The organism is Vibrio sp. VGrn 2 (genome assembly GCF_009361695.1).
Classification (GTDB): domain Bacteria; phylum Pseudomonadota; class Gammaproteobacteria; order Enterobacterales; family Vibrionaceae; genus Vibrio; species Vibrio diabolicus.
This window is the reverse complement of sequence record NZ_RBWD01000006.1, coordinates 230,687-282,217: the sequence shown is the minus strand read 5'-3', so window position 1 is coordinate 282,217 and position 51,531 is coordinate 230,687. Positions and strand designations below refer to the sequence as shown.

Genomic DNA, 51,531 nt, shown 5'->3' with positions numbered 1-51,531 from the left:
AAAGGGTTGTCGTAGACTACGACGTTGATAGGCAGGGTGTGTAAGCGTTGTGAGGCGTTGAGCTAACCTGTACTAATTGCCCGTGAGGCTTAACCATACAACACCCAAGGGGTTTTGATGGACTCAACTAAGAACGTTGAATGTGTAAGAACGAGAATTAAAAACAGCTTTCCGAATTAAAGAATTTGCTTGGCGACCATAGCGTTTTGGACCCACCTGATTTCCATGCCGAACTCAGAAGTGAAACGAAATAGCGCCGATGGTAGTGTGGGGCTTCCCCATGTGAGAGTAGGACATCGCCAGGCTTTAAATATCGCTTTCAAGTTTTCTTTTTAATTAAGATAACTGAAGGCAAAACTAAAAATTAGCATCGATAGTATAAGACTAAGTTTTAGTGACAATTTGTGGAGAGATGGCTGAGTGGTTGAAAGCACCGGTCTTGAAAACCGGCATACGTTAATAGCGTATCTAGGGTTCAAATCCCTATCTCTCCGCCACCTTTAAAAAACCGCTGTTCTTACAGCGGTTTTTTTGTATCTGCTGTTTTTTAACAGCTGTTATCGAAAACTTCTAATTGGCTTTTCTCCGGCCCTTTCTCTAAGTTCTTTAGCGTACTCACTTTGGGTTTAGTTTACGCAGTAATATCTGCAATCGAAGACATTTTCATAGGTCATTTAGGCTTTAAGTAGAGCTTTGTTAAGTCTCAACGTGGGATGCTTAAAAGCATTTTGATAGAGTTTCAGTCTAAATACTGCGGATGCACTTGGAGAAAAAATGAAGCTACTTTACTGGTTAGATGAATGGCAAGCGCTTACTCAACAAGAACAAGAGATGGCTTTACCTATCTCTGGCTACGATTTACTTGATGATGTATTTGTGAAGTATGAACTCGTCGATCTTAACAAGCCATTGTTGTTCACATTTTCTCCTTCCGGTACTGATGCTCAGGTACAAGACTTAACTCCGGATTTTTCTCCTTGGGGCTACGACCTCGGAATACAACAACAAGTAAACATTATTGCCTTTCAACATTTAGGTAAAAGCAATTGGTTCCGTAGCCGGAATTTGATTTTCTTTCTGGAGCAGTTGTCTGAGTTGCTTAAGCCCTTCAAATGTCGTTTGGGTTATGGGCAGAGCCGAGGTGGTTTTGCTATTGGCGCATTCGCTGACTTACTGAAATTGGATCATCTTTTGTTGTTTTATCCTGTTAGCACAAAAAATAAAGCGTTAGTACCATGGGATGATCGGCCCAGCACTGAGCTTGCTCAACAGTTCGATTGGGAAAGCGGCTACCATGATCGAGATTTGGGCAATGCCAAAGGTTACATTATTTATGACCCCACCAATCGTATTGATCGTCTTCATGCTGAACGTTATCCAGAACTTACTCATTTAAAAGTCGTCGGTATGGGGCACGGCACTCAATCCACACAATTAGATAAATTAGAATTTTTTAATCTGGTGGCGAAGGAGTTTGTTCGTCATCAAACCATAGATATTGACCAATTTAATAAGCAAATTCACGCTTTGTTTTAAAAGAGGACTGATATCAGAGTCCCCTGGAATCAGGGGGAGATGATCACACACTAAAAACTAGATTTTTAACACAATTGCTAGGCGCAATTTAGATGGAGGATTAATGAAGTTACTGTACTGGTTGGATGAATGGCTGGCTCTTTCTCGTGAAGAACAGCAAATCAGGCTACCGATGTCCGGGGAGGACTTACTTGATGATGTGTTTGTTAAGTATGAGTTTGTCGACCGCAATAAACCGCTGTTGTTCACCTTTTCCCCTGCTGGTACGAATCTACAAGTACAGGACTTACACTCAGACTTTGCGCCTTGGGGCTATCGCTTAGCCCAGAAACAAAAAGTAAATATTATTTCTTTTCAGCACCTTGGGAAAAGTAACTGGTTTCGCAGCCGTAATTTGATTTTCTTTCTAGAGCAGTTATCGACATTACTTGAGCCTTTTGAATGCCGTTTAGGTTATGGTCTTAGCCGCGGTGGTTTTGCTATTGGCGCTTTTTCCAATCTATTAAAGTTGGATCAAGTATTGATGTTTCACCCGGTCAGTACAAAAAACAAAGTGCTAGTGCCATGGGATGACAGGCCAAGTACTGAACTTGCCCAACAATTTGATTGGGAAGGAAAGTACCACGACCTCGACCTTGGAGATGCAAAAGGTTACATCATTTATGATCCAACCAATGAAATCGACCGCCTTCACGCCAAACGCTACCCAGAGCTCACTCACTTGAGAGTCTTCGGTATGGGACATGGTACCCACGCGACGTATTTGAATAAATTCGGTTTTTATAAGCAAGTGGCTGTAGACTTTATACGTTATCAGAAGATAGATATAGCGCAGTTTCGTCATCAGACCAAAACGCTGCGCTTAAAAGAAGATTACTATCAGTGCCTTAACAAGGCGAATGCGAGCTCACAGCATCGTTTAAACTTACTGAGTACCGCTCATAATGTGTTAATTGAAGAAAAGAAAGAACATGTGAAGGAGCATCAAGCGAAAATCGATATTCAGCCACTTGTTGATATTGCGATGAAGCATGAGCATGACAATCCGCAAGATGCAGTACAACTTTTGGAAGTGGCTCAGCAGTTAGTTCCGAATGACCCCGTTGTGGAGCACAAGTTGCAGCAACTGTCGTAGGCGAGTAATGCAGACTGGCATTTTGAATTTGGTCAGTGGCTTTTGTCGCTGGCCTTTTTAAGAGCTTATGGGTTGATATTTCGATGAAATTTAATGAAGCAGTACAAAATAAAAAGCCCAAGCAAATGCTTAGGCTCAACGAGTATTAATATGAGTTTAAAACTCTTTTGGCGCAAAGCCTGTCATGACATCGAGGCGAAGCTCTTTACCAACTTTTGTTAGTGGGTGAACGATTACTAAGCCGCGTACGCGTTTTTTCAGTTTGCCGATGTCCGCTTGTTCTGCTTTGGTGATTTCACGAGAGAATGGCATATCAAGTAAGCTTTTACGTTCTTTGTTCAGCTCATAGTTTTGCTTATGCTTTAACTGATTAAGCTTTTTGGTTAGCTGTTCTACTTCATCCGTGAACTTTGTAATCATTTCGTGATCACCACGAGAACGTGCCGCATCAAGTTTACGTTGGCATGTATCTAAACGGTTGTGCAGCTTTTGAATATCAGTTTTTATGCTCATGGTAATTTGGCTCAAATTTTAAATAGTCGAGAAGTATAGCATAGCTGAGATCACACGCTCTACTATACTTCTCGATTGTCTGGCTTTAGTTAATCAGTTCATTGCCCGATACGTTACCAGAGAAGAAGGCTTCGACGTTATCAAGGGTCACAGAGGCAATATTATTAAGTGCTTCGTGAGTCAAGAATGCTTGGTGGCCAGTAAACAGCACGTTATGACAAGCCGATAAGCGACGGAAAACATCGTCTACGATGACATCGTTAGATTTATCTTGGAAGAACAAGTCTTTTTCATTGTCATACACGTCTAGACCAAGCGCGCCAATCTTACCTTGTTTCAAGGCTTCTATCGCCGCTAGTGAATCCAGCAACTCGCCTCGACTAGTGTTAATGATCATCACACCATCTTTCATTTGCGCGAAGGCTTTTTCGTTCAATAGGTGATAGTTTTCTTCACTCATTGGACAATGGAGAGAGATAATATCCGCATTAGCGTAGATTTCTTCAAGCGAACAGTAACGCGCTCCCATTTCTAGTGCTAATGGATTTTCGTAAGGATCATAGCAAAGCAGCTCCATGCCAAGCCCTTTGAAGATACGCATCGTCGCGATACCAATCTTACCTGTACCAATGACACCAACGGTTTTCCCGTAAAAGTTAAAGCCAACTAGGCCCTCTAGCGAGAAGTTGGCGTCACGTGTACGTTGGTAGGCTTTGTGAAGGCGACGATTTAGGCACATCATCAAACCGACTGTGTGTTCAGCCACCGCTTCTGGTGAGTAAGCAGGAACTCGAACCACTTGTAAGCCAAGTTCTTTGGCAGCTTGTTGATCAACTTTATCAAAACCCGCGCAGCGCATGGCAATAAGCTTAGTTCCGCCTAGAGAAAGCTGTTTAAGAACGGGAGCTGAAAGGTCATCATTGACGAAAGCACACACGACATCGCAACCATGTGCCATTTTGGCGGTTTTTTCGGTTAGCCGGAAGTCGTGATAGTGGAATTCAAAATCTCGGTTATTTTTAATTTTATTAAAAGAGGCCTCGTCGTAGGATTTTGCACTAAAAAAAGCAATATTAATCATGGTTCCCTCTCAAAAAGTGCGGACTTTATAAATAAATATACTTATAAAGTAATGCAACTTAGGCGGAATGAATAGAGAAATCTTCTCTTTAACTTTTGCCATATCAAACAACGATAACGATCACGTCTTTCAATGAGTATTATCTTACGACTCTGCACTTGTGCGTTCATCACATTAGCTCCTGGGGTAATACAGGTTTTACTCTAGATACTGTTTGCTTTACGGGCGCTAACTGACTAGCATAATCGCTCTTTTCTTGTTCACTTTAGTTAGGTTAGGCGTTCCGGCAATGTCAGTAAAATGGTGCTCTATGTTCTTGTGTTGCGTATTGGCTTCTGGCGTCCATGCAGCTGTAGATTTTGTTAAAGTCGACAAGTCAAAGCGTCGAATGTATTTAATGGAACAAGGCACAATACTAAAAGAATACCGCATTGCTTTAGGAGCGAACCCTAAAGGGCATAAACAAGAAGAGGGAGACAATCGTACACCTGAGGGCGAATACACCTTAGATTACGTTATAGAAGACTCTACTTTTTATCGTTCTGTGCATATTAGCTACCCTGATGCGATTGATACGTTGGAAGCGAAGCGCCGAGGTGTGTCCCCAGGAGGGAACATCAAAATTCATGGTTTAAAAAACGGTGAGAGCCAGTTGCCGATTTATATCCAAAGCTTTGATTGGACCAATGGATGTATTGCGATTACCAATGAAGAGATGGATGAATTTATCCAGCTTGTAGAGATGGGGACACCAATTCAGATTGAGTGGTAACGAAATGGTGCCTCTGAAGCTCAAGGTGGTATGTGCTATGGCATAAAGCGTTGTGGATGATCACTGAATATACCGTCTAACTGAGATAGGTACTTCAGTTTGTTTGGATTGTTCACTGTATAACACATCACTTTGTAACCCGCCTGCTGGAGTTTGTTTATTTGGCGCGAGCGAACCCAGTTAATGTTTAGGTTGCAGCTATAGGCGTTAACTTCTTCCAAAAGGCATTTATCTTTTCTCGTTAAGAATTCACTCAATACACCTAATCGATACTCACTGCAGTATTTATGCAGCGCTCTAATGACATCATGACTAAAACTGGAGAGTAGTACCTTCTCTTGCGGCATGGGACTTTTTGCCAGTACGTTGGCGAGAGCTTGTGCCACTTCTTCTGCTGGGTGGCGATCTACCTTAACTTCAATATTCAAGTTAAGCTTATGCTCAGTAGCTAAAGTGAGCAGCTCATCTAATGTCATGATTTTCTCACCTGAAAAATCTGTGCTAAACCAGCTACCAAAATCCAACGCCTTTAACTCTTCCAGAGTCAGTTCATCGACACGCCCTTGTCCATTACTGCATCGATTTATGGTGTGATCATGGCAAACCACTAAAACATTATCTTTGGTCGGTTGTACATCAACTTCAACCCAATTTAATCCGAGGTCAATGGCGGCCTGAACGCTCACTTTTGTATTTTCTGGGTATGAGCCAGCAACACCACGATGACCAATTACTAATGTTTCCATTTTCTTCATCTTCTGCTTTGTGATGAGCAGATTGTACTCGTTTTTTGCTTTGAAGATATACCTCAAGGTGCATGTTGTCAGATCGTCTTAATAAAAGCCAAATCGCCCATTCGTCAAGGTAGGTCGTTGGAAGAACTCCTGTCGAATCATGAACCAAAGTTGGACTTTTATTCTCCTGCCGCTCATTTTTAAAGAGCAAGGTAGTTGCGAGTGCATCATGGTTATCGGGAGAGAGATATGAAGATCGGTGTTATTGGTGCAGGGGCTGTCGGTGTGGGGGTGTGTAATTACCTACTCACTCTGGGTGGTTTTAGTGAGCTTGTTCTACTTGATAAAAATTTAGAACGTGCCGAGGGTGAAGTGTTTGATTTTCGTCACACGATGGCACTGACTTTTTCAAAAAACACACGCATTATGCCGTCGGATGATTACTTAGATTTACTCGAAGCCTCTCTTGTTGTTATCACCGCTGGTACGCAGATTAAACAAGGACAAACTCGTTTAGATATTGCTGAGGTTAATGCTCAAATTGGAGTTGATATTGCGCGTCAAATAGAACGCGTAGCGCCAAATGCGGTGTTGATTGTTGTGTCAAACCCATGCGATATCGTGGCGCACTTTATTGTCACCAACACCAGTTTTGAGCCGAGTAAAGTTATTAGCAGTGGCTGTGTAGTTGATACCGCTCGTTTAATGAGTATTGTTGCTGGCCGTGTAGACCTAGACCCGAAGAACGTGTTTGGTTATGTATTAGGAGAGCATGGTAGCCATTGCTTTACTCCTAAGAGCTTAATTTCTATCGCTGGGCAACCGGCCGACTATTACTGCGATACCCATAACATTGAGAGAATTGATCCGCACGCACTTCTTGAGGCGGTGAAACAGGCGGGATACGAAATCTTTCGGCGTAAGCAGAACACCGTTCATGGCATTGCCGCCAGTGTCTTTCGAATCATTCAAGCCGTGACGATTAACGAACGATCGGTGTTGCCCGTCGGTACGATGATGTCGGGGCAATATGGTTTGCATGATGTTGTTCTCAGCCTACCTACGGTTATTGGAAAAAACGGAGCAAATTCAGTTCTGATGCATCCCTTCACTGAAGAGGAGCTTGTCACATTAAAAACGATCAGCGCCCACTTAAAACACATCGTCGAAAATGTCGCTAAGGAGACGAAGCTAAAGCCATGATCTACCCTCATTATCAGGTGATAGTTAGCTTAGCACTCCGGTCTACTGCTATAGAGCTATTTGTACTAAAGCCCTAGGGTGTGTAGTTGTTTAATTTGTAAATGAGTAATAGAATGCGAACCATTTTTATTTGAATGGTGAGTGGTAATGTCTCGAGTTTTGATAGTGGATGATGACGTTCCTTTGTGTGAGCTATTAGAAGCAGTTTTGCAAGAGGAGGGCTATATTGTCTCTTCTGTACATTGCGGTGAAAGTGCTTTGCAATATATGGAAAAAACGCCGGTAGATCTTGTACTGCTTGATGTCATGTTACCAAACCTTAACGGCATGCAAGTTGCCCGTAGAATCTGTCAACGCTTCGCGACACCTATTCTAATGCTTACTGCTCTTAATGATGAAAACTCGATGCTTGATGGCTACCAAGCGGGAGCCGATCAGTACATAGGAAAGCCTTTTAATGTTGCTGAGCTTCTGATGCGCATCAAAGCGATTCTTCGTCGTGTTGGTTTAGAGCGCCAACGTCAGGCGATGTGCAGTACCGTTCAAACGATCAGTGCTCAGCTCAATAGCTTACCACTCACAAGCACGGAAGCCGAATTACTGAGCTATTTAGTCAAAAACCAAGGTGTGGTGATTTCAAAAGCGGAACTCCAAACCGAAGTATTAAAGAAAGAGCTAAGCCCTTTTGACCGCAACCTTGATATGCACATCAGTAATATACGTCGCAAGCTAGTAGAAGCAGGGCTCTCTAAGCAACATATCAAAACCTTCCGTGGCAAAGGTTACAGCTACCTAGAGGCTGTAAACAATTAATGAAGCTCACGTGCCCACCTTTTATCGCGAAACGTAAAGATAGCTTAGCGTTTAAGTTGTTTAGTTATATGACTGCAATTGTGATAAGTATTTTGGTCGTACAAGCAATGGCTGAGCAAGCTCTCGTGAAAGCCATGCTAAAAGTGCCGGACAGTGTGCGAGAAGAAATGCTCGATCTTGCACATCAAGCCAATGTGCTGATTGAGCACGGAGATATGGACGAACTTGCGGATTGGGCGAACGCGCAAAACTTTTATCTGTTTGTGCTGAATGAGCACCAGCAACCCGTCACTCACCGTTTAATGCATCCACACTTCGAGTTCAAACTTCAATTTAAAAGAAGTATTGATGATCAACTTGAGGGAAAGGTAAATCGCCCGATTATCAATATCCCTTTGGTAAAAGATAATAGCTTGGTAATTCAACTGCCACATCGACTGCATCCCGCACATGACTTCATTTTATATTTCTCTATTCTCAAAGTGGTGATTGCGGTAGTTATTTTGGCGTTGTTCTCATTGCTAATGGCACGCAACTTACAACAGCCGCTTGATCGCTTAAGAGAAGCAAGCAAAAAGCTATCTAACGGTGACTTTAATGTCAGTGTGGTGAAAGAGTTAAAATCGAATACGCGCGAGTTTAACGAGCTGGCGCAAGACTTCGACCACATGACACAGCAAATTCATTCTCTTGCCGAAAAGCAGCGATTGCTTATAAGAGATGTCTCCCACGAGCTCCGAACGCCGTTAGCAAGACAGAATTTAGTTCTACACCTTTTGCGTAAGCGAGTTGGGGAGAACGAGCAAAGCTTGGTGACCAGGCTAGAAGACGAAGCTAAAGAGCTAAACCATTTGATAAGCGATATCTTGGAGTTCAGTCGCTTGGAAAATGCGCGTTTCGACAAAGGTGCGAAACGCCGTGATTTAGAGGTGTTGCTCGCACCACAAGTAGAGCGGTGCAAAATCGATTTAAAACCAGAACAAACATTGTCATTCCGTTCAGAAGCAACATGCGCCAAAGCTTTTTGCGAAGAAACGCTCGTCATTCGTTGTTTGAATAACCTTGTTGGAAATGCCATCAAATATTCAGGGCAAGCATCTCAGATAGAAGTTTATCTGGCTAATCATGTCAAAGATGGGCAGCAATTGATTACCATGTCTGTATCCGACAATGGGTCAGGTATTCCAGAGAACAAGTTGGTCGATATTTTTGACCCGTTTACTCGCTTAGATGCATCAAGAGATAAGAAGCTTGGCGGTTATGGCTTAGGTCTCGCGATTGTCAAAGAATCCATGCGCATTATGGGTGGATCCGTTACGGCGAAAAATCGTGAACAAGGAGGTCTGAGTGTTACTTTGGTGTTCAAGCAGTAAGTATAGTTAAGTCTTATTAAGTGTGATGTTGTTCACGTTATTGTGGTGCGTCATCAGAGAGTACTTTACAAAAGTTTGCAAATGCAAAGAATGTAAATTTAATGCAAATGGTAATACTTATCACTTATATTCACCCGCGAAATAATTAAGAGGGAATCGCATTCAATAAGTATGTGACCCGAAAAATAATAATCGGAGTGAAAGGATATGTTTACTAAGAGCCATTTGGCGCTAGTGATCGGTGCGGTGTTAGCAACACCTGCAGTGGCGGACGTTCAAACAGACGAACATGTAGTTGTAGAAGGTCGAGAGTTCGGCTACAAGGCGGATACAAACAGTACAGCAATGCGCATGGAAATGACGCAGCTGGAAACGCCAGGACAAGTAGCGGTTATCGATGAAACGGTAATTGATGAGCAGCGTGCAAGTACACTTGGTGAAGTGTTACGTAACGATGCAAGTGTTAGCGCGGGTGGTACAAGCCGTAACCGCGAACGTTTCTCTCTACGTGGTTTTGAGCTTAGCAGTTCAGACGGTTTTCTTCGTGATGGCCGTCAACACTGGTCACACTACCGTCAGCCAATTGAGCTTTTAGAGCGTGTTGAAGTGCTTAAAGGTCCATCAGGCCTGCTATACGGTAAGTCTGAGCCGGGTGGCTTAGTAAACATGGTTTCGAAAAAACCAACAACTCAAACACAAGCTAGTTTGAGTCAAGATCTAGGTTCGAATGATCACTCACGTACTGTGCTTGATGTGAGTGGCGCGTTAAATGATGCAGAGACACTGCGTGCGCGCGCAATTTTTGCCAAAGAAAGCTACGGCTCTTGGCGCAGATACGGCGATGGTACCGAGCCAGAAACGGATCGTACGGTTGCGGGTCTAGTGGTTGAGTACGACATCACCGACAACTTTATGGTGTCAGCGCATTACGATCGCACGAAAGACGATGGTAGCGTGGATTCTGGTGCTTACATTGTGGATGGTAAAGCGGTTCGCGGTGACAAGCACATCTGGGATGCCCAGTGGTCAAAGATTGACAACGAAGTAGAAAACTACGGTATCGATATTAATGCTCAAGTGACTGACAATGTAAACGTAAAAGCGGGTTACAACCGTCAAGACTTTAAGCGTTTTGATGTAGAGTCTTACCCTAAGTTTGACAATTATGACAAAGACGGTGTGATTCGACACAAAGGGAATGATCGCTCCGATAATTGGGTATTTGATACTGCATATATAGATGTGACGACGGACTTTACTTTGTTCGGTACGGAAAACACGTTGTTAGTGGGCGCTAACTACTTAGATTACAGTTATGATCGCTTTATGGCATTTCATAATGAGGCGAGTATTGCGCCAGGAGAAACGGTGCCTAAGCCTGGCTATCGTAGTTCGAAGAAATCACCAACAACTGAGTACGATACTTGGGGTATCTACGCGCAAAACATGATGACTATTAACGAGTCTTGGCAAGTACTTGCAGGGGTTCGTTATGATGAAAAGCGTGATGATGACCTGACAGAGAATCAAGTTTCTCCTAAGTTTGGTGTGATTTTCCACCCAGCGACAAATGGCTCGGTTTACGTTCAGTACTCTGAAAGCTTTATGCCGCAAGGTGAAGTCAGCAGTGGTCGTGGCAAAACTTACGTGAACGATGGCGAGAAGCTAGACGCAGAGCGTGGTATCTCTTACGAGATCGGAACTAAGTGGGAACTGTTCGATCAGCGCTTATTTGTATCCGGTGCAGTGTTTGATATCACATTAGAGAACATCTCGCTGGATGTTGAAAGCGGCAAAGACGCGGGCGGTAATCTCCTACACAAGAAAACGCAAGGTGGTGAGCAAGTTCACAAAGGTGCTGAGTTAATGGCTCAAGGTTTTGTGACCCCAGAGTTGTCGCTAACGGCTTCTGCAATGTATTTGGATGCAGAGTTGACGAAAGCGGATAAAAAATTCGAGGGTAACCGCCCTGCAGATGTGCCAGAGTTCTCGGCAAGTCTATGGTCTAGCTACAAGGTTCAGGACAATACGAACCTAAACCTCGGTTTGATTTATGAAGGTGATCGCTACGGTGATGCAAAGAACACCTTCAAGAAAGATGGCTACGCTCGCGTTGATATGGGCGTGTCATACAAACATAAGTACGATGAAAACTTGGATATCATTGCTCGATTCAATGTCGAGAATTTATTCGATACCGACTACTTCGCAGGTGGTGGTAGCACGAATAGCGAGCAAAAAGGTGCGAGTGGGGTTGTGGTTGGAGAAAGCCGCAACTACATGGCAACAATCCAGTTCAAGTACTGATAACAATTTGATTATTAAAGGGGAAGGGTAGTCTTCCCCTTTGGTCGTTTTTGGAACACAGAAATATAACTCGTATGAATCTAATGAAATCAAGTATCGCTCTGTTGATATCATCGGTTTTGATTCCCGCTCACGCGGCGAACTTAAACGATGCACAAGCTGTGCAGAGTAAAACAAACCAGTCGTCGGCGGTAAGCCAAAAACGTATTGATGCAAGCGCAGAAAAATCACTTACTCTAGAAGCTGAAATTGAGCAGCTGCAAGAGGAAGTCGGTAACTTGAAGATTTATCGCGATCATCTTGCAAGCCTTGTTGAGAGCCAAAATCAAGAAGTTGATAGCTTGAACGAGCAAATTGAGCAGATTGCTCAAACTCGTCAAGGTGTCGTGCCTTTGATGTATCACATGCTTGAAGGCTTAAAAGCGCTCGTTGCTAACGACAAACCTATACGCAAAGCGCAACGTGAGGAACGAATTGCAAAGCTGGATTCCATGATGACGCGTGCAGACGTTGCGGATGCAGAGAAGTTTCGTCGTATTTTAGAAGCGTACCAAATTGAAATGGATTACGGCACCAAGCTTGGCGTTTACCAAGGCAAGATTAACCTGGGTGACAATGAAGCTTTGGAGGCGGACATTCTCTATTTAGGGCGTTTGTCTTTGGTAGCACGTAGCTTATCTGGTGAGACATTCTGGAGCTGGTCACAGCAACAACAAGCATGGCAACAAGTGGGTTCTGAGCAAAAATCAGAGCTAGATAAAGCGTTCGCTATGGCGAATAAACAGATCGCGCCGAGTATGTTAACTCTGCCAGTGTCGTTGACCGCTGTGGAGGGCAAATAAATGATGAAAAAATGGTTATCGGTTGCACTAATCTCGACATCCGCATTAATGCCTCATACAACTTTTGCTAGTGATGCGTTGTTACAAAAGGCGCAGCAAGAAAATCGTCAACAGCAATCGCACAATGTCGCGCGTGAATCAGGTTTTAAGAAAACAGAGCAAGAGCTACAGGCTATAAAGAATAAATTGGCCGCAGAGCGAGCGGCTCTTCAAGCAGAAGCGGACTCATTAAGTGTTACTTTCGGTGAAAACGAAGCGGAACTGGCGCAGCTAGAAGAAAAGCTACGTCTAGAAACCGGGAGCTTAGGTGAGCTATTTGGCGTCGTTCGCCAGAACGCAAAAGAGCTAGAGTCAGAGCTCAAGAGCTCAGTAACGGGTGTTGATGCAAACTCATATCAGAAAGATATCGATGCTATTGTTGCAGCTAAATCACTTCCAACGTTGACCCAACTTCAGGCGATGTGGCGCAGCATGGAAGAACAAATCAAAGCAAGTGGTGAGATGGCAAACGTCTCTTTCACACTGCTAAATGGCGAAGGTCGTGAACAAACGGTTAATGGTGTTCGTCTTGGTTCTATGGCGCTGCTGGATGACACTGGCTACGTTAAGTGGAATGGTCAACGCGGAGATGCGGTAAACTATCTTCGTCAGCCTGAAAGCGGTCCAACAGCGAATACTATTTCCTCTGGTGACATTGATGCGCTTGTCATTGACCCGTCACGCGGCATTCTTCTTGAGCAGCTCGCAAACTCACCGACTTTGGCTGATCGCCTAAATGCAGGCGGCGTTGTCGGTAAAATCATCCTTGGTTTATTAGCTATCGGCCTATTGATTGCTCTCGTACGTGGTGCATCTCTGATGATTTCGCGCCAGAAAATCATGAAGCAACTGAAAACTCCAGCACAGCCAGGAGACAACCCTTTGGGTCGTGTGCTTGCGGTGTATCAGAAAGATAAGCATCGCAGCGTAGAAGCGTTAGAGCTACGTCTTTTGGAAGCCGTTGTTGATGAGCAAACCCACCTAGAAAAAGGGTTGTCGATGCTGAAGCTTCTTGCTGCGCTGGCTCCTATGCTTGGTCTACTGGGCACGGTAACGGGTATGATCGAAACCTTCCAAGTCATCACTCAATTTGGTAATGGTGATCCGAAAGTAATGGCGGGTGGTATTTCGATGGCGCTTGTAACTACTGTACTTGGCCTTGTTTCAGCCATGCCATTGTTATTGGCGCACAACGTATTGAGCTCTCAAGCAGAAAATATTCGCAGTATCTTAGAAAAGCAAGGCATCGGTTTAGTTGCAGAACAAGCTGAGCGTGATATGCCGAGCAACAAAAGTCACTCTAACACCTTAGCGGAGAACGCAGCGTAATGGAGCAGATCCTACTCAACACATTGGGTTTGATCAGTGAGGATTGGGCCACAACCTTGATGAGCTTTATGCAGCAAGGTGGTCAAATCCTATGGTGGCTGGCTGCCGTCGTGGCGGTGTGCTGGCTGTTGGTTATGGAGCGAGTTATTTATCTCACAACGGTTTTCCCTGGGGTAAAGAAACAGCTTTGTGAGCAGTGGCAAGCAAGATCAGAGCACCACTCTTGGTACGCGCATCAAATCCGTGAAGGATGGATTGCAAAAGCGCAAATCGAACTGCGCCAAAACCTATCGACTATTAAGCTGCTTGTGGCGGTTTGCCCAATGCTAGGGTTGTTAGGGACGGTGACGGGCATGATTACGGTGTTTGACGTAATGGCATCGCAAGGCAGCAGCAATCCGAAATTGATGGCTTCTGGTATCTCACTTGCTACGCTGCCAACCATGGCAGGTATGGTAGCAGCGCTGGCGGGCATGTTTATTCATGCTCGCCTTAGCAAAGTGTGTGAACGAAAAGCTATCCAGTTAGAACAATCTTTAAGGAGTCAAAAGTGAGACTCGGACGCAGACCTAACCAACAAGATGAAGCTCAAGTCGATTTAACGTCGATGCTTGATATCGTCTTCATCATGTTGATCTTCTTCATTGTGACTAGTTCGTTTGTACGTGAATCCGGTGTAGAAGTGAACCGCCCTCAGGCTTCTAATGTGGTAAGCCAAAAAGATGCGGGCATTTTTATCGCGGTAACGGCAGCAAATGACGTGTACATCGACAAACGAGTGGTTGATATTGAGCGTGTTGAGGCCTCTATTGAGCACTTGTTACTTGATCAGCCTGATGCTTCGTTAGTTATCCAAGCTGACGAGCATGCTTACAATGGCACTGTCGTGAAAGTGATGGACGCTGCAAAAGCGGCGGGCGTGAAAAACATCGCATTGGCGGCGGAGAAACCTTAATGGGCAGGCTGTTACTTGCACTACCAGCATCATTGTTAATTTCTGTGAGCCTGTTTAGCTTTATGGCGTGGATGGTTGATAAAGGCAACCAGCGTGCGCCAGAAGCTTCGGAAGCGGTTCGTTTTGATATGGTGATGGTAGAGAATGAAGCAGACGTGCAGCGTCGTCAACGTTCAGTGCCGGAGCAACCAGAACCACCCCAAGCGCCGGAGCCAATGGATCTGTCTCAAGCTGACACTCAAATGGAGCCAATGAGCCAGATGACGCCAGTCAGTGCTTTAGGTTTGAACACTGCTCTTGAAGGTATCGCGATCAGCGCGCCAAACTTGAAGGGAACAATGGGCAACCAACAAGCACTGCCGTTGTATCGTGTTGATCCTCGCTATCCAAGTAAGGCGCTGAAACGTAGAGTTGAAGGCTATGTCATTATGCGTTTCACGATCGATGCAACTGGACGACCAAAAGATATTGAAGTGATCGAGGCTGAGCCACAGCGTATGTTCGAAAGGGAAGCAATCCGTGCGCTTAAAAAATGGAAGTATCAGCCAAAAGTTGAGGATGGTGTGTCAATTGAGCAGTTCGGACAAACCGCTAAAGTGGAGTTCAAGTTAGCCAAATGATGAAAAAATTCTTAATCGGTACGGTATTAAGCCTGAGTGCACTTTCAACCATTGCCAGTGAGTTAAGCCAATACACTGCCGCGAGAGTTCAACGAGCACACAACTTGGCTCAAGAGGAGAAGCTAAAAGAAGCGATTTCATCTCTTGAAGCTATGGAGCTTTCTCGTGGATATGACCAAGCTTATGTCGCTCGAATGTTGGGTATTTTTTACTGGCAGAATGAACAAACTCAAGCAGCAATTAAGCAACTTGAGTTGGCAGTCAATAGTGGTTTGCTACAAGATGAGCAAGCATGGCAAACCCGAAAAATGTTGGCAGATATACTGCTGAACGAGCAACGCTTTTCTAAGGCGTTACCTCATTACTATGCCTTGAGCAAAAACATTCCTAAAGGTCAAAAAGCGCATGAGCTATGGCTGCGTATTTCCCAATCTCATTATCAACTGAGTCAGTGGCAGAAAGTGCTTTCAGCAATGGCTCGTTATGAGAAGTTTGGTCAGCCAGACAAGCTTGGCGCATTGTCGATAAAGCTTTCTGCTGAGCTAGAACTGAAAAAGTGGAAGCCGGCAATCTCGACCATCAAACGCTTGATCGCGATTGAACCTGAGCGAATTGAATGGTGGCGTCAGCTCGTTGCTCTTTACCTGCGTGTTGATGACAACAAACGTGCTCTGGACTCTTTGGCGTTGGCAAAACTGAAAGGATTACAACTTAGCCAAGATGACTTAAAGCTGCTGGCACAATTGTACGCGAAACGAGGTATTCCAGAGAGAGCTGCGTTGGTAATGAACGAGCTAGAGGATGTAAACTCGAATAGTAAACTGAAAGCTCAGCAAGCGACGTATTGGCAAATGGCAAAAGAGTGGGAAGAGTCTATCGATAGTTGGCGTGTTGCTGCTCAGTTAGACCGACAGTATTACTGGAACTATTCTCAATTATTGGTGCAAGAAGGCCACTATAAAGATGCCCTTGCCGCGCTCGATAAGGTCAGAGGTCGTAAAGCGGATGTTGCACTTATCAAAACTCGCGCTTACTACAAACTTAAGCGGTTTGACGATGCGCTCGCTAATGCCAAAAGAGCGAATGAGATTAAACCGTCGAATCAGGCAAAAAGTTGGGTTAAGTATCTATCACAGCTACGCAAAGTAGAATCGACGCAGAACTCATAGCGAACATTTTTATTAAATACCCGAGCTCAGTCTCGGGTATTTTTTGTCTAAAGTCATAAAGGCTATTTATTGTATGAGCTTTTCATAAAAGGCTAATGCATCAAATGGTCGGGAGAAAAAAGGGCTTTTCTCTATATATTCTTGATGTACCTTGCTCAGTGTTTCAAACTTTTCTCTCGATGTAGGTTCGATATGAAAAGTAAGGCTTTCAGTCGATTCTACAAGCTTTAATGTTGAAGTTCTTGAAGCGTTATTTTTTGCTATTAATAGATAATACGCTAGTTCTTGCTTCTCTTTTAATACACAAGCCTCAAAAGCTTTCTCGCTTAAAAACGGCAGAACAGGAGTTAATGCTTCTATATGCTTCTTTGAATACTCTAGAGTTTGTTTGTCAGGTGTATTCTGGTCTGCCATAGATTCGCACTGCTTTATTTTCGCACCATAATTATCGATAGATTGGCTTACGTTGTTAAACAAACTGGCTTCAAACTTTTCACTTGCGAAAGTGACACTTGAGAAAAGTGATAAGAGAATTATTACAACATTCTTGTCCATATTTTTCCTTCTGAACTGCACCATAACGTTTGGCTAGCATCAGAAAATCTTCTCTATCTAACCCAACACTAACTTCTTAGCTTACCTTTTTAATCTAGCTTATCGATAGCTTTAAGTTTTTCATTAAATATACATAACGGCGCATTTTGGTGGAGTCTGTCCCACTTTTTAGTATTGGAAATATCATTAAATTTTGAGTCATTAAAATTGATAGGGTTATTATCTAGAGGGTAGGCAATTGGTCACTCATATTGGCTCAAATAGTTACAATATGCGCCAGCCAAGCTGAATTGAGAAAGTAAACAATGTAAATTAAATGCCAATACGAATGATTATCACCTAAATTATGCCCCACATTTATTGGTGATGATTGTTTCTATGCTGCTAAAAAGCAAAGGTGTTCAAATTTGGGCTCGACGCCTACATATCTATATATCGATGGCTCTTCTCTTAGTTACGCTGTTTTTTGCAATAACTGGTATTACCCTCAATCGCCCCGAATTATTTGAACGCAGTGAACCTATCATTCAACAACATACTCTTACGGTTCCACACTCAGTTCTATTCTCACATTCAGATACTTTTCAACCTAACCGTGAAGAACTGCTTGCTTTCTTGACTAAAGAAACCGAGCTTCGCGGTACTCCCTCCGCATTAGATGCGTATACCGAAGTTGAGCAAGGTGAGTTGTTACTCGGAGAGTTGTCTATGGATTTTAAAGGCCCGGGTTATAACGCTACGGTCTTTATTGATATGACTACTGGTGCGGCAGAGGTTGAAACGACGCACTACGGTATTGTTGCGTTGTTGAACGATCTACATAAAGGTCGCAACAGTGGTGGGATTTGGAAGTGGTTTATCGACGTCACTGCGCTTTTGATGGTGTTTTTTGTTCTAACAGGTGTGTGCTTATTACTGCCTAAGAAGAAGACGCTCAGAACGTCAATGCAATGGATGAGCTTTGGTACGTTACTGTCGCTCGTGATTTATTTTTTTGCTGTTCCATAACAGCTTTTTTAGAGAACACTTATGTTGAACACAGGAAGATTTTTCCGCCGTAATCACTTTTGTAAAGCCGCTTTGATCGCGGCTTTTGCTCCTTTCTCTCTTTCTGCGGCTCCTCTACCAGATAACGCGAAGATCGATTTCGAATTCGAACTTCCAAAGATAGACACTTCAATGTACGCACGCCCTTATGTGGCGGTTTGGGTTGAAAACGACCAGCGTAAACCGGTTAAAACCATTCAGCTATGGGTAGGAAAAGACGAATGGCTAAAAGACCTGCGCAGCTGGTGGAGAAAAGCGGGTCGTTATGATCGTGAACTTGTTGATGCGGTGACGTCTGCAACGCGCCCTGCTGGACAGTACCGTTTTGTTTGGGACGGAACCAATGATGCAGGAAAGCGTTTGGAGCAGGGAAATTACACATTGTACGTCGAAGTCGTTCGTGAACACGGTGGGCGTAACTACTTACGTCAAAAAATAACGCTAGCGGACAGTGAAGTGCGCTATGAGCTTAAACCAACTCAAGAGACGGGTGTCATCACCGTCAATTATCAAGTTAAGTGATTAAAGGACACAACAATGAAAACCAAAATCAAAGCAGTGGCATTGGCGAGTGTAATGGCAATGGGATTGGCTGCAACAACCACCGCACAAGCGCATCCACGTTGGGTTCTGCCTTCTCACTTTACGGTTTCAAAAGAAGGAGGTGACTGGCTGACATTTGATGTTACTGCTTCTCACGGGACGTTTGTTTTTGATAAGCCTGCGGGTAGTGACCAAGCGTTCGTGGTGATGCCGGATGGCCGTTCTGAGCGTCCTAACTTTGTTGTTCGTGGTAAACGTCGTTCTATGTTTGATTTCTTTTTTACGGAAGAAGGCACGCACAAAGTCGCGATCAATAATCAGCCGAGCTACTACACCCAATACAAAGCGGGTCGTCGTGATACGGTGAAATGGGCGCGAGCAAACAAAGCTGAGCGTCATGATGTTCTTCCAGAACAGGCGCGTGATGTGGTTACTCAACTAAGCTACACCCGAGCAGAAAGCTACATTACGGTTGGTATGCCAACGGACAAAGCGTTGGAGATTGAAGGCAAAATGCTGGAGATGAAGCCGGTCACGCATCCATCGGACATCATTGAAGGTGAACCAGTCACTTTCCAGTTTTTCTTCAATGGTGAGCCACAAGAGGGCGTCACAGCGGAGATTACACGAGAAGGCACCATGTACCGAAATCATCAAGAACAAATCGATGTGGTGAGTGATAAAGATGGCAAAGTGATCTTCACGCCAGAGGTCGCAGGGCGCTACTTAATGAAAGCGAACTACAAAGGTGAATTAAAAGATAATCCATTGGCGGATAAAGCGAGTGCCAATGTTCACCTTACGTTTGAAACTCAACTTAACTAATCGAATTAGGCTCAGCAATCGCTGGGCCATTTTGGAATCATCATGAATAACACTTCTCTTCTAAAAGCTGCTTTGCTTTTTTCTGGATTTGCTTCTTTTCACGCTGCTGCACACTTCCCTCTGATGAGTTGTCACTTGGCGCAAGATAAAGTGATTTGTGAAGCGGGCTACTCGGATGGATCGACAGCGGTCGACTACGATGTCGAAATGTACGATTACGACGACAATCTGATCGCCAAAGAAAAAACAGATAAGCGTTCCATCGCAGAATTTACTCACCCTGAAACAGATTTCTATTTGGTATTTGATGCCGGACATGAAAGCCCGGTGGAAGTGGATATCGTTGAGCTGAAAGAGAAATGAGTGTACAGAAAGTTCGTCCCGATGATGGTAACCGAGAAGGAAAGTGGGTCGCACTGACTATCGCAGCGATTCTCGGTTTTGCAGCCATACTTATGCCCCATCATCAGGTTGCGACTGAAAAGTCAGACATACAGGCTCATCAAGTTTTAATCACGGACTTACATCAAAACGAGTTGGGTTTGATCGCTGAACTTAAGCTTGCTCATGAAGAGATTCGTGATTTGCAGCTAGAAACTGGAACTTGGCCTGAGGTCTCTGACATGGAGGCGCTTTGGATTGCTCCATTCGTAAAAGACCAAAATTGGAAGCGCAAAGGGTCTCATCAGTGGAAACGAATCGATGACGGAGTCTACATTGGCATGAAGAAAAATGCCCAAGGTTCTGCCTCTATGCTTCTGGATAGCCGTGGCTCTCAAGCTGATATTTGGTTTAGTGATTCTAGCCGATCGTTAAATGCGGAGGTACTAAGCGATCTAGCAAAACGCCGCCAGCATGGCTGGCAACAAATCGTTCTGTCAGATTCCTCTTCTTCCCATTCTCACGCCCATTAAGACAACATAATTGATAACTACTATGATCAAACGCTCTCTTTTACGTCGTATTCTTACAGCCACCGTGTTATTGACGGTGTCTTCTACTGGCTTTGCTGCCGATAAACTCAGTATTGGTATTACGCTTCAACCTTATTACAGCTATGTCAAAGCTGTTGTTGATGACAAGGCGAACATCATTCCTCTGGTCGATGCTGGTTTTAACCCTCATAACTATTTACCGCAACCCAATGATCTTAAGCGTTTGAATGAAATGGATGCGATAGTGATCAATGGTATTGGTCATGACGATTTTGCACTGAAAGTGATCAAAGCCTCTCAGCGTGATGATCTCGTGGTTATCGAAGCAAACAAAGAAGTGCCTCTGTTACCGGCGATGGGGCAGTCAGTTGGTCAAGGTGCAGTGAACCCTCACACCTTTGTTGGTCTATCGACCACTATTCAAAAGGTTTACACCATCGCGAGTGAGCTAAGTAAACTGGACCCAGACAACGCTACTTTTTATCGCCAAAATGCTCGTAAATACGCGAAAACTTTCCGCCTGATGAAGCGTGATGCAATGTTGTCTCTTGGAGAGTTGGACACGGCTGGTATGAAGGTGGCGACAACCCATAATGCTTACGGTTATATCCTTCAGGAATTTGGTGTTGACGTCGCAGCTGTCATTGAGCCTGCTCATGGTGTTGAACCAAGTGCCAGTCAGTTGCAGGAAACGATTGAGAAAATTCGTGAATCGGGTATTGATGTGCTGTTTTATGAGCTCAATATGCCGAACCGTTTTGTTGATACCATCGAAGAGGCGACTGGGGTGCAGCTTTATCGCTTTTCTCACATGACTCACGGTGAGTATGAGGCTGATAAAGTCGAACTTGAGATGCGAGATAACGTGGAAACGCTCATTGAGGCAATGAAGTTTGTTGCGAGCAAGCGAGCAGGGGAAAAGGCGTAATGACTGGACCTTCCGTTTCCTTTAGTAACGTGGGCCTAAAATACGCCGACAATATTATTTTGCAGAACATCAGCGCTGAATTCGAGAGCGCTAAATGCCACGTTATCATGGGGCCGAATGGTGGTGGGAAAACCTCTTTGCTTCGTTCGATACTTGGGCTAACACCATTTTCGGGAAACATTGCACTCAATTGGCCAGAGCAATCAGCTGCATCGGGTAAGATAGGATATGTACCACAAAAGGCGATGTTCGAGGCAAGCCTCCCGTTAACCGTGATGGATTTTGTGCTGCTTAATCAAACCCGTATCCCTCTATTTTGGCGACGTAAAACTAAACAAACTCAACATGCCCTGGCCCAGCTGGATCGCGTGGGCATGGCAACGCGTTGCGATCGTCGTATGGGGCAACTCTCTGGCGGTGAGCAACAGCGTGTTTTGTTTGCGCAAGCTTTACTGGATGAGCCCAATTTATTGGTTTTAGATGAACCTACAACTGGTATGGACGAGCAAGGTGTTCGGTATCTTGAAGGTTTGATTCATGAAGTCGTTGGAGAAGGCAAAACGGTACTGGCAGTACACCATGACGTGACCGCAGTGCGCCGTTTAGATGCTCAGGTCCATGTCGTAAATCGTCAAATTGTGGCGTCAGGTCACCATTCAGATGTGCTAAGCCCTGATCGTATAGAAACATTATTTAGGCACTACACAGCAAAAGTGGAGGCTGCATAATGGATTGGTTACGAGAGTTAGCGGTTAGCGGCGTTGAAGCTGGATGGTTAAGCGATAGCTTTTCTTATGCCTTCATGGTGAACGCAATTGTGGCTGCGTTGATATTAGGACCATTACTTGGTGGTCTTGGGACATTAGTCATCGCCAAGCGACTGGCTTTTTTCTCTGAAGCGGTTGGGCACGCTGCGCTTACCGGAATCGCGATTGGTGTGTTGCTCGGTGAGCCGCCAGAGAATCCGATCATCGGCTTGTTTAGCTTTTGTATGATTTTTGCGCTGTTGCTTCACTTTGTTCGTAATCGTACCAATGTACCTTACGATACACTGGTTGGGGTTTTTCTTGCACTAGCGTTAGCGGTTGGTGCTGCGCTGTTAATGTACGTCGCTCGTAAGATCAACATTCACATGTTGGAGAACGTGTTGTTCGGATCGATCTTGACTGTGACGGACAACGATATCCTTATTTTAGCGATCAGTTGTTTGATCATATTACTGCTTCTTATTCCTACGTTTAACCGCATTTTGCTGACTTGTATCAGCCCGGATATTGCACGTGTACGCGGCTTTAATACCAGCTTTTATGATTACTTATTTGTCATGATGATCACCTTGGTCACCATCGCCGCGGTAAAGATTATTGGCGCGGTATTGGTTGGTGCATTGCTACTGATTCCTGGTGCAACGGCTAGGTTATTGACTAAACGCATGGGCAGTTTCGTTCTCCTTTCTTCTTTATTGGCAACCATTGCGTGTTTAGTCGGAACCATACTGCCGATGGAGCTTGAGCTACCAGTGCCATCAGGCGCATCCATCATCATTGTTTCTGCGGCCTTTTTCCTAACAGCAACGGTTTACCGAATTATCCAAAAAGCGTAACCCTTTTTATAAAGTAATGAACATGAAGATAAAAAAATTAGCGATAACTTTTGGTTTGGTTATAGCGACGACACTTCCATCGTTGGCAAGCGCCAAAGACATTTTAACCAGCACTCCCGTCACGTACATGTTGTCTGAGCAACTCATGAAAGGTACAGGGATAGAGACTCAGTATCTGCCTCCAAAGCGTTACGGCGTTGAGCGTCTTGAAAACTGGTTCGCAAATAAAGGTACAGAGCAAGTTAAGCAAGCGGGTCAAGCCGCGACGGTTGCTATTACTCTTGGTGCGATTTGGAAACAAGACCCGACTTATGTTTACGCTCGACAGGGCAACATTCACTTGATTGAAATCGATGCATCGCAGGCCATTTCTCCTAGAGCTCAAGGAGTTGCAGTACTGACATTGGAAAACGGGTCAACATCGAAGTACGCATGGCTGAACCCTACAAACTTAATCCGAATGGCGGGCATTGTTGGAGAGGATCTACAACGTGTATATCCTGAACACCAAAAGGCGATTCAAACGAATCAACAGGCTCTTATGCTCAATGTGCGTGAACTGATCAACCAACAACAGGCAGAGATCTTCGATAAAGGCATCGATTCAGTGGTACTGTTGAGTGAGTCATTAGAGGACTTTGCCTCTGGCAACCAATTGTTTGTGGTTGGGCGCGAATTTAAGCCAGAACTCGAGTGGACAGAAGAAGACAAATTATCTTTAAAAGCTCAGTTTGAACAAGATAAAACGCTATGGTTAGTGACGGATAAACGACCGTCGAAAACCTTGATATCGCTTATTAAACCGAGTCGTATACTGCAAATTGATGTTATTGACCGCTGGGGCAGTAAGGGTATCAAAACTGAGAAGCCACTCGCACGTTGGGAGATGTGACACGTAAAAAGCCACAGATTTTATGATGGGGAATGAAAAGTTCCCTATTTTTTTGTGACTTAGCTCAAAACGTGAGCATTAATACCACTGGTTGCATAAGAAAGTGTTTGTTTCATTTCTATTTCATTACTACTTTGTTATGTGTTCGTTGCGATTGATTCGGATTTAATCTGTCTCTAAGCGAACCGGTACAAACAACTATACGGATGTTAACAATGAAAATGAAAACTCTAGCCGTTGCAGTGGCGGCACTAGCATGTGGTTCACAGGCCTTCGCAGCAGAAGTTTATAACAGCGATGGTACATCTTTATCGATCGGCGGTCACGTTTCAGTTGGCGTGGGTGAGTACTACGAGGAAGATGTGAAAGTTCATCAAGTGTCTCCACGTATTAACGTCGCGGGTAAGAAAGACATTGGCAACGGTATCACTATCGACGCTAAAGGCGAATGGGCGCTTAACTACCTAAATGGTGGTGAACAGTCATTCAAAACTCGTCTAGGTTACATCGGTGCAACTCACGAGCAGTACGGTCGCCTTGTTGCAGGTACTCAATGGTCACCTTACTACGATGTCGCTGGTGTTGCGGATCTACCAATCGCGTTTGCGAACGACTTTTTGTACGACAACCACGGCAACCTAGGCTCAGCTCGTGCTGATAAAATGCTTAGCTACCGTAAAGGTTTTGAATTTGGTGAAGGCTTTGCTTTCAACCTAGGTCTAGGTTGGCAAGGTGAGCAAACTTCAGATGCAACAACATACGAGCAACGTGGTCAAGTTGCACTGAGCGGTTCTGTAGCTGGCTTTGGCCTAGGCTACGTATACAGCGGCGGTGATGTTAAAAACGCGACTCTAGGTACTAAGAACGCTGAATCACACCTATTCTCTGTAAACTACGGTCAGTACGGTTCAGGTCTATACGCAGCAGTAGTATACGGTATGAACGATTACTTCTACGAGATGCGTAAAGAGACTTCTCAAATTGAAGCTCTTTTGGCATACGGCGTGAACGATTGGACATTCAGCGTTAACTACGAAGGCGTAGAAGACGAAGAAGACAACAAGACAGTTTCAAGCGAAACTGCGCTACAAGCAGAGTACGCTGTAACTCCTGCTTTCGTAACGTTTGCTGCTTACCAGTTTGACCTAGGTAACGATTACACTAGCGAAGAGAACGACTACTGGACTCTAGGTGCTCGTTACTACTTCTAATAAATAGGCCAGTTTCTACTGCCTAAACACATTTATTGTGTTAACGCCTACTCGTTGTGAGTAGGCGTTTTTCTTTCTGCTTTCCGTTGGCTATAAGAGACACTGGTAATGATGTGCTTAGGTACCCCAACTCTCTGTTTAGAGAGCGCGTCTATAAAAAATGCCCGCAACTGCGGGCATTTTTGTTGTTAGAGATACAGTTCAATTGAAACGATTATTTTTTATCGAGTAAATCGAGAAAGAACGCATACTCTAGCGCATCTTCTTTTAAGCGTTTAAATCGACCAGATGCGCCGCCGTGTCCGGCTTCCATATCGGTTTTGAACAACAAGACGTTATCGTCAGTCTTCATTTCACGAAGTTTGGCGACCCACTTCATTGGTTCAAAGTACTGCACTTGAGAGTCGTGCAAGCCAGTCGTTACCAACATGTTCGGGTAGTTTTGTGCCTTGATGTTGTCGTAAGGCGAGTAACTCAACATATAGTCATAGTATGTTTTGTTACTTGGGTTACCCCATTCATCATATTCATTGGTGGTCAATGGAATTGATTCATCGAGCATGGTGGTTACCACGTCCACAAACGGAACATGAGCGCCGATACCGCGATACAGTTCTGGTGCTTGGTTGATGACAGCCCCCATTAAGAGACCACCTGCAGAGCCACCAACAGCGAAGACTTTATCTTTCGCGCCATAGCCTTGTTCAACCAAACCTTTAGTCACATCAATAAAGTCATTGAATGTGTTTTGCTTGGTCAGTTTTTTACCATCTTCATACCAAGGACGGCCAAGCATTTCAGATCCACGAATGTGAGCGATGGCGTAAACAAAGCCGCGGTCTAATAGACTCAAACGTGTCGAGCGGAAAGTTGGCTCAATGGTTGCACCATAAGATCCATAACCATATTGGTAGAGTGGATTCGTACCATCCTTCTTAAATAAGTCTTTACGATACACCAAAGAAACGGGTACTTCTTTACCGTCACGGGCTGTAATCATAATGCGTTCTGATTGGTAATTGTCAGGATTAAAATCACCAAGTACAGGTGTTTGCTTCATGATTTCTGACTCGCCCGTTTTTAGATCGAAATCGTAGTAGGTTCCTGGAGTGGTTAAACTGCTGTAATAAATACGAACTTTCTCGTTATCCAGCTCTAGGTTACCTGTCAAATAGGCTGCAAACGCATCGTCATTAAATGTGAGGGGGAATTCTTTTCCTGTTGAGAGCTGACGTACAGTGACGCTTGCTAGGCCGTTAGAGCGCTGCTCATAGACGAGGTGATCATCGAATAGCTCGAAGTCGACAAGTTGAGTGTTGTCGTCTGCGGCAATCACGTCTTGCCACTTAGAGCGATCGTGCATCTCTTCTTGCTTAACTTTCATCAAACGGAAGTTCACGGCTTGATAGTTGGTATAAATGTAATACCAATCGCCTAGCTTAGAAATGCTGTATTCAATGCCATTTTCACGAGGATAAAAAGGCTTCGCCTTTGCTTTAGGGTTGTTCGCATCGATGATGGAGACGCCGCTGGTTTCTGTACTGGAATGCCAGATATAAATATCTTCGCCATCTTTGCTTTTGCTTAGTGAGGTGTAATAGGCGCTGTCGGTTTCTTCAAAAATCAACTCATCACTGCTTTGTGGCGTGCCTAAAACATGACGATACACTTGGTAGCCCAGCAAGGTCTGTGGATCTTTTTTGATGTAGTAAAAGGCGTTGTTATCGTTCTGCCATGCAATCGCGCTTGAGGCGCCTTCGATTTCATCTTGTAGGTAATTGCCTGTTTTCAGGTCTTTGATCTTAAGAGTGTAAACGCGGCGGCTTAATGTATCTTCGCCATACGCTAGTAAGTTTTCATTCGGACTAACGTACAAGCCGTCAATACTGAAGAACTCATGTTCTTTTGCAAGTTCATTGACATCTAAAATGACTTGCTTGTCTTTGCCTGCAAAGTCTTTAGCTCGAAGGTGAACTTCGTATTCGTTATCTCCGGTCACTTCACTTGAGTAGAAGTAGTTGCCTTTACGTACAGGAACGGAGTTGTCGTCTTTTGCTATGCGACCTTTAATTTCTTTAAATAGCTCATTTTGAAGAGCTCCAGTGTGCTTGAGAACGGTTTCTGCGTACTGATTTTCTTGTTCTAGGTGCTGCAAAATTTCCGGATCTTTACGCTCGTCGTCACGCATCCAGTAGTAGTTATCAACGCGAGTATCACCATGAATAGTCATCGCGTGAGGGACTTTTTTCGCAACCGGAGCTTGAGTTTGTTGAGCAACGATCTGTGATTGGGAGTATTGAGTCATGCTGGGGGTTCCTTGATTGCTGCATCCGGTGACAAGCGCGGCCGAGACGGCCAACGTAGTTAAAGTGAAACGCATCTGTTTTTATCCTTATTGTACACCCAAGTGGCCTCATCCTGAGGGCTGGGCTTTCATTTCGTTAGTGGTTTTCAGTTGTCCATTCTTTGTTATGGGGTGTGCCGAAAAAGTGAGAATTCTCAATATTTCCGAGTTGGCTACTCAATTTGAAGGGAGCTGAAAACACATTGTGTAAGCAGCTGTTATTTTTAACAAATATCAATTCGAAAGTTAAATCATTCTCATCGGTAAATCGATATAGTGTGATATGAAAAAAGGGACACACTAGTTTAGTGTGTCCCTTTTGGATTTTGAACGTTAGTCGATAATGATCAGATGACTTGCGGCACTTCGTTTGAGTGGTTGTGCGCTCGATTTACCCACATGAGCCCAAGCATTGCAATTACCGACATTGCCATCATCAAAACACCTAGTGGCATCTGGTTATGCGCTGGAAATAGTGATGCAAGCAAGGTCGCAATACCTGCTCCCAAGTTTTGCATGCCACCCAATGTCGCGCCAGCTGTTCCTGCATGATATGGGAATGGCGCAATTGCTCCGGTTGTTGCTGCTGGGAATAGGATACCCGCACCCAAAAAGTACACGGTTGCGCCACCAACCAGCGTTAACGCCGTGGTTAAACCAAACAAGCCAGGGATGAGCACAATAGCAGAGCCAACAAAAATCGATACCAAGCCCACATTTAAAGCACGACGCTCAGAGCGACGCTGCGCGATGTAGCTAGATAAGCCGGCACCCACCAAGTAACCCGGGATCGGTAAGATAAACAGTAAACTTACCGTGGTCGCTGGTAATGCCAATACACCACCTAGCAATACCCCAGCTGCTGCCTCGAACACACCTACGCCAGCAAACGTCGCAACTAGGCAGATCAAAAAGCCTTGGAAGCGGCGATCTGATAAAACGTGTTTGTAGCTTTTGGCTACTGGTTCGAACTTGCGTTTCTCTTTTGGTAGCGTCTCCATCATGCTGGTCATCATGGTAATCACCACTGCAATGCCAAACAACGCTAAGAATAGGTAGCTAGAGCGCCAGCCAAACGCTTCGGTTAAGTAGCCGCCAAGTACGGGAGCCAACAATGGTGAGAAAATCACACACATGCTGATTAAGCTATTTGCTCTGTGTAGCTCAGAACCTTCAAAGCAGTCGCGAGTCAGAGTACGTGACATCGCACCACCGCAGCCAATACCTAAACCTTGGATGAAACTACCAATCAAGAACCATTCAAATTGGTGTGCAAAGAGCGCCACCAATGTACCTACGATGTAGATAAGTAGGCCTGCTATGATGATTGGCTTGCGACCTAAGCGGTCCGATAGCGTACCGTACACGAATTGCGATAAGCCATATGGAATTAGGTAACAAGCCATCACAGCTTGAAGTGATGACGCAGACACCAAAAACTCACCCGCCATATGACCGATTGAAGGCACGTACATTGTTTGGGTCATTTGACCCACGGCAGTCAATATTGCGATTAAAAAGGTAAGTTTCGCTAATGGAAACGAAGCAGACATTTGCGTATCTCTCCAAAAAATTTAAGACGTAAAAACCCTTAGCGCTCTAATGCAGAGTGCCAACAGACTTTTGGTGTTACGGGGCTATTTGCGCGAGATATTAGTCTTTGCGTGTACAATTAGCAATCGAAAAGTGTGAAGTTGAGCAAGATAAAAATCTATAATATGCATTAGAAAAACTAATCTGAATTTGCATTCGGAAATAGGCTGCTTTTCTTTGTTGAATTACGTTAAATCTCTTATTTGTTGTGAATGTAAACCCACTTATAGGTCATTGGTTTTTATGGTTAAAATCGAGGGGAGAAGAATTGTTTTGATTAGCCAGAGCAAGACATGGTTCGAACGAAGAAAAGACTGGAGAAGGCACCATGAACAAAAAGGGAGCCGAAGCTCCCTTAGAAATGATTATGTTTATTCGCGGCCAGATGCGTATGCGTAAAGCATTTCTAGCGCGATGGTTGCTCCCGCTAATGCGGTAACATCACTGTGGTCGTACGGAGGCGATACTTCTACAACATCCATACCCACAATATTCATTCCGGCTAAGCCACGAATGATCTTCAGTGCTTTGTCTGAGTTCAAGCCACCACAAACGGGTGTACCTGTTCCTGGTGCGAAGGCTGGATCCAAGCAGTCGATGTCAAAAGTAACATACACTGGCTTGTCTGCGACGGTGCGACGAATCTCTTCTAAGATCTCGTTCACCGACATGTCATTCGCTTGCATCGCATTAATCACATTGAAGCCGTGATCTTGCTGTTTGTATTCAGTACGAATACCGATTTGTACTGAGTTCTTCGCAGAGATCAAACCTTCTTTCGGCGCATGGTAGAACATCGTACCGTGGTCGTATGAGCTGCCATTTGCGTAGGTATCCGTATGAGCATCAAAGTGAATCAGAGCCATTTGACCATGATGCTTCGCGTAGGCACGCAGGATAGGCAGTGTGATGAAGTGGTCACCGCCCAATCCCAACATGGTTTTACCGCTTTTTAGAATTTCACTGGTTGCCGCCTCTAGACGGTAAGTGAAATCTTCCGCATCACCGCAATCGAACACGAGGTCACCCGCGTCGATCACTTTCAGCTTATCCAATACGTTGAAGTCCCACGGGAACTTCTTACCTTCCCATGCCAAGTTGACTGAGGCACGGCGAATCGCATCTGGCCCCATGCGTGCGCCTGGACGACCAGATGTAGCCATGTCCAGAGGAACCCCTAGCACCACAACGTCTGCGTCTGCCGATACCGGATTACGAATGTACGGTAGACGTAAAAACGACATAGAGTTGGAGTAAAGCGAATAATCGGTTTTAGTAAACAAATCATTCATATCAGAAGTCCTCTAAATAGGTGTATCCCGCTAGACCTTGTTCTAGTTCTGCTAGGATTTGTGCTTGTTCATTGGCTTCAACTCTTTGGGAAACCAATTGTTTGTAATTGTCACGAATCGCATCCACGTCGATATGAACGTAGCGCATCATGTCTTCTACACTATCACCTTCATTGATGTAACTGATCTCAAATTGACCGTGTTCATCAACATTGACTACTGCACTGTGGGTGTCACCAAATAGGTTGTGCATGTCACCAAGGATTTCTTGGTATGCGCCTACTAGGAAAAAGCCCATTAGGTATGGTTTGTCTTTGCTCCAAGCTGGTACAGGTAGCGTGCTCTCGATGCCTTGACCATCAACGTAGTGATCGATCGCGCCATCAGAATCACAGGTGATGTCCAACATTACCGCACGACGCTCTTCCGCATCGCCAAGGCCAGAAAGTGGCAGAACAGGGAACACCTGATCAATACCCCAAGCATCTGGTAGAGATTGGAAGAGAGAAAAGTTCACGAAGAACTTATCTGCAAGACGTTCACTCAACTCGTCCAGAATCGGACGGTGGAAGCGATTTTTAGTGCTCATCTTGCGGCTTAGTTCGAAGTAAATGCGCAGTGACAGTTGCTCTGCCCACGCACGTTGCTCCAAGTTAAGCACACCAGTTGCGAATTGAGAGTGTACCTCTGCCAAATCACTTTGGGTATCGTTGTAGATCTCAATTAACGCACGAGCGTCTGTACCATCTTGTAAGTTTTCCCAGTTTCGCCACATGTTTTGTAGCAAAAGTGGAGCATCTTCGCCAAGTTCATACACTTCTTCCGGTTGGTACGTTTCTGTACCAATTACGTTAGAAATCAACACAGCGTGGTGCGCTGTCAGTGAACGACCGGATTCTGAAATGATCACTGGCATCGGTTGTTCGTATTGCTGACACACGTCGCCCACTGTGTTGACGATATTACGTGCGTACTCTGCAAGGCCGTAGTTCATCGAATTCGATGATTGGCTGCGTGTGCCGTCGTAGTCGACTGCCAAACCGCCGCCCACATCGAAGTATTCGATGTTTGCACCCAGTGCGCGCAGTTCGCAGTAGAAACGTGCAGACTCATTCACACCATTACGTACGTCACGGATGTTTGCCATCTGTGAACCCAGGTGGAAGTGAACCAGTTGCATCGCATCTAGGCTGCCTTCGCGTTTCAGACGTTCAATAACGCTAAGCACTTGCGATGCAGACAAACCGAACTTCGATTTTTCACCGCCACTTGCTTGCCATTTCCCTGCACCTTGAGAGGCGAGGCGAATGCGCAAACCAAGGCGCGGTTTTACGCCCAAGCTTTTCGCTTCTTCTAGCACCAGATCCAGCTCAGAAAGCTTCTCTAGTACGATGAATACTTTGTGGCCCAGCTTTTCACCGATCAGTGCAAGACGCACATACTCACGGTCTTTGTAGCCGTTACACACGATCACGGAGCTGCCTTGTTGAGCCAATGCAAGTACTGCCAACAATTCTGGCTTGCTACCTGCTTCAAGACCAAGCTGTTTGGTTTCTAGTTGAGCTTGGCTCGCTAGAATTTCATCCACCACTTCACGTTGTTGGTTTACTTTAATTGGGTACACCAACAGGTATTTGTTTGGATATTGGTATTCTTCAATTGCTTGGTTGAAAGCGTGGCAAATTCCATGCACACGTTGGTGCACGATTTGCGGGAAGCGCACTAATACAGGCAGATTTAACTGCTGCGCTTCTAGCTCATTTACAATGGCACTGAAAGGGATTTGATGTGCACGATCACTACGAGGTGATACGTAAACCTCGCCTTGGTCATCAATACCGTAGAAACCTTGGCTCCAGTAGTGAACGTTGTAGTCCGCGCGGATGCGGTCTAATTTAGTTGCTTTTTCCAACTCGATTCTCACAAAAATGTACTTAAGTCCTTAATTAATTAGAAGGAAAAGTACAAAAAAGCAAATCATGAGGTATTAACCTCATACCCTGACACGAACTCCGTGTGCGCGCATTAACGGATAAAAGTGCCGCTGAGTCTAATGATTAAAATCTATCATCTCGATTATGATTTCTTGTCGTGCGCTGATGTGAACATTTGTTTACCAGTGCGTCCATTCAGCTGTTATAGTTGGTCTGACCAGCATGGAAGCGGTCATGAAAAATCTCACTCAAATAAGGACATATTTTGCAGCTGCACAGAATTCAGGGATACATTCAGACCATGTATCTCGCCGAATATCCCGATAAATTAATGTTGCTTGATGGTGCAAGTCGAGCAGATATTCCTCACCTTAAAGATTTTATTGAACATCAACTCCATCGTCCTTTTTCTGACCTAAAGTTGGTCGTTGTAACTCACATGCATCCAGACCACGCTGGTGGCGCGCACAAACTGCGTGATTTAACTGGATGTAAACTATTGGCCGCAAAGCGAGAGAGCCAATGGTATAGCGGTGTAGATGGTTGGCTAATGCATTTGACCGATTTGATGTTAGCACGCTGGATGGCGAATCGGATGCGTAAACCAAAGCAAAACCTGTGGTATTCGCGCAAGTTAAAGCCAGATATCGAACTCATCGATGGAGAGTGTATTCCGGGGTTTGATGATTGGCAGGTACTAGAAACGCAGGGACATACCGATAGAGATTTGTCGGTTTATCATTCTGAACAAGATGTATTGTATGTGGCGGATTTGATGGTGCAAGTTAAGAAACACCTGATTGCGCCGTTTCCCATATTTCATCCAAACCAATATCGCCAATCATTAAAGCGTGTGTTTGAGATGGATCCGCAATGTTTGCTTTTGGCGCACGGGGGAGAGGTGACTTTTGATGAGAAAGCGTATCAGCACATTCTGCATACTGCGCCGACTAAGCCGATGACCCATTGGCGCGTCACAAAGGTTAAAGCGAAGGGATTGTTGTTTGCGCTATTTCGTAGGAAGTAGGCGAAGATAAAGCCAGACGAGTGATGCTCAACAAAAACGTTCGATCACTCATCTGAAGCTACGGGGTTAAGATGCCAATAAGTGAGATTGGCTAGGGTCGACCAGCACTTTGTCTGCCATGCCCTGACGACCTAACAACATCATGTAAGTCATTTTTTCACGGTTGGTCAACGTAATGTCGATTGGCCATTGTTTGTCACCCATGCGCAGCATGGTAGTGATAACGCAGCGATGCTCAAAGGTACCGTTTGAAGATTTCACTTTACGGTTTGCCTTTAGCTTCGCTGTGCAGCGAACCACTTGTTCTAAATGATAAACATCCGGGTGTAGATCGAATGCAACGTAAGACTGACCATCTTTTTCAAAGCAATCAATGTTATCTACATGCAATGAAGAGGTTTGTGCGCCCGTATCAATGCGCGCTTCAAGGTGAGTAATCCCTAACTCAGGTAAGCAAATAGCTTCGGCGTTCCCAATGATCATTTTCTGATTCATAGTGTCATCCTAGCGATGAGTAATACGAGAGCCTACTGAGCAGGCTCTCACTCAAACAATTATCAACCTTTACCACGAGTACGGTTTGCGTGTGGTTTTGCGTTTTTCTCGATAAAGTCGAAAATCATACCAGCAACGTCTTTTTCTGTAGCGAGCTCGATACCTTCAAGACCTGGTGAAGAATTCACTTCCATTACCACTGGGCCGTTTTTAGATTGAAGGATATCTACACCGCATAGGTTTAACCCCATGACTTTTGCCGCGTTAATCGCAGTAGCGCGCTCTTCTTTGCTTAGTCGCACTAACTGTGCAGAGCCGCCGCGATGTAAGTTAGAGCGGAACTCGCCTTCTTTCGCTTGGCGCTTCATCGCTGCAATCACTTTATTACCGACAACAAAGCAACGTATGTCTGCGCCTTTAGCTTCTTCGATGAACTCTTGCACCATGATGTTTGCTTTCAACCCCATGAATGCTTCGATCACGCTTTCTGCCGCTTTGTTGGTTTCAGCAAGCACAACACCGATGCCTTGAGTACCTTCTAGTAATTTAATCACTAGAGGTGCGCCACCAACATTTTTGATCACGTCCTGAATGTTATCAGGGTGGTGAGCAAAGCCAGTGCGCGGCAAGCCGATGCCTTTACGCGATAACAGTTGCAACGAGCGTAATTTGTCACGAGAGCGGCTGATCGCGACCGATTCGTTGACACAAAATGTGCCCATCATTTCAAACTGACGTACAACCGCGGTACCGTAGAATGTGATGGATGCACCGATGCGAGGAATCACAGCGTCGTATTGTGGCAATTCTTCACCCTTATAGCGGATCTTAGGGTTGTTGCTCGTAATGTCCATATAACAGTGCAGAGTATCGATGACGTCTACTTGATGTCCACGCTCTTCACCTGCCTGTTTTAGGCGCATGGTTGAATATAAATTCTCATTACGAGAGAGAATAGCAATACGCATGGCAATTCCTTAGTAAGTCAGTACCAAATTAAAAATATAAGTATAGAGTATAGAATGCAGCAGGTATGTGATATTTAGGTGATATTACCTACTGACTTCAACGATTTAGATGTGTGGTTGGACAACCACTTCGTTAGAGGTGCGCACCTTAGGTTTTTTTCTCGCGAGAAGAAAACGAAAAAAACTCGTCGTTACGACAAAAATAATTTGTTGAATCATCGGGCATTCCCAGCGTTGTAAGCTGGAAGTTGTCTGTGGGCTTTTTTAAGCAAACGGATTACAACGAGTTTAAAACGTTAGGCTATTCTGTAGTTTGTTTTGAGTTTGTGATGACGTCCAATAACACATCTTTAATTGTTTGATAGCGCAGTGGCAGAACACGACTGCGTTTGCGAACTAAAAATAACTCTTCACACACGGTGTTTTTCAGTTGTGCGATGTGCAAGGTATCTTTTTGTGGGAAGTTGTCGACAGCACTTTGAGGCAGCACGGTGAAGCCGAGTCCTTTACTCACAGGTAGTAATATTTGGCTTAATTGATTCACGTAGCCGGATAATGGTAAATCGCTCATCTTAATTTCTTGGAGCTCTTGTTCCGCGCATTGGTCAAAAAACAGCGTCATGTAGTGCTTGGCATCAGGATGGGCAATGACACCACAGTCGTGCAAGAGTTGTGGTGTTATCTGCTTTTCGCGGTATTGATTAGGTAGGACTAAGCACAACTGCTCCTTACCAATTCTTTCACTGTGAAATAAACCTTTGTGAGGAACATCAGTTACGATACCAATATCAATGCTCCCTTCCGTTATTGCATTGAGAATCGAGTGATTGGGTGCGGCTTCTAAATGCAGCGATAAGCCTGGGTGCTGTTTTTGCTTTTCTAAAAGAGGGCCATACAGCATCAATGCCATTGCGCCAGAACAGGCCAGTTTACAGTGACCTGAAAATGCATCATCAAAACTGAGTTCTTCGAGCAACGCTTTCTCTCTTTCTTCTAACTCCAGCGCGTAGGCGTAAACAATCCGACCTTGCTCTGTTAATTCGAAGCTTTTGTTTTCACGTTTGATCAGCGCATGCTGACAACTTTGCTCTAACTTTTTGATGTGTTGGCTGACACCAGGTTGGGTCATAAAAAGTTTTTCTGCCGTTTGTGTGAAATGACCGACTTCAATCAATGTCTTAAATGTATGTAACCAAACAGGATTAAGCATAATGTGAGATTTGCTGTGAGCTTGCTGAAAGACGTAGAGAAAATGATAGCACGGCACGAAATAAATCGACGCAAGAGAATCGGGTGCCTCGTGAATAATAAATAGCAGACAAAATAAAACCCCGCCTGGTTTCCCAGACGGGGCTTATTCTCTTTCGCAGCAATCCGGCTACTATAGGTGCTCCCTGCATCTATCCTTGATTGTGGCTAAGTCCTTTAACCGAGTTCCTTGTTCATCGCCTTCCTAGCGGTGTCCATTCTTGCCTATCATCCTGACGGGCGAACTCTATCCTAGAGCTTAACTACATCCTTGCTGATAACTCATCCTAAGCTACCAAATCTTCATCCTGAAGATACCTAGTCCATTAGGTTTTTTTCCTGTTCCCGCCAACATCCTGTCGACACAATCAGTATTGATGTTTTGCTGATTACTCTCAATTAGCTAGGTAAAAAAACTTTGGCAGCGAATATTGTTTGAAATGGTATAAGTGATAATTTTCAATAACTTATACTGACTTTTCGATTTTATCTTAGTCAATGATGGTCGTTTTGCTTACATTGCTTGTGAGAGATCTCGCACGTGGTGTCGAGCAAATGTCCGAATTGGCGTCGTTTTCATCCTGTTTAAGAATTTGCTCAAGATCACAACTCGATTTGTAGCCATAAAATTTGGCGATAGTATTAGGTGGAATTTCCATTTCTTTGATGGCGAATGTTGCCCATTCATCACGTGTTTTGTGCAGGACTTGGCGTAGCTTGACAGTGAAGTGACTCATGAAAGCCTCCTTAGTTATCTTGTCTTTCAAGGCAACAATAAGGAGCGTGACGACACAAAGTTGATAGTATGCCGCTTAATATCAATACTATTTCGGCGTGATGAAGATTAAGCTGGCAATACTGATATTATTTGAGCGTGAAACAATACTATTTTGTGGAGTAGCCAATGGCACACATCGAAAAAGTACCGCAAAGACCAGGTTTTTCTTGGCGCTATCGTCGCATTGATGAGCCAGAAAAAGAGTACGATCTCCATTTTCACGATGATGTGTTTGAATTAGTCATCCATCGCCACTTCACTGGCAGTTTGCATATTGGTCATCACGAATTAGAAGTGACTCACAACCAAATGCTATTGATCGCTCCAGGTGTGCCTCACTCTATTCACTCCACATTGGTCGAGAGCAAGTGCGAGACTCATGTGATCTGGTTTAAGCGTGAGTGGATTGCCAATTTGATGTTCTATTGCGCAGAGCTTAGAAAGCTTGATCCGCTTTTAAAGGCGGCCAACAAAGGTGTGGTTTTTTCTGAGCGGACAGCTCAGCACGTTGTGGATCTTCTACATGAGCTCATGACGTTTCCTGCAATGGAGCAACTATCGAGATTTCTTCATGTTTTGTCTCTGATTGCTCACGATGAAGGGGCGAAAACACTTATGACTCACTCTTACTTATCGATGAGTGAACACGAATTACAGGAAAGAGAACGAGTGGCAAGTGTCAACGCGTATCTCGAACAGCACTTTGCTAGCAAAGTGACGCTCGCGAACTTGGCGAACCATTTATCACTGAGTGACAGTGCGGTCACAAGATTGTTTCAAAAGCACTTTAAAGAGCCGTTTAGCCAACGCCTAATGAAGTTGCGGATCAATCATGCCGCAGATTTGCTGCAATCAACGCCTTTGCCGATTGGAATTGTGTTTGAGAGAGTAGGGTATCGAAACCAAGCCCTGTTTAATCGTCATTTCAAAACGTATAAAGGGCTTACGCCACGCGAGTACCGTCAGCAATATCAGCAGCGAATCCAGCCTTAATTGGGTCGCACACAACTGCGATCACGAACGCGAAAAGAGTTACTCGGCTGAAAGTGATGGGCAATTGATATCTTACTTGCAAAATTTTTCAGGAATCATTATTAAGATTCAGTGACAGATAATATAGGGAACTTGATTGCCATTTTTCTGTCATATCTGGTGAGTAAGTTAACCGTGTCAGAGAGATAATACGCCGTTTACTAGCCAAAGATGACTGCAAGAAATCGGTAATTATCATTATGTTGTGAAATTGGTCACGGTTAAATAATTGGTTCCCTTATAGATTGAAGGGGGTTCGACCTTAGACAATAAGCTCCATAAGGAGCGTTACTTATATAAGATGAGGGATTTTACTATGAAAAAGACTAGAAGAGCTCAGCTACATCGTGTGCGTATTCAATACTGGAAAGACACGAAAGACGCACCAGCTAAAAAATCATAGTTAATGATACCTAAAGGCACGAGCTGGCAGTGGAACGCCGTTTCCCGCTGATTGCCAGCTCAAAAACGCCACAATCACATTCACTCCGCACAACCTCCAAGCACTCTACTTTTACTATCACACACTTCCAAAAGTAAAAAAGCCAGTCCGGAGACCAGCTTTTTATTATTGTCAGTATGACTCTGTTACTTACAGGTAGTTTGCGTCAACCAAGTCGCCAGCTTTTGCGCTTTTCACTTCTGGACGTGCTTCTAACCATGCAATAACTTGTGCTTTTTGCTCTTCAGTAGCACTGCCGTAACGGTCAGTAGAGCATAGGAAGCCTTCAAACAGTTCTAGACCACCGCCGCCGAAGCAAAGGCCAAGCCCATCAATGTAGTCGATAAAGTCATCAACGAATGCATCGTAACGGTCGAAGTCGTTGATGTCTGTTTCACAGCTGATCTCGAAACCTAGGATTGCGAACTCACCTAAGAACAGCTTTTTACGGATACGACGGCTCTTGTTATCGATCTTGTCTAATTTCATGATTATCTCTCGTAGATGATTTGAATTCGTACACCTTATACCTTCTATCACACTTTAGCCCAAGTAAAATCAGAATGAAGCGATACAGTTGGTGATTATGTGACCAAAATTTAATTGATCAATTGGTAACGCTGCTGAGTTTGCTGCACTGCTGAAACACAAGTTTCATATGTTTTAAGCACTTTTGTCATTTTTCTTCTCCAAACTTCTTGCCGTTCAACTAATCACTTATTTATTAATTAAACTATAAGATCGGGAAAGTAAAAATGAGCAAGGAAACCTTTGACGCGACGCGTTATAACCAAAGTGAAAACAAACCATTTGAAGAAGTATTAGAAGCGAGCCTATCTCGACGCAGCATTCTGAAAGGTGGTTTAGGCATCAGTGCGATGACAGCGTTTGGTGCTTTCGGATTGGCTGGTTGTAACTCGTCTGACTCAGGAAGTACAGTAAGCAGTGGCTCGGGCGTATCTAAAGCCGTTCTTAACTTTGAATCTATCCCTGGCTCACTCACTGACGCCGTTTCAATTCCACAAGGCTACACCGCACAAGTATTGGTACCTTGGGGAACACCACTTAATGCACAAGGCAGCGCATGGCAAAATGATGGTACCAACACCAGTACCGATCAGTTAAATGCGCTAGGCATGCACCATGACGGCATGCATTTTTTCCCATTGAACGATAGCACCACAGATGGCTTGCTATGTATTAACCACGAGTACATTGATACATCAGCGCTGCATCCAAACGGTCCGACGGTTGAAAATGGCGTACGTACCATTGTAGATGAAGTGCGTAAAGAGATTAACGCTCATGGCGTATCAGTGGTTCGTATTCAGCTTGAAGACAACATGTGGAAGCTAGTTGATACCGATCCACTAAACCGCCGTTACACTGGTGCGACAGCAATGGACTTATCTGGCCCGGTCGCGCACACGTCACTAACCGTCACTCGTTTCTCGCCAGATGGCAGCCAAGCACGTGGTACGTTAAACAACTGTGGCAACGGCTACACGCCATGGGGCACTTACTTAACTTGTGAAGAGAACTGGCCAGGTTACTTTGTTAACGCCGGGACTCGTACAGAAGAACAAGATCGCATTGGTGTTGATGACCAAAGCACACGCTACTTGTGGGAAACACTTGCAGGAAATGCAGAAGAGCGTCTCGATGAGTTCTCTCGCTTTAATGTGGCTCCAACAGGAGCAAGTGCAATGGATGATTACCGTAATGAAGCCAATGGTCACGGTTACATCGTCGAAATTGACCCTTACACGCAAAACTCGCGTGCGAAGAAGCGTACTGCACTAGGTCGTTTCCGTCACGAAGGCTGTACTTTTGGTAAGCTTGAAGAAGGCAAACCAGTGGTATTCTACTCTGGTCACGACTCTCGCTTTGAGTACCTATACAAATTTGAATCTGCGGCAGCGTGGGATCCAGCAGATGCAAACTCGGAAAACCGCCTAGCGACAGGCGATAAGTACATGGACGAAGGTACACTTTATGTTGCGCGTTTCAATGAAGACAGTACAGGTACTTGGTTGCCGTTGACGCTTGATAGCGTAACAAAATCTGGTGGTACGTTAGCGGAGCACTTTAACTCATTGGCTGAAATTATCATCAATACGGCAGGCGCGGCTGACCTCGTTGGGGCAACTCCAATGGATCGCCCAGAGTGGTGTACGGTTGATCCATTCACAGGCTCGGTTTACTTAACATTGACGAATAATACGCGCCGTACTGATGAAACCAATCCTGCGAACCCACGTTTGAACAATAAGTTTGGTCACGTTATTCGTTGGGATGAAGGGGCCTCAGCTACAGACTTTACTTGGGATATTTTTGTCTTTGGTTCGCCAGCAAATGGTGATGCAGATACCAACCGTTCTGGCCTGAATGAGCTAAACCAGTTTGCTAGCCCTGACGGATTAGCGTTTGATGGCCGTGGTATTTTGTGGATTCAGACCGATAACGGCGCAGATGAAGTTACGTCTTACACTAATGATCAAATGTTGGCCGTTGTGCCATCTAAGCTAACAGATGAGAATGGTGACCAAGCAGTGATTGGTGCAGATAACCAAGCTGAGCTTAAACGCTTCTTTGTTGGACCAAATGGTTGTGAAGTGACAGGCTTTACTATCAGCCCTGATTACAAATCATTGTTTGTGAATATTCAGCACCCAGGTAACTGGCCATACAGTGAAGATGCCGCCGAAGAAACGCCTGCTGGTGTTTCTGTGCGCCCAAGAGCGGCGACGGTTGTCATTCGACGTGAAGACGGTGGAGAGATTGCAGTTTAATCTCTAAATGCATTAACACCTTAAAATTCAAGCCCTGCAAATGCAGGGCTTGATGGTTTAGGCGAATGCCTAGTCGCACTTTATATCCAGACAACAGGCTTAGCTTTTCAATGAACCGCCTGAAGTACGAATCACGTCTTGATACCAGTAGAAGCTCTTCTTGCGTTTACGTTCTAGCGTTCCATGCCCATCATCATGACGATCGACATAAATATAACCGTAACGCTTGCTCATTTCGGCTGTTGAGTTAGCCACCAAGTCGATTGGCCCCCAGCTGGTGAAGCCCATCAACTCAACGCCATCAAGAATCGCTTCGTGTGCTTGAACCAAATGATCATTAAGGTATGAGATTCGATAATCGTCTTGGATTTCCCCGTTTTCATCGAATTCATCACGAGCGCCTAAGCCATTCTCGACGATAAATAGCGGTTTTTGGTAACGATCGTGAAGGAAGTTAAGCAAAACGCGCAGGCCTTTTGGATCGATCAACCAGCCCCATTGGCTCTTTTCAAGGTATGGGTTTGGTACGCTATCGACGATGTTACCCACTTCTTTTTGTTGCGGATCGGCACTCGCACAGCCACTTGCGTAGTAGCTGAAGGAAATAAAATCGACACTTGCCGATGCAATTTCTTCTAAGTCGCCAGCTTCCATTTGTATTTCAATGCCGTTTTCACGGAAGTAACGTTTCATGTAGCCTGGGTACTGACCACGAGTCTGCACATCACCGAAGAACAACCACTTATTGTTTTCATGCATAGCAGCAAGCACATCATCAGGGTTGCAGGTGTATGGGTAGTTGATTGCGCCAAGCAGCATGTTACCAATCTTGCCGTTTGGTACGATTTGCTGACACAGTTTTACCGCTTTCGCGTTTGCTACAAGCTGGTGGTGAATCGCTTGATAAATGTCTTGTTCACTGGCGTCTTCTTGCAAGCCCACTCCCGTAAAAGGCGCATGCAGTGACATGTTGATTTCGTTAAAGGTAAGCCACAGTTTGACCTTATCTTTGTAGCGTTCTAACACGGTTTTAGCGTAACGCTCGAAAAACTCGATCACTCGACGATCGCCCCAACCACCATAATTCTCAACCAAGGCGTAAGGCATCTCGTAATGAGAAAGCGTTACAAATGGTTGCATATCGTGTTTGGCCAGCTCATCAAAAATTTTGTCGTAAAACGCCAGTCCTTCTTCGTTTGGCTCAAGCTCATCGCCATTAGGAAAAATACGACTCCAAGCGATGGACAAGCGCAGGCAGGTGAATCCCATCTCTTTAAACAGGGCAATATCTTCTGGATAGCGATTGTAGAAATCGATCGCAAGATCTTTGATGCCAGGCGTTCGTTCTTCACGCGTTTGATGCGGGCTTAGAATGCCGTTTGGCAACATATCTGATGTTGATAAACCTTTCCCCCCAAGGTTGTATGCCCCCTCTACCTGGTTTGCCGCAATGGCACCACCCCAAAGGAAATTATCTGGAAACTTAATCATGTTTCTCACTCTTTATATCTAGGAAATGTTTGTGGATTTATTGCTTGAGAATAGTGTAGGAGACATCTCGATACTTGTAGCGAGATCGTGTTTTTATCAGTTCATCACCAAACGTCAGTAATGATAAACATTGAGATATAGGATGGTTGTTAACAATGCCAACCTAAGTGAATTTAGGTTGGCATTCGTATTCAAAACGTAAATGCTAAATTCGCCGCCGCGCCAAACTGGTTATCGCCAGCGTAAGACCCTGCTAGGTCTACACTGATCACATCAAAAGGACTGATGCCAATGCCACCTGTCACCGAGTTATCGAGGTTATTTTCTAGGTCAACTTCATAACCAGCGCGGAGTTGCGCCCATCCCCAAGCATTCCCCTCGATACCAACGCGAATAAACTGGGTGTCATCGTCGAGCTCTTTAAAGCGCTTTTGTTTGGTGAGATCGGCGTCTAGGCTCAGAGCGACATAGTCCCCGACATAGCCGATACCAAGGGTCGCTTGTGGCGTGAGTTCGTAGGTATAGTTGCCTAGTTTTGTTTCTATATCTTGCTCGAAGACGTCTTTTAACGAGAGACCAGCTCTAAATGCGTTGTGATACCAAGCGACCCCAAGATCCATATTGAACGTGTTCTTTGATACTTCACTTTTGTCGTAATCCTCGATATCAAAGTCATCTAGTGTTGTACGCTGCGTATAGGTTTTAAGTTGTTGGTATTTGGGCGTAATACCAAATGCGAATTGCTGCCCACCTATCGTGTATGCGCGAGCTAAGGCAACGCCATATTCCGCACTACCGAAAGCCGCTAGGTCGACGGCAGAATTGAGGTATCGATCTGCGGTGTTTGTTGAATCTGAGATATCGGGTGCCGCAAGTATCTCCACATAACCAGCGCTAAAAAGGTTTACCGACATGTAGCGTGTCGGAATCGCAATCGCGAGGCTCAGACCTCCGTTAATGACGACTGGAGCACTCTTATCTAATTGATCGAGTAGTCGATTAAGTTCGGCTTCGTTCGCAGGTGTGGGAATGCCCTGAATACTATCGTAAAGGTCTTGAACATCATCAACGGCTGATAAAGCTTCATCCTCATCGTGAATATTGACGCCGAGAGCTGGAATGAGTAGGCCGATATCGTCATTTTCTCGATAGAGAGCGCCTAGGGCTGGGTTGTGTAGAGGAGCGGTTAAATAGTCAGCAGAAACAACGCCTGTATTTCCCATTCCGTGACTTCGAGCGTCCGCTGCGTAAGGTGCTGCAAAAGCGTGAGGTGATAAAATAAAAGGCGCCCCTGTTGCTGCTAAAGTTAGTTTTCTCATAACGCATCCATTCTTACTTTAAATAATTACTTATCAATAAATTAGATGGTGGGAGCTAAAACTTGGTGTCAACCACCAAAAATTGTGCTGATGAATAGCATGTGGCGATTCATCAAGTTAAGCGTAGGTTAGGCAACTCGCTTTATAAAGTTGATCAAGATTTATTGCTATTTAATTGTGTGGAGAAAAGCTGGAGAGGTGGATGGTATTGGGTTAGCTACGATGAGGAGCGAGCTCAAACATTAAGGTGAAGGACATGCCTTTATCAGCGTTGAGCTGCGCACTGACTTTCCCTTGCATATCTCGCATATTGTTGGCGGTGATGGAAAGCCCTAGCCCTAGTCCTTCACCAATTTTTTTACTGGTTTGGAAAGGTTCGAACATGGTATCGAGTTGGTCCGAAGGTACCCCACACCCATTATCACTTACCACGACCTCAACATTATCGGTAGTGGGTGTAACGGCAATCATTAACTGTGGATCTTGGGTCTCTTTCATCGCATCTAATGCGTTGGAAATTAGGTTGCCGAGCACTTGTTGTAGGCGTTGCTCTTCGCCAATGATATTGGGTAAGTCGTTGGGAATGCGTACTCGAACGTCTACCTTCGCGAGTTGAGATTGATAGACGCGTAGCGTCTCTTCTAAAGCGTTTGTCAGCGATATTTCGTGCAGTGTTTCTGGTTTATTGTAGGCAAACGTTTTTAGCTGACTGGTCATGCTTGCCATGCGGTCAATCAACTTTTGAATCAACTTGTTATTGGCTTTCATCATGTCTGTTTGTCCACGTTCTGCTAGCAATTCATTGGTGGTTAAAAGAGTACGCAGGCCAGTCAATGGTTGGTTTAACTCGTGGGTAATCGCGCTCGACATTCTGCCCAATGCTGCCATTTTGCTTGATTCAATCAATTGCTCTTGGGCTTGTTTTAAAGCTTGAGTTCGCTCTTCCACCCTTTGAGCGAGCTCTTGGTTAATCAGCTGCAGCGATTGTTCCGCTTTTTTACGTTTGCTAATGTCGATTATGGTAGCAAGGAAATACTGCTCACCGTGCCATGGGAAGCTCGTGAGTGAAAATAGTACAGGAAATACGCTGCCATCACTGCGTCGCGCCATGGTTTCTACAGCGCTAATCTCTGCTAGTTCCTTATGCTTTGGCAGATCTCTAAGCAAAGTGAGTGTGGTCGAATTTGAATTACCTGCATCAAATAACTCCCAAGCGAAGGTATGACGATTCACACTTTCAGGAAGACAAAAAAGGCGTTTTGCCATTGGGTTGAGGTCGAACAATAGACCTTGTTCGTCAATCAACAACAAACCAACATGTGTTTTATTGATCATCTGTTTAAGTCGGCGTTGCGATTCTTCTAGTAAGGCTTGAATACGCTGCTGATTGAGATGTTTTTGTCGACGCTGTAAACCAATGATCACCAATAGGATAAGGAGCAGGAGGAGCGCTGCGATACTCCATCCAATGACACTAATCGTTTGCTGAACAGGTTTGGTCGGAATAAGGTAACTGACAAACCAGTTTAAATCGTCCAGCTTTACTGTGTGTGCAAAGTAGCGCTGCTGATTGAGAGTCCAGAAATGAATCACCGTATTGTCATACAGCGTTTGAGTTTCGACTTTGACTTGGTTATTCGGTTCATTAAACCAGTCGGCGTTATAGTTTGTGCTGCTGGAGAGGAAGAAGCGTTGATGGCGATTTTGTAGCGTGATGATGTCTTGGCTGGTGATGGTCTGCTCCGTTAGCAAACTCAGGTTGATTTGAACAACAACGATGCCCGCTATCTCCAAACCATCAAAAATTGGTGCAGAGAGGTAGTAAAGCGGACTAGAACCTTTTGTTTTATTCACCAGTGAGACGCCTTCTCCCTGACGTTGTATTTGTTCGACAATTGCACGGCGGTCAGAGCGGCTGAACCGTTCATCGATCAGACTCGATACCAACACTTCTCCCGAGGTTGAAAGTATCAACCAACCCTCTGTATTCGCGGCTTTATCGAGCTGTGTCAGTTGTGCTTGAAGTGGCTCGTAGTAGTTTAAATTGCCTTTCACAAACGCAATTGTTTCTGGGTTATTCGTGACGAGATAGGGAAGGTGATAGAAACGTTTTAATGCTCGGCGGACTTCACCAATGTAGTCGAGGAGTTTCTGTTGTGCTTCTTGTTGAGTTTGGACGCTCAGCCATTGATGGGCCACCTCTCGGCTAGCACCGTAGAAAAAGATCACCAGCGCACTGATCAATACGGCGGTTAGCCACATTTTCCCATTATTAGTGCGCTGCATACGGACTCCGTTTGGCTGAATATAGTTATCGTAGTTGGTAGTGAAAGAGTGCGCTTAACTGATTGGATGTTAAAGAATTGTGATTAAGAAGTGGGATCTAGCTCCTTTTCTATAGCATGGTTTTTGCTAACTTTAGCAAAGACTTCTATCACCGATCAGGCAGTAACTCATGACTTTTGACGACATTCCGCGTATCGCCCTAATTGAAGATGATGACATCGTTCGTCAAGCAACAAGCCAATGGCTGCAATTGGCGGGGTTTGACGTCATAGCTTTTAGCTCGGGGGAGGAAGGCAAAACCGCCATTCTGAACCAAGAGTTTGATGCGATAATTAGTGATGTTCGTTTGCCAGATACTGATGGAATTTCGATTTTAGAGAGCCTTATTGCGAATCACATTCCAACACCAATGATACTAATTACTGGTCATGGTGATGTGGATATGGCGGTGAATGCGCTACAAAACGGCGCGTTTGATTTTATTGAAAAACCTTTCCAGCCGGAGCGTTTGTCTCAACGTGTCACAGATGCGGTCGAGAGCCATCGCGCGCAAACATCGACGCTTCACCGCCAAGAGTATCTAGCTAGCGTGAGTGGTTTAGAAGAGGTGCTCATTGGTCAAAGTCGAGTGATGCAGCAATTACGCGAGCAAGTTGCGAAATTGGCGAAAATCGATACTAACGTGATCATTTACGGTGAAACAGGTTGTGGTAAAGAGCTGGTGGCGACCAGTTTACACAATGAAAGCCAACGCAGAACCCATCATTTTGTGCCAATCAACTGTGGCGCCATTCCTGAGAACCTGTTTGAAAGTGAGCTGTTTGGGCATGAAGCTGGGGCATTTACCGGAGCGGGTAAAAAGCGCATTGGCAAATTGGAATACGCGGATAAAGGCACCTTATTCTTTGATGAAATCGAGAGTATGCCGCTGTCCATGCAGGTGAAAGTGCTGCGTTCATTACAGGAACATACAGTTGAGCGCGTTGGAGGCAATCAACAGATCTCGGTTGATTTACGAGTGATCGCGGCGGCGAAAGAAGATCTCAATGATCATGAAGAGTTTCGGCAAGATTTATACTATCGGCTCAACGTCGCGCAAATTTATTTGCCGCCACTCAGGGAGAGAGAAGAAGATTCACTGATTTTGTTTGAGCACTTCACCTTGCAAACTAACCCTGAAACCCGACCATTGAGTGATGCAGATAGAAACGCTGTGCTTTCCTACGCTTGGCCTGGGAATGTTCGAGAGCTGCGAAACGTGGCTATGCGTTTTGCTTTGGATGAAACGGTATCTGTGATGGAAATTCTCTCTAGCCGTCCTTCGTCAACCACGGAGGAGACGCAAGTGGGTGTTCCACTGGTTATTCAATTACACAATTTTGAGCGCAAGGTGCTGCATGATTCATTGGTCAGGCATCACGGACGCATTAACGAGGTGATGCAGGAGTTGGATTTACCTCGTCGAACTTTGAATCAAAAGATGCAAAAGTTTGGTTTAAATCGCTCTGATTATACTTAACGCCATTTTTAAGCTGATTTACCGCTATGGGCGTCACAAATATGATTAAGCGCTCTTTGAGGGAGTTGGGACAAACTTATAAGTTAGGCCTTTCCCTTCTCCAAACAAGGTGACTTGGTTTCTGCCCGTATGTTTAGAGCTATACAGCGCTTCGTCTGCTTCAGCAACGACCTCGTGAAGCGATTGTCCCTCTGATAACTCACTGATTCCAAAACTCATGGTGATCTCATTTTCGAATGACTGCAATGAGGCTTCAGTTTCCACCGCCAGGCGAATTTGCTCGGCAACAATTTTGGCGCGTTGTGCTTTTTCAAGTAAAACAATCATGAACTCATCACCACCAAATCGTACTGTGCAAGCTGACTCTGGGAGGTGTTTCTTAAAGATAGCGGCAATCGTAGCCATGACGGAATCGCCTACCGTATGGCCGTAGTGATCATTAATTACTTTGAACTCGTCCATGTCGGTCATGATGATGCTTATTGATTGGTTCCGTTTGTGAGCTTGATTAACAAGGTTTGGAACAATTTCTTCCATCGCGCGACGATTATGAAGCCCTGTGAGAGCGTCTAAATGTGAGAGATCATTGATTGACTGTATCAAGCGGCCATTAATTAGCCACAACATGCTAAAGCTCATAGCGACAATCAGACAGATGCTAAGTAAAAACGTCATCTGGTGGATAAAACCTGCGGTCATAAAATTTGGCACTTCATTGGCGAAAGCGCTCCAAAGTGCTCTGAAGCCCATAAAAATACTGAAGCAAAAGAAGGAGCACGCCATCACTATGGTTGGGAGTTTTTGGTCTTGCTTAGTGCCTTTCAGCATGGCGATCCCACTAAAAAACGTAACGATGCAGATATAAACACTTAAGTAAATGATACGGCTTTTAATTGAATGGTCATGGAAAGTGAAATAATAAAACGAACCGCTGAAAATGGGCGTTAAAAAAGCGAGTGAGTGGGCCAGTTTTAGAGGGAATTGACGAAAAATGCTCACGCTGTAAAGCGTAAGCAAGAAGCCGATTAATATGAGCGTATTAGCTATGACGATGGTAAGCCAATCTGGTGCGGAGCCTCTAAATCCCAGTAAAAAAGGCCCAAAACCAATAAATAACAGCGAGAGAGAAAAAGTCTTTAAGCCTTTGATTTTTTTCTGTGTGTATTGGTAACAAAGTAGACTGATTGAGTAAATGCAAGAGAACAGAATAACGATAAAGTTGAGCGTTCTGATGTCTAAATACTGATTGTCCATAAGCGCTCCACATCAATCCATAGTTCAGGCAACTCCTTTGCCTGATATCAATAAGCGAACTACATATTAACTTACTTATTGAGTGATGTCTTATGTTAAACGGCTATTCATTTACCAGCTCGAATTGTTCGGTTTGGTTGGTTTTCGTCGTAAACAGCAGACCAACAATCATCATAAATACGCTAGGCATAATCCAGCTAGCAAAGTCATTGTACAGAGGCATGTAATTACCCATCCACTCATCGGTGGAATCTGGCATGTAACCTAGGATGTGCAGCGCATCAACACAACCAAACGTTAGAGCAGTGAACGCCGTCGCGACGACCATGATTTGCGACATCTTGTTGCGCACTGGTGCCATGATCATCAACGCAATTGCTACTGGGTGAAGCGCCACAACCGCTGGCAATGTGATAGCCAATAGTTGCTCCAGACCTACGTTGGCGATCAAACCTGCCAATACCATGGGCGTGATAACGCAGCCTTTGTAGTTCACTTTGCTGAAAGTGTTGTCGTAGAACTCACTGCCTGCGGTGGTTACGCCGATAGCAGTAGTCAAACACGCCAATACCATCACGGCACCAAGTAATAGTGAACCAAATGCGCCGAAGTGGCTGAAGGTGAATGCCGTTAAGATGTCGCCACCATTGCTGAACTCAGAACCCAAGTACGAGCTCGTCGAACCAATGTAAGCCAATGAGATGTAAACAAATGCCATGGCAACCGCGTACATCAAAGCTGCGATTAGCGTGTATTTTGCGGTGGCTTTCGGGCAATCCACACCCATGCTGCGAATCGCACGGAAAATAATCCAACCAAAACCGATAGAGCCTAGCGCGTCCATTGTCATGTAGCCTTGAGTCAAGCCTTCAGCAAATGCGCCAGATACGTATGGTCCCGTTGCAGTAGTAAGCTCGCCGGCTGGGTAAACCAGAGCGGTTACAGACATGATCACTAAAATAGCCATCAATGCAGGAGTTAAGATCTTTCCTAGGTTGTCGACCAATTTGCCCGGGTACAGCGCAAACAAGATAGTGATAACGCAGAAAGCAATTGTGAAAGGCACCAAAGCTGCATCACCAAACATTGGCGCAAAGCTGAATTGGTAAGCCACGGTAATTGCGCGCGGAATCACGAACGCAGGGCCAATCACGATAAATACCATCACCCAAAAACTGGTCGCCAAAGGTTTAGGTAGGGCGGCGGTTAATTTGTCTGAACCGTTTACGATAGCCACCATCACCAGTGCCAACGCAGGCAGACCTACGCCTGTTAAGAGGAAGCCAGACATCCCGCTCAGAAAGTTTTCACCTGCTTGATAACCCAAAAATGGAGGGAAGATCAGGTTACCTGCGCCTAAGTACATGGCGAAAGTCATGAAGCCCAAAGCGGCGATATTACGTGCGCTTAACATTGTTATTCCTCTTATGTTTCGCTTGGAAGAAACTGAAAGGAATGGGAGGAGTATGTGGTGTTCCCGTCAGCTTCTTCTCAAGCTGACAGAAAGTTTAGATATAGCCTGTCAGCTCTGAATCAGTTTCAGAGAGAGCAGGAGGATCGCAGCAGCAACGCCAGATGGGCGTTTTAAAGCGAATTGTAATTGCGCAGTTGCTGACATGGGTGATCATTAATGACGAAAAAATACCAAGGAATAGGTTTGCCTTGGCGTGTTGTTACCCTAACGAACATGAGGCTATTGGCACAACCCCGAAGTAGAAAATAAGTTTATACGGTCAATGTTTGTTTCTGAACTGGTGGATCGAACTGCTTTTTTAATTCAAAATTAGAATAAATGACTTATCAATTCTGTAACATGGCTTGTTTTGCTGTATTTTTGTGCTATTTGTAGTCGTTTAGGCTATAAACCTCCGCTGATAAAGTGAGCAGTTTAGAATGATGCGCTTTTTCTTCTTATTGTTAAGACGCTCATTAGTTGCAGTTCAATCCAAAATTGCATCGGCAAAATATTGCTTATCAGCCAATCGTGCATTTATTTTGTCTTGATCACATTTTATTAACCTTTTGCGCTCTAGGCGTGCAACCTCCTTCTCTTCAATGAGCAAGATCTTGCTCACTACTTTGCTATCAAATCAGCATGATTTTGCTCATTTTTGATGTCTTTCAGCGCTTAGTTCAATAAATACAAAGGGTTAAAAGTTGGCATTTCAATTGCTCTAGGGAATTTGTTGTTAATAAAGATTTAACATGATGTAAATCCCCAATCGTGAAACGACTACACGGAGAGTAATAATGAAAATGAATAAGCTGGTAAAAGCTTTGGCTGTCGCTGTGACTTCTTTTGGTATTGCGGCTAACGCTGCGGCAGAGGACCGTAGCTACATTCTTGCTACGGCATCGACAGGTGGTACTTACTACCCTGTGGGCGTAGCGTTGGCGACGTTAAGCAAAGTGAAATTGGCACCAAAGCACCACTTCTCCCTTTCTGCAATCAGCTCTGCGGGCTCTGGTGAAAACGTCAAACTGCTGAACGAGAACGAAGCACAGTTCGCGATCCTACAAGGTCTTTACGGTGCTTGGGCTTGGTCTGGTGAAGGTCCTTATGAGAAGAGCGGTCGTCAAGAACAACTGCGTTCAGTCTCTATGCTGTGGCAAAACGTTGAGCACTTTATTGTTCGCTCTGACTTAGCAAAAACTGGCACGGTGACAGATCTGAACAACCTAGACGGTAAAAAGTTCTCTATCGGTAAGAAGAATTCTGGTACTGAGAACTCGGGTCGCCAAATCATGAAAGGTCTG

46 protein-coding genes, 1 tRNA gene and 2 rRNA genes (1 of these 49 running past the window's edge) are annotated in these 51,531 nt (G+C 44.7%); 31 read left to right on the top strand and 18 right to left on the bottom strand.

The genetic code is table 11. The annotated features are described in order from the left end of the window. The 5 genes from D8S93_RS12985 to D8S93_RS12965 all read left to right on the top strand — a co-directional run. A 23S ribosomal RNA gene (locus D8S93_RS12985) occupies positions 1–97 on the top strand; the annotation flags it as partial. A 91-nt stretch (positions 98–188) separates the two neighbouring features. Continuing rightward, positions 189–305 (top strand): 5S ribosomal RNA (rrf, locus tag D8S93_RS12980). Positions 306–406: 101 nt separating this feature from the next. Then, a tRNA-Ser gene (locus D8S93_RS12975) sits at positions 407–497 on the top strand. Between the two features lie 277 nt (positions 498–774). After that, positions 775–1,536 carry a cytosolic protein gene (locus D8S93_RS12970; protein WP_152813542.1) on the top strand — a complete coding sequence of 254 codons (762 nt, stop codon included), beginning with the start codon at positions 775–777 and terminating at the stop codon, positions 1,534–1,536. A gap of 103 nt (positions 1,537–1,639) precedes the next feature. Then, positions 1,640–2,671 carry a cytosolic protein gene (locus D8S93_RS12965; protein ID WP_152813540.1) on the top strand — a complete coding sequence of 344 codons (1,032 nt, stop codon included), beginning with the start codon at positions 1,640–1,642 and terminating at the stop codon, positions 2,669–2,671. Between the two features lie 156 nt (positions 2,672–2,827). Here the strand turns inward: D8S93_RS12965 and D8S93_RS12960 are convergent, their stop codons facing one another. Both D8S93_RS12960 and D8S93_RS12955 read right to left on the bottom strand, forming a co-directional pair. Beyond that, entirely contained in the window at positions 2,828–3,184 is a 357-nt protein-coding gene (locus tag D8S93_RS12960) for a YibL family ribosome-associated protein (RefSeq protein ID WP_005374274.1), read from the bottom strand. A gap of 85 nt (positions 3,185–3,269) precedes the next feature. Further along, on the bottom strand, positions 3,270–4,265 hold the full coding sequence (locus D8S93_RS12955) for a 2-hydroxyacid dehydrogenase (protein ID WP_006741210.1): 996 nt from the start codon (positions 4,263–4,265) through the stop codon (positions 3,270–3,272). A gap of 289 nt (positions 4,266–4,554) precedes the next feature. Between D8S93_RS12955 and D8S93_RS12950 the strand changes: the two genes are divergently transcribed. Beyond that, complete coding sequence (locus D8S93_RS12950; RefSeq protein ID WP_152813538.1) at positions 4,555–5,037, top strand: L,D-transpeptidase family protein; 483 nt, start codon at positions 4,555–4,557, stop codon at positions 5,035–5,037. A gap of 35 nt (positions 5,038–5,072) precedes the next feature. On the opposite strand, the gene D8S93_RS12945 is transcribed toward D8S93_RS12950, so the two are convergent. Beyond that, positions 5,073–5,783, bottom strand: coding sequence for a glycerophosphodiester phosphodiesterase family protein (locus tag D8S93_RS12945; protein ID WP_152813535.1), 711 nt, complete (start codon positions 5,781–5,783; stop codon positions 5,073–5,075). A gap of 237 nt (positions 5,784–6,020) precedes the next feature. Here D8S93_RS12945 and D8S93_RS12940 point away from each other — a divergent pair, with 237 nt between their 5' ends. The 10 genes from D8S93_RS12940 (at position 6,021) to D8S93_RS12895 (ending at position 16,421) form a co-directional block, all read left to right on the top strand. Next, positions 6,021–6,974, top strand: coding sequence for a lactate/malate family dehydrogenase (locus tag D8S93_RS12940; RefSeq protein WP_152813532.1), 954 nt, complete (start codon positions 6,021–6,023; stop codon positions 6,972–6,974). A 147-nt stretch (positions 6,975–7,121) separates the two neighbouring features. Then, positions 7,122–7,787 (top strand): response regulator transcription factor, encoded by a 666-nt coding sequence (locus D8S93_RS12935; protein ID WP_005393531.1) that lies wholly within the window; start codon positions 7,122–7,124, stop codon positions 7,785–7,787. Next, a complete protein-coding gene (locus D8S93_RS12930) occupies positions 7,787–9,160 on the top strand; it encodes a sensor histidine kinase (protein WP_047007951.1) in 1,374 nt (457 codons plus the stop codon). Before D8S93_RS12935 ends, D8S93_RS12930 begins: the two co-directional genes overlap by 1 nt. Before the next feature lie 207 nt (positions 9,161–9,367). Next, positions 9,368–11,467, top strand: a complete 2,100-nt coding sequence (locus D8S93_RS12925; protein ID WP_152813530.1) for a TonB-dependent siderophore receptor — start codon at positions 9,368–9,370, stop codon at positions 11,465–11,467. Positions 11,468–11,541: 74 nt separating this feature from the next. After that, complete coding sequence (locus D8S93_RS12920) at positions 11,542–12,309, top strand: DUF3450 domain-containing protein (protein ID WP_193621608.1); 768 nt, start codon at positions 11,542–11,544, stop codon at positions 12,307–12,309. Further along, on the top strand, positions 12,310–13,677 hold the full coding sequence (locus D8S93_RS12915) for a MotA/TolQ/ExbB proton channel family protein (RefSeq protein WP_005393538.1): 1,368 nt from the start codon (positions 12,310–12,312) through the stop codon (positions 13,675–13,677). After that, positions 13,677–14,231, top strand: coding sequence for a MotA/TolQ/ExbB proton channel family protein (locus tag D8S93_RS12910; RefSeq protein ID WP_006741219.1), 555 nt, complete (start codon positions 13,677–13,679; stop codon positions 14,229–14,231). Before D8S93_RS12915 ends, D8S93_RS12910 begins: the two co-directional genes overlap by 1 nt. Then, positions 14,228–14,632, top strand: a complete 405-nt coding sequence (locus tag D8S93_RS12905) for an ExbD/TolR family protein (protein ID WP_005374257.1) — start codon at positions 14,228–14,230, stop codon at positions 14,630–14,632. The genes D8S93_RS12910 and D8S93_RS12905 overlap by 4 nt, the downstream gene beginning before the upstream one ends. Next, on the top strand, positions 14,632–15,252 hold the full coding sequence (locus D8S93_RS12900; RefSeq protein ID WP_005393542.1) for an energy transducer TonB: 621 nt from the start codon (positions 14,632–14,634) through the stop codon (positions 15,250–15,252). The genes D8S93_RS12905 and D8S93_RS12900 overlap by 1 nt, the downstream gene beginning before the upstream one ends. Further along, complete coding sequence (locus tag D8S93_RS12895; RefSeq protein ID WP_152813526.1) at positions 15,249–16,421, top strand: tetratricopeptide repeat protein; 1,173 nt, start codon at positions 15,249–15,251, stop codon at positions 16,419–16,421. Before D8S93_RS12900 ends, D8S93_RS12895 begins: the two co-directional genes overlap by 4 nt. 66 nt (positions 16,422–16,487) lie before the next feature. Here the strand turns inward: D8S93_RS12895 and D8S93_RS12890 are convergent, their stop codons facing one another. Continuing rightward, positions 16,488–16,976 (bottom strand): hypothetical protein, encoded by a 489-nt coding sequence (locus D8S93_RS12890; RefSeq protein WP_152813524.1) that lies wholly within the window; start codon positions 16,974–16,976, stop codon positions 16,488–16,490. 378 nt (positions 16,977–17,354) lie between these two features. On the opposite strand from D8S93_RS12890, the gene D8S93_RS12885 reads away from it, so the two are divergent. The 10 genes from D8S93_RS12885 to D8S93_RS12840 all read left to right on the top strand — a co-directional run bounded on the left by D8S93_RS12885 (position 17,355) and on the right by D8S93_RS12840 (position 24,960). Then, positions 17,355–17,984: a PepSY-associated TM helix domain-containing protein gene (locus D8S93_RS12885; RefSeq protein ID WP_152813522.1), complete on the top strand. Its 630-nt coding sequence runs from the start codon at positions 17,355–17,357 to the stop codon at positions 17,982–17,984. 21 nt (positions 17,985–18,005) lie between these two features. Beyond that, positions 18,006–18,545: a DUF2271 domain-containing protein gene (locus D8S93_RS12880; protein ID WP_006741224.1), complete on the top strand. Its 540-nt coding sequence runs from the start codon at positions 18,006–18,008 to the stop codon at positions 18,543–18,545. 15 nt (positions 18,546–18,560) lie between these two features. Beyond that, positions 18,561–19,391, top strand: a complete 831-nt coding sequence (locus tag D8S93_RS12875) for a DUF4198 domain-containing protein (RefSeq protein WP_104973341.1) — start codon at positions 18,561–18,563, stop codon at positions 19,389–19,391. Between the two features lie 42 nt (positions 19,392–19,433). Next, entirely contained in the window at positions 19,434–19,754 is a 321-nt protein-coding gene (locus tag D8S93_RS12870) for a hypothetical protein (protein WP_046873904.1), read from the top strand. Further along, complete coding sequence (locus D8S93_RS12865; RefSeq protein WP_047007956.1) at positions 19,751–20,305, top strand: DUF6162 family protein; 555 nt, start codon at positions 19,751–19,753, stop codon at positions 20,303–20,305. Before D8S93_RS12870 ends, D8S93_RS12865 begins: the two co-directional genes overlap by 4 nt. A gap of 22 nt (positions 20,306–20,327) precedes the next feature. Further along, positions 20,328–21,254, top strand: a complete 927-nt coding sequence (locus D8S93_RS12860) for a metal ABC transporter solute-binding protein, Zn/Mn family (protein WP_047007957.1) — start codon at positions 20,328–20,330, stop codon at positions 21,252–21,254. Then, positions 21,254–21,982, top strand: coding sequence for a metal ABC transporter ATP-binding protein (locus D8S93_RS12855; protein ID WP_152813520.1), 729 nt, complete (start codon positions 21,254–21,256; stop codon positions 21,980–21,982). Before D8S93_RS12860 ends, D8S93_RS12855 begins: the two co-directional genes overlap by 1 nt. Further along, positions 21,982–22,857 (top strand): metal ABC transporter permease, encoded by an 876-nt coding sequence (locus tag D8S93_RS12850; RefSeq protein ID WP_005393560.1) that lies wholly within the window; start codon positions 21,982–21,984, stop codon positions 22,855–22,857. The genes D8S93_RS12855 and D8S93_RS12850 overlap by 1 nt, the downstream gene beginning before the upstream one ends. A gap of 22 nt (positions 22,858–22,879) precedes the next feature. Further along, the gene (locus D8S93_RS12845) at positions 22,880–23,749 is read left to right on the top strand and encodes a metal ABC transporter solute-binding protein, Zn/Mn family (RefSeq protein WP_152813518.1); all 870 of its coding nucleotides are present in this window, start codon (positions 22,880–22,882) and stop codon (positions 23,747–23,749) included. 215 nt (positions 23,750–23,964) lie between these two features. After that, positions 23,965–24,960 (top strand): porin, encoded by a 996-nt coding sequence (locus D8S93_RS12840; protein ID WP_006741232.1) that lies wholly within the window; start codon positions 23,965–23,967, stop codon positions 24,958–24,960. Positions 24,961–25,174: 214 nt separating this feature from the next. Here the strand turns inward: D8S93_RS12840 and D8S93_RS12835 are convergent, their stop codons facing one another. The 4 genes from D8S93_RS12835 to speA all read right to left on the bottom strand — a co-directional run bounded on the left by D8S93_RS12835 (position 25,175) and on the right by speA (position 32,101). Then, the gene (locus D8S93_RS12835; RefSeq protein WP_152813516.1) at positions 25,175–27,340 is read right to left on the bottom strand and encodes a S9 family peptidase; all 2,166 of its coding nucleotides are present in this window, start codon (positions 27,338–27,340) and stop codon (positions 25,175–25,177) included. A gap of 311 nt (positions 27,341–27,651) precedes the next feature. Continuing rightward, a complete protein-coding gene (emrD, locus tag D8S93_RS12830; protein WP_005393574.1) occupies positions 27,652–28,857 on the bottom strand; it encodes a multidrug efflux MFS transporter EmrD in 1,206 nt (401 codons plus the stop codon). Between the two features lie 411 nt (positions 28,858–29,268). Next, complete coding sequence (gene speB / locus D8S93_RS12825; RefSeq protein WP_005393578.1) at positions 29,269–30,189, bottom strand: agmatinase; 921 nt, start codon at positions 30,187–30,189, stop codon at positions 29,269–29,271. Position 30,190: 1 nt separating this feature from the next. Continuing rightward, positions 30,191–32,101 (bottom strand): arginine decarboxylase, encoded by a 1,911-nt coding sequence (gene speA / locus D8S93_RS12820; protein WP_152813514.1) that lies wholly within the window; start codon positions 32,099–32,101, stop codon positions 30,191–30,193. Positions 32,102–32,424: 323 nt separating this feature from the next. Between speA and D8S93_RS12815 the strand changes: the two genes are divergently transcribed. Continuing rightward, positions 32,425–33,150: an MBL fold metallo-hydrolase gene (locus D8S93_RS12815; RefSeq protein WP_048625145.1), complete on the top strand. Its 726-nt coding sequence runs from the start codon at positions 32,425–32,427 to the stop codon at positions 33,148–33,150. Between the two features lie 66 nt (positions 33,151–33,216). Here the strand turns inward: D8S93_RS12815 and D8S93_RS12810 are convergent, their stop codons facing one another. The 4 genes from D8S93_RS12810 to D8S93_RS12795 form a co-directional block, all read right to left on the bottom strand. Further along, positions 33,217–33,645, bottom strand: a complete 429-nt coding sequence (locus D8S93_RS12810) for an ATP-dependent zinc protease (protein WP_005393584.1) — start codon at positions 33,643–33,645, stop codon at positions 33,217–33,219. Between the two features lie 62 nt (positions 33,646–33,707). Then, positions 33,708–34,613, bottom strand: coding sequence for a 30S ribosomal protein S6--L-glutamate ligase (gene rimK, locus D8S93_RS12805; protein WP_005393586.1), 906 nt, complete (start codon positions 34,611–34,613; stop codon positions 33,708–33,710). A 301-nt stretch (positions 34,614–34,914) separates the two neighbouring features. Continuing rightward, the gene (locus D8S93_RS12800) at positions 34,915–35,823 is read right to left on the bottom strand and encodes a LysR family transcriptional regulator (protein ID WP_065645588.1); all 909 of its coding nucleotides are present in this window, start codon (positions 35,821–35,823) and stop codon (positions 34,915–34,917) included. A gap of 529 nt (positions 35,824–36,352) precedes the next feature. Beyond that, positions 36,353–36,598, bottom strand: a complete 246-nt coding sequence (locus D8S93_RS12795; RefSeq protein WP_005393590.1) for a hypothetical protein — start codon at positions 36,596–36,598, stop codon at positions 36,353–36,355. A 167-nt stretch (positions 36,599–36,765) separates the two neighbouring features. Here D8S93_RS12795 and D8S93_RS12790 point away from each other — a divergent pair, with 167 nt between their 5' ends. After that, positions 36,766–37,632, top strand: coding sequence for a helix-turn-helix transcriptional regulator (locus D8S93_RS12790; protein WP_006741243.1), 867 nt, complete (start codon positions 36,766–36,768; stop codon positions 37,630–37,632). Positions 37,633–38,263: 631 nt separating this feature from the next. On the opposite strand, the gene D8S93_RS12785 is transcribed toward D8S93_RS12790, so the two are convergent. Next, positions 38,264–38,602, bottom strand: coding sequence for a YggL family protein (locus D8S93_RS12785; RefSeq protein ID WP_005393599.1), 339 nt, complete (start codon positions 38,600–38,602; stop codon positions 38,264–38,266). Between the two features lie 266 nt (positions 38,603–38,868). Here D8S93_RS12785 and D8S93_RS12780 point away from each other — a divergent pair, with 266 nt between their 5' ends. After that, positions 38,869–40,905: a PhoX family protein gene (locus tag D8S93_RS12780; RefSeq protein ID WP_048624668.1), complete on the top strand. Its 2,037-nt coding sequence runs from the start codon at positions 38,869–38,871 to the stop codon at positions 40,903–40,905. A 99-nt stretch (positions 40,906–41,004) separates the two neighbouring features. Here D8S93_RS12780 and D8S93_RS12775 read toward each other — a convergent pair whose 3' ends face one another. From D8S93_RS12775 to D8S93_RS12765, 3 genes are all read right to left on the bottom strand, one after another. Beyond that, complete coding sequence (locus tag D8S93_RS12775; RefSeq protein WP_104970293.1) at positions 41,005–42,396, bottom strand: glycoside hydrolase family 1 protein; 1,392 nt, start codon at positions 42,394–42,396, stop codon at positions 41,005–41,007. Between the two features lie 191 nt (positions 42,397–42,587). Then, a complete protein-coding gene (locus D8S93_RS12770) occupies positions 42,588–43,715 on the bottom strand; it encodes a conjugal transfer protein TraF (RefSeq protein WP_152813512.1) in 1,128 nt (375 codons plus the stop codon). Between the two features lie 213 nt (positions 43,716–43,928). Beyond that, positions 43,929–46,001: an ATP-binding protein gene (locus tag D8S93_RS12765; RefSeq protein WP_152813510.1), complete on the bottom strand. Its 2,073-nt coding sequence runs from the start codon at positions 45,999–46,001 to the stop codon at positions 43,929–43,931. Between the two features lie 169 nt (positions 46,002–46,170). On the opposite strand from D8S93_RS12765, the gene D8S93_RS12760 reads away from it, so the two are divergent. Next, a complete protein-coding gene (locus D8S93_RS12760; RefSeq protein WP_152813508.1) occupies positions 46,171–47,520 on the top strand; it encodes a sigma-54-dependent transcriptional regulator in 1,350 nt (449 codons plus the stop codon). A 45-nt stretch (positions 47,521–47,565) separates the two neighbouring features. Here the strand turns inward: D8S93_RS12760 and D8S93_RS12755 are convergent, their stop codons facing one another. Beyond that, a complete protein-coding gene (locus D8S93_RS12755) occupies positions 47,566–48,774 on the bottom strand; it encodes a sensor domain-containing diguanylate cyclase (RefSeq protein WP_046873888.1) in 1,209 nt (402 codons plus the stop codon). A gap of 103 nt (positions 48,775–48,877) precedes the next feature. After that, entirely contained in the window at positions 48,878–50,188 is a 1,311-nt protein-coding gene (gene brnQ / locus D8S93_RS12750; protein WP_152813506.1) for a branched-chain amino acid transport system II carrier protein, read from the bottom strand. An 836-nt stretch (positions 50,189–51,024) separates the two neighbouring features. Between brnQ and D8S93_RS12740 the strand changes: the two genes are divergently transcribed. Then, positions 51,025–51,531 carry the 5' portion of a TAXI family TRAP transporter solute-binding subunit gene (locus D8S93_RS12740; RefSeq protein WP_134645369.1) on the top strand. Its footprint extends 504 nt past the window's final position, so 507 of the gene's 1,011 nt are visible here — the first part of the coding sequence; it begins with the start codon at positions 51,025–51,027; its stop codon lies beyond the right edge, outside the window.

Bases quoted from the DNA above. Each gene is read 5' to 3' on its own strand.
- D8S93_RS12970 (WP_152813542.1), top strand. From the start codon at position 775: ATGAAGCTACTTTACTGGTTAGATGAATGGCAAGCGCTTACTCAACAA.
- D8S93_RS12965 (WP_152813540.1), top strand. From the start codon at position 1,640: ATGAAGTTACTGTACTGGTTGGATGAATGGCTGGCTCTTTCTCGTGAA.
- D8S93_RS12960 (WP_005374274.1), bottom strand. From the start codon at position 3,184: ATGAGCATAAAAACTGATATTCAAAAGCTGCACAACCGTTTAGATACA.
- D8S93_RS12955 (WP_006741210.1), bottom strand. From the start codon at position 4,265: ATGATTAATATTGCTTTTTTTAGTGCAAAATCCTACGACGAGGCCTCT.
- D8S93_RS12950 (WP_152813538.1), top strand. From the start codon at position 4,555: ATGTCAGTAAAATGGTGCTCTATGTTCTTGTGTTGCGTATTGGCTTCT.
- D8S93_RS12945 (WP_152813535.1), bottom strand. From the start codon at position 5,783: ATGGAAACATTAGTAATTGGTCATCGTGGTGTTGCTGGCTCATACCCA.
- D8S93_RS12940 (WP_152813532.1), top strand. From the start codon at position 6,021: ATGAAGATCGGTGTTATTGGTGCAGGGGCTGTCGGTGTGGGGGTGTGT.
- D8S93_RS12935 (WP_005393531.1), top strand. From the start codon at position 7,122: ATGTCTCGAGTTTTGATAGTGGATGATGACGTTCCTTTGTGTGAGCTA.
- D8S93_RS12930 (WP_047007951.1), top strand. From the start codon at position 7,787: ATGAAGCTCACGTGCCCACCTTTTATCGCGAAACGTAAAGATAGCTTA.
- D8S93_RS12925 (WP_152813530.1), top strand. From the start codon at position 9,368: ATGTTTACTAAGAGCCATTTGGCGCTAGTGATCGGTGCGGTGTTAGCA.
- D8S93_RS12920 (WP_193621608.1), top strand. From the start codon at position 11,542: ATGAATCTAATGAAATCAAGTATCGCTCTGTTGATATCATCGGTTTTG.
- D8S93_RS12915 (WP_005393538.1), top strand. From the start codon at position 12,310: ATGATGAAAAAATGGTTATCGGTTGCACTAATCTCGACATCCGCATTA.
- D8S93_RS12910 (WP_006741219.1), top strand. From the start codon at position 13,677: ATGGAGCAGATCCTACTCAACACATTGGGTTTGATCAGTGAGGATTGG.
- D8S93_RS12900 (WP_005393542.1), top strand. From the start codon at position 14,632: ATGGGCAGGCTGTTACTTGCACTACCAGCATCATTGTTAATTTCTGTG.
- D8S93_RS12895 (WP_152813526.1), top strand. From the start codon at position 15,249: ATGATGAAAAAATTCTTAATCGGTACGGTATTAAGCCTGAGTGCACTT.
- D8S93_RS12890 (WP_152813524.1), bottom strand. From the start codon at position 16,976: ATGGACAAGAATGTTGTAATAATTCTCTTATCACTTTTCTCAAGTGTC.
- D8S93_RS12885 (WP_152813522.1), top strand. From the start codon at position 17,355: ATGCTGCTAAAAAGCAAAGGTGTTCAAATTTGGGCTCGACGCCTACAT.
- D8S93_RS12880 (WP_006741224.1), top strand. From the start codon at position 18,006: ATGTTGAACACAGGAAGATTTTTCCGCCGTAATCACTTTTGTAAAGCC.
- D8S93_RS12875 (WP_104973341.1), top strand. From the start codon at position 18,561: ATGAAAACCAAAATCAAAGCAGTGGCATTGGCGAGTGTAATGGCAATG.
- D8S93_RS12870 (WP_046873904.1), top strand. From the start codon at position 19,434: ATGAATAACACTTCTCTTCTAAAAGCTGCTTTGCTTTTTTCTGGATTT.
- D8S93_RS12865 (WP_047007956.1), top strand. From the start codon at position 19,751: ATGAGTGTACAGAAAGTTCGTCCCGATGATGGTAACCGAGAAGGAAAG.
- D8S93_RS12860 (WP_047007957.1), top strand. From the start codon at position 20,328: ATGATCAAACGCTCTCTTTTACGTCGTATTCTTACAGCCACCGTGTTA.
- D8S93_RS12855 (WP_152813520.1), top strand. From the start codon at position 21,254: ATGACTGGACCTTCCGTTTCCTTTAGTAACGTGGGCCTAAAATACGCC.
- D8S93_RS12850 (WP_005393560.1), top strand. From the start codon at position 21,982: ATGGATTGGTTACGAGAGTTAGCGGTTAGCGGCGTTGAAGCTGGATGG.
- D8S93_RS12845 (WP_152813518.1), top strand. From the start codon at position 22,880: ATGAAGATAAAAAAATTAGCGATAACTTTTGGTTTGGTTATAGCGACG.
- D8S93_RS12840 (WP_006741232.1), top strand. From the start codon at position 23,965: ATGAAAATGAAAACTCTAGCCGTTGCAGTGGCGGCACTAGCATGTGGT.
- D8S93_RS12835 (WP_152813516.1), bottom strand. From the start codon at position 27,340: ATGCGTTTCACTTTAACTACGTTGGCCGTCTCGGCCGCGCTTGTCACC.
- emrD (WP_005393574.1), bottom strand. From the start codon at position 28,857: ATGTCTGCTTCGTTTCCATTAGCGAAACTTACCTTTTTAATCGCAATA.
- speB (WP_005393578.1), bottom strand. From the start codon at position 30,189: ATGAATGATTTGTTTACTAAAACCGATTATTCGCTTTACTCCAACTCT.
- D8S93_RS12815 (WP_048625145.1), top strand. From the start codon at position 32,425: ATGTATCTCGCCGAATATCCCGATAAATTAATGTTGCTTGATGGTGCA.
- D8S93_RS12810 (WP_005393584.1), bottom strand. From the start codon at position 33,645: ATGAATCAGAAAATGATCATTGGGAACGCCGAAGCTATTTGCTTACCT.
- rimK (WP_005393586.1), bottom strand. From the start codon at position 34,613: ATGCGTATTGCTATTCTCTCTCGTAATGAGAATTTATATTCAACCATG.
- D8S93_RS12800 (WP_065645588.1), bottom strand. From the start codon at position 35,823: ATGCTTAATCCTGTTTGGTTACATACATTTAAGACATTGATTGAAGTC.
- D8S93_RS12795 (WP_005393590.1), bottom strand. From the start codon at position 36,598: ATGAGTCACTTCACTGTCAAGCTACGCCAAGTCCTGCACAAAACACGT.
- D8S93_RS12790 (WP_006741243.1), top strand. From the start codon at position 36,766: ATGGCACACATCGAAAAAGTACCGCAAAGACCAGGTTTTTCTTGGCGC.
- D8S93_RS12785 (WP_005393599.1), bottom strand. From the start codon at position 38,602: ATGAAATTAGACAAGATCGATAACAAGAGCCGTCGTATCCGTAAAAAG.
- D8S93_RS12780 (WP_048624668.1), top strand. From the start codon at position 38,869: ATGAGCAAGGAAACCTTTGACGCGACGCGTTATAACCAAAGTGAAAAC.
- D8S93_RS12775 (WP_104970293.1), bottom strand. From the start codon at position 42,396: ATGATTAAGTTTCCAGATAATTTCCTTTGGGGTGGTGCCATTGCGGCA.
- D8S93_RS12770 (WP_152813512.1), bottom strand. From the start codon at position 43,715: ATGAGAAAACTAACTTTAGCAGCAACAGGGGCGCCTTTTATTTTATCA.
- D8S93_RS12765 (WP_152813510.1), bottom strand. From the start codon at position 46,001: ATGCAGCGCACTAATAATGGGAAAATGTGGCTAACCGCCGTATTGATC.
- D8S93_RS12760 (WP_152813508.1), top strand. From the start codon at position 46,171: ATGACTTTTGACGACATTCCGCGTATCGCCCTAATTGAAGATGATGAC.
- D8S93_RS12755 (WP_046873888.1), bottom strand. From the start codon at position 48,774: ATGGACAATCAGTATTTAGACATCAGAACGCTCAACTTTATCGTTATT.
- brnQ (WP_152813506.1), bottom strand. From the start codon at position 50,188: ATGTTAAGCGCACGTAATATCGCCGCTTTGGGCTTCATGACTTTCGCC.